Origin of the sequence: Rossellomorea sp. SC111 (genome assembly GCF_024733565.1) — a bacterium.
Classification (GTDB): Bacteria; Bacillota; Bacilli; order Bacillales; family Bacillaceae_B; genus Rossellomorea.
Genome location: NZ_JANIOC010000012.1, coordinates 56,762 through 114,432 on the forward strand (window position 1 = coordinate 56,762; position 57,671 = coordinate 114,432).

The 57,671-nt window shown below is 46.2% G+C and carries 58 protein-coding genes (2 of these 58 running past the window's edge); 32 read left to right on the forward strand and 26 right to left on the reverse strand.

Annotated elements, in window-relative coordinates; translation table 11 throughout:
• Positions 1 to 1,150, forward strand: the 3' portion of a protein-coding gene (locus tag NQ095_RS16175; RefSeq protein ID WP_258264496.1) for a hypothetical protein. Its footprint begins 401 nt before the window's first position; only the last 1,150 of its 1,551 coding nucleotides appear in the window; the start codon falls outside the window, past its left edge; the stop codon is at positions 1,148 to 1,150.
• A gap of 37 nt (positions 1,151 to 1,187) precedes the next feature.
• Positions 1,188 to 2,459 carry an ATP-binding protein gene (locus NQ095_RS16180; protein WP_258264497.1) on the forward strand — a complete coding sequence of 424 codons (1,272 nt, stop codon included), beginning with the start codon at positions 1,188 to 1,190 and terminating at the stop codon, positions 2,457 to 2,459.
• Between the two features lie 55 nt (positions 2,460 to 2,514).
• Here NQ095_RS16180 and NQ095_RS16185 read toward each other — a convergent pair whose 3' ends face one another.
• Positions 2,515 to 3,876: a YjiH family protein gene (locus tag NQ095_RS16185; protein ID WP_258264498.1), complete on the reverse strand. Its 1,362-nt coding sequence runs from the start codon at positions 3,874 to 3,876 to the stop codon at positions 2,515 to 2,517.
• A gap of 367 nt (positions 3,877 to 4,243) precedes the next feature.
• On the opposite strand from NQ095_RS16185, the gene sda reads away from it, so the two are divergent.
• On the forward strand, positions 4,244 to 4,375 hold the full coding sequence (gene sda / locus NQ095_RS16190; RefSeq protein WP_079532306.1) for a sporulation histidine kinase inhibitor Sda: 132 nt from the start codon (positions 4,244 to 4,246) through the stop codon (positions 4,373 to 4,375).
• A gap of 127 nt (positions 4,376 to 4,502) precedes the next feature.
• Here the strand turns inward: sda and NQ095_RS16195 are convergent, their stop codons facing one another.
• Together NQ095_RS16195 and NQ095_RS16200 are read right to left on the reverse strand one after the other, a co-directional pair.
• Positions 4,503 to 5,816: a short-chain fatty acid transporter gene (locus NQ095_RS16195; RefSeq protein WP_258264499.1), complete on the reverse strand. Its 1,314-nt coding sequence runs from the start codon at positions 5,814 to 5,816 to the stop codon at positions 4,503 to 4,505.
• Between the two features lie 128 nt (positions 5,817 to 5,944).
• A complete protein-coding gene (locus NQ095_RS16200) occupies positions 5,945 to 7,462 on the reverse strand; it encodes a BCCT family transporter (RefSeq protein ID WP_258264500.1) in 1,518 nt (505 codons plus the stop codon).
• Between the two features lie 162 nt (positions 7,463 to 7,624).
• On the opposite strand from NQ095_RS16200, the gene NQ095_RS16205 reads away from it, so the two are divergent.
• A complete protein-coding gene (locus tag NQ095_RS16205; protein ID WP_258264501.1) occupies positions 7,625 to 8,494 on the forward strand; it encodes a Cof-type HAD-IIB family hydrolase in 870 nt (289 codons plus the stop codon).
• Positions 8,495 to 8,554: 60 nt separating this feature from the next.
• Positions 8,555 to 9,646, forward strand: a complete 1,092-nt coding sequence (locus tag NQ095_RS16210) for a PQQ-dependent sugar dehydrogenase (protein ID WP_258264502.1) — start codon at positions 8,555 to 8,557, stop codon at positions 9,644 to 9,646.
• Between the two features lie 67 nt (positions 9,647 to 9,713).
• Here NQ095_RS16210 and NQ095_RS16215 read toward each other — a convergent pair whose 3' ends face one another.
• From NQ095_RS16215 to NQ095_RS16240, 6 genes are all read right to left on the reverse strand, one after another.
• Positions 9,714 to 9,806, reverse strand: coding sequence for a putative holin-like toxin (locus NQ095_RS16215; RefSeq protein ID WP_219169586.1), 93 nt, complete (start codon positions 9,804 to 9,806; stop codon positions 9,714 to 9,716).
• Between the two features lie 236 nt (positions 9,807 to 10,042).
• Complete coding sequence (locus tag NQ095_RS16220; RefSeq protein ID WP_258264503.1) at positions 10,043 to 10,195, reverse strand: YvrJ family protein; 153 nt, start codon at positions 10,193 to 10,195, stop codon at positions 10,043 to 10,045.
• Positions 10,196 to 10,226: 31 nt separating this feature from the next.
• The gene (locus NQ095_RS16225; RefSeq protein ID WP_258264504.1) at positions 10,227 to 10,769 is read right to left on the reverse strand and encodes an N-acetylmuramoyl-L-alanine amidase family protein; all 543 of its coding nucleotides are present in this window, start codon (positions 10,767 to 10,769) and stop codon (positions 10,227 to 10,229) included.
• Positions 10,770 to 10,796: 27 nt separating this feature from the next.
• On the reverse strand, positions 10,797 to 11,429 hold the full coding sequence (locus NQ095_RS16230) for a D-Ala-D-Ala carboxypeptidase family metallohydrolase (RefSeq protein ID WP_258264505.1): 633 nt from the start codon (positions 11,427 to 11,429) through the stop codon (positions 10,797 to 10,799).
• A 214-nt stretch (positions 11,430 to 11,643) separates the two neighbouring features.
• The gene (locus NQ095_RS16235; RefSeq protein WP_258264506.1) at positions 11,644 to 11,865 is read right to left on the reverse strand and encodes a helix-turn-helix domain-containing protein; all 222 of its coding nucleotides are present in this window, start codon (positions 11,863 to 11,865) and stop codon (positions 11,644 to 11,646) included.
• 3 nt (positions 11,866 to 11,868) lie between these two features.
• On the reverse strand, positions 11,869 to 12,444 hold the full coding sequence (locus tag NQ095_RS16240; RefSeq protein WP_258264507.1) for a sigma-70 family RNA polymerase sigma factor: 576 nt from the start codon (positions 12,442 to 12,444) through the stop codon (positions 11,869 to 11,871).
• Between the two features lie 889 nt (positions 12,445 to 13,333).
• Here NQ095_RS16240 and NQ095_RS16245 point away from each other — a divergent pair.
• The gene (locus tag NQ095_RS16245) at positions 13,334 to 13,678 is read left to right on the forward strand and encodes a hypothetical protein (RefSeq protein ID WP_258264508.1); all 345 of its coding nucleotides are present in this window, start codon (positions 13,334 to 13,336) and stop codon (positions 13,676 to 13,678) included.
• Between the two features lie 54 nt (positions 13,679 to 13,732).
• Here the strand turns inward: NQ095_RS16245 and NQ095_RS16250 are convergent, their stop codons facing one another.
• The 8 genes from NQ095_RS16250 to NQ095_RS16285 all read right to left on the reverse strand — a co-directional run bounded on the left by NQ095_RS16250 (position 13,733) and on the right by NQ095_RS16285 (position 19,837).
• Positions 13,733 to 14,527: an SDR family NAD(P)-dependent oxidoreductase gene (locus NQ095_RS16250; protein ID WP_258264509.1), complete on the reverse strand. Its 795-nt coding sequence runs from the start codon at positions 14,525 to 14,527 to the stop codon at positions 13,733 to 13,735.
• A gap of 164 nt (positions 14,528 to 14,691) precedes the next feature.
• Positions 14,692 to 15,339, reverse strand: a complete 648-nt coding sequence (locus NQ095_RS16255; RefSeq protein WP_258264510.1) for a TetR/AcrR family transcriptional regulator — start codon at positions 15,337 to 15,339, stop codon at positions 14,692 to 14,694.
• Positions 15,340 to 15,372: 33 nt separating this feature from the next.
• The gene (locus tag NQ095_RS16260) at positions 15,373 to 16,389 is read right to left on the reverse strand and encodes an ABC transporter permease (RefSeq protein ID WP_258264511.1); all 1,017 of its coding nucleotides are present in this window, start codon (positions 16,387 to 16,389) and stop codon (positions 15,373 to 15,375) included.
• On the reverse strand, positions 16,379 to 17,107 hold the full coding sequence (locus NQ095_RS16265) for an ABC transporter ATP-binding protein (protein ID WP_258264512.1): 729 nt from the start codon (positions 17,105 to 17,107) through the stop codon (positions 16,379 to 16,381). The genes NQ095_RS16260 and NQ095_RS16265 overlap by 11 nt, the downstream gene beginning before the upstream one ends.
• Before the next feature lie 172 nt (positions 17,108 to 17,279).
• Entirely contained in the window at positions 17,280 to 17,963 is a 684-nt protein-coding gene (bshB2, locus tag NQ095_RS16270) for a bacillithiol biosynthesis deacetylase BshB2 (protein ID WP_258264513.1), read from the reverse strand.
• 34 nt (positions 17,964 to 17,997) lie between these two features.
• Positions 17,998 to 18,345: a YojF family protein gene (locus NQ095_RS16275; protein ID WP_258264514.1), complete on the reverse strand. Its 348-nt coding sequence runs from the start codon at positions 18,343 to 18,345 to the stop codon at positions 17,998 to 18,000.
• 184 nt (positions 18,346 to 18,529) lie between these two features.
• Complete coding sequence (pdxK, locus tag NQ095_RS16280; RefSeq protein ID WP_258264515.1) at positions 18,530 to 19,333, reverse strand: pyridoxine/pyridoxal/pyridoxamine kinase; 804 nt, start codon at positions 19,331 to 19,333, stop codon at positions 18,530 to 18,532.
• A 153-nt stretch (positions 19,334 to 19,486) separates the two neighbouring features.
• Entirely contained in the window at positions 19,487 to 19,837 is a 351-nt protein-coding gene (locus NQ095_RS16285; protein WP_258264516.1) for a YflT domain-containing protein, read from the reverse strand.
• A gap of 142 nt (positions 19,838 to 19,979) precedes the next feature.
• Here NQ095_RS16285 and NQ095_RS16290 point away from each other — a divergent pair, with 142 nt between their 5' ends.
• From NQ095_RS16290 to NQ095_RS16310, 4 genes are all read left to right on the forward strand, one after another.
• The gene (locus tag NQ095_RS16290; protein ID WP_258264517.1) at positions 19,980 to 20,729 is read left to right on the forward strand and encodes a DUF4230 domain-containing protein; all 750 of its coding nucleotides are present in this window, start codon (positions 19,980 to 19,982) and stop codon (positions 20,727 to 20,729) included.
• A gap of 15 nt (positions 20,730 to 20,744) precedes the next feature.
• Positions 20,745 to 21,419 (forward strand): uracil-DNA glycosylase, encoded by a 675-nt coding sequence (locus NQ095_RS16295; RefSeq protein ID WP_258264518.1) that lies wholly within the window; start codon positions 20,745 to 20,747, stop codon positions 21,417 to 21,419.
• 286 nt (positions 21,420 to 21,705) lie between these two features.
• Complete coding sequence (locus NQ095_RS16305; RefSeq protein WP_258264520.1) at positions 21,706 to 21,999, forward strand: YwdI family protein; 294 nt, start codon at positions 21,706 to 21,708, stop codon at positions 21,997 to 21,999.
• A gap of 14 nt (positions 22,000 to 22,013) precedes the next feature.
• Positions 22,014 to 22,385 (forward strand): DUF423 domain-containing protein, encoded by a 372-nt coding sequence (locus NQ095_RS16310; protein ID WP_034765025.1) that lies wholly within the window; start codon positions 22,014 to 22,016, stop codon positions 22,383 to 22,385.
• A 48-nt stretch (positions 22,386 to 22,433) separates the two neighbouring features.
• Here NQ095_RS16310 and gerQ read toward each other — a convergent pair whose 3' ends face one another.
• From gerQ to hemQ, 3 genes are all read right to left on the reverse strand, one after another.
• The gene (gene gerQ, locus NQ095_RS16315; RefSeq protein ID WP_098438681.1) at positions 22,434 to 22,901 is read right to left on the reverse strand and encodes a spore coat protein GerQ; all 468 of its coding nucleotides are present in this window, start codon (positions 22,899 to 22,901) and stop codon (positions 22,434 to 22,436) included.
• A 24-nt stretch (positions 22,902 to 22,925) separates the two neighbouring features.
• Entirely contained in the window at positions 22,926 to 23,348 is a 423-nt protein-coding gene (locus tag NQ095_RS16320; protein ID WP_258264521.1) for a cell wall hydrolase, read from the reverse strand.
• Between the two features lie 701 nt (positions 23,349 to 24,049).
• The gene (gene hemQ, locus NQ095_RS16325) at positions 24,050 to 24,796 is read right to left on the reverse strand and encodes a hydrogen peroxide-dependent heme synthase (protein WP_258264522.1); all 747 of its coding nucleotides are present in this window, start codon (positions 24,794 to 24,796) and stop codon (positions 24,050 to 24,052) included.
• A 298-nt stretch (positions 24,797 to 25,094) separates the two neighbouring features.
• Between hemQ and pta the strand changes: the two genes are divergently transcribed.
• Positions 25,095 to 26,066, forward strand: coding sequence for a phosphate acetyltransferase (pta, locus tag NQ095_RS16330; RefSeq protein ID WP_258264523.1), 972 nt, complete (start codon positions 25,095 to 25,097; stop codon positions 26,064 to 26,066).
• A 176-nt stretch (positions 26,067 to 26,242) separates the two neighbouring features.
• Complete coding sequence (lipL, locus tag NQ095_RS16335; RefSeq protein WP_258264524.1) at positions 26,243 to 27,085, forward strand: octanoyl-[GcvH]:protein N-octanoyltransferase; 843 nt, start codon at positions 26,243 to 26,245, stop codon at positions 27,083 to 27,085.
• A gap of 322 nt (positions 27,086 to 27,407) precedes the next feature.
• Here lipL and NQ095_RS16340 read toward each other — a convergent pair whose 3' ends face one another.
• Positions 27,408 to 28,223 carry an RsfA family transcriptional regulator gene (locus NQ095_RS16340; RefSeq protein ID WP_309137657.1) on the reverse strand — a complete coding sequence of 272 codons (816 nt, stop codon included), beginning with the start codon at positions 28,221 to 28,223 and terminating at the stop codon, positions 27,408 to 27,410.
• A 247-nt stretch (positions 28,224 to 28,470) separates the two neighbouring features.
• On the opposite strand from NQ095_RS16340, the gene NQ095_RS16345 reads away from it, so the two are divergent.
• The 3 genes from NQ095_RS16345 (at position 28,471) to NQ095_RS16355 (ending at position 30,840) form a co-directional block, all read left to right on the forward strand.
• Complete coding sequence (locus tag NQ095_RS16345) at positions 28,471 to 28,695, forward strand: YuzB family protein (protein ID WP_060674304.1); 225 nt, start codon at positions 28,471 to 28,473, stop codon at positions 28,693 to 28,695.
• Positions 28,696 to 28,967: 272 nt separating this feature from the next.
• Positions 28,968 to 30,269, forward strand: a complete 1,302-nt coding sequence (locus tag NQ095_RS16350) for an HD domain-containing protein (protein ID WP_258264525.1) — start codon at positions 28,968 to 28,970, stop codon at positions 30,267 to 30,269.
• 61 nt (positions 30,270 to 30,330) lie between these two features.
• Positions 30,331 to 30,840 carry a YwgA family protein gene (locus tag NQ095_RS16355; RefSeq protein WP_258264526.1) on the forward strand — a complete coding sequence of 170 codons (510 nt, stop codon included), beginning with the start codon at positions 30,331 to 30,333 and terminating at the stop codon, positions 30,838 to 30,840.
• A gap of 58 nt (positions 30,841 to 30,898) precedes the next feature.
• Here NQ095_RS16355 and NQ095_RS16360 read toward each other — a convergent pair whose 3' ends face one another.
• On the reverse strand, positions 30,899 to 31,087 hold the full coding sequence (locus tag NQ095_RS16360) for a DUF4083 domain-containing protein (protein WP_258264527.1): 189 nt from the start codon (positions 31,085 to 31,087) through the stop codon (positions 30,899 to 30,901).
• Between the two features lie 149 nt (positions 31,088 to 31,236).
• Entirely contained in the window at positions 31,237 to 31,422 is a 186-nt protein-coding gene (locus NQ095_RS16365; protein WP_034765056.1) for a 2-hydroxymuconate tautomerase, read from the reverse strand.
• Between the two features lie 256 nt (positions 31,423 to 31,678).
• Between NQ095_RS16365 and NQ095_RS16370 the strand changes: the two genes are divergently transcribed.
• Together NQ095_RS16370 and NQ095_RS16375 are read left to right on the forward strand one after the other, a co-directional pair.
• Complete coding sequence (locus NQ095_RS16370) at positions 31,679 to 32,284, forward strand: site-2 protease family protein (protein WP_258264582.1); 606 nt, start codon at positions 31,679 to 31,681, stop codon at positions 32,282 to 32,284.
• Between the two features lie 15 nt (positions 32,285 to 32,299).
• A complete protein-coding gene (locus NQ095_RS16375; RefSeq protein ID WP_258264528.1) occupies positions 32,300 to 32,803 on the forward strand; it encodes a YwhD family protein in 504 nt (167 codons plus the stop codon).
• Positions 32,804 to 33,685: 882 nt separating this feature from the next.
• Here NQ095_RS16375 and NQ095_RS16380 read toward each other — a convergent pair.
• Positions 33,686 to 35,746, reverse strand: coding sequence for a transglycosylase domain-containing protein (locus NQ095_RS16380; RefSeq protein WP_258264529.1), 2,061 nt, complete (start codon positions 35,744 to 35,746; stop codon positions 33,686 to 33,688).
• A 421-nt stretch (positions 35,747 to 36,167) separates the two neighbouring features.
• Between NQ095_RS16380 and speE the strand changes: the two genes are divergently transcribed.
• The 5 genes from speE (at position 36,168) to NQ095_RS16405 (ending at position 40,574) form a co-directional block, all read left to right on the forward strand.
• Positions 36,168 to 36,998: a spermidine synthase gene (speE, locus tag NQ095_RS16385; protein WP_060674316.1), complete on the forward strand. Its 831-nt coding sequence runs from the start codon at positions 36,168 to 36,170 to the stop codon at positions 36,996 to 36,998.
• 103 nt (positions 36,999 to 37,101) lie between these two features.
• Positions 37,102 to 37,974 carry an agmatinase gene (gene speB / locus NQ095_RS16390; protein WP_258264530.1) on the forward strand — a complete coding sequence of 291 codons (873 nt, stop codon included), beginning with the start codon at positions 37,102 to 37,104 and terminating at the stop codon, positions 37,972 to 37,974.
• 207 nt (positions 37,975 to 38,181) lie between these two features.
• Entirely contained in the window at positions 38,182 to 38,619 is a 438-nt protein-coding gene (locus tag NQ095_RS16395; protein ID WP_258264531.1) for a YwiB family protein, read from the forward strand.
• Positions 38,620 to 38,623: 4 nt separating this feature from the next.
• Entirely contained in the window at positions 38,624 to 40,294 is a 1,671-nt protein-coding gene (gene argS / locus NQ095_RS16400; RefSeq protein WP_258264532.1) for an arginine--tRNA ligase, read from the forward strand.
• Positions 40,295 to 40,394: 100 nt separating this feature from the next.
• Positions 40,395 to 40,574: a XapX domain-containing protein gene (locus tag NQ095_RS16405; RefSeq protein ID WP_258264533.1), complete on the forward strand. Its 180-nt coding sequence runs from the start codon at positions 40,395 to 40,397 to the stop codon at positions 40,572 to 40,574.
• 52 nt (positions 40,575 to 40,626) lie between these two features.
• On the opposite strand, the gene uvsE is transcribed toward NQ095_RS16405, so the two are convergent.
• Both uvsE and cls read right to left on the reverse strand, forming a co-directional pair.
• Complete coding sequence (gene uvsE / locus NQ095_RS16410) at positions 40,627 to 41,580, reverse strand: UV DNA damage repair endonuclease UvsE (RefSeq protein WP_258264535.1); 954 nt, start codon at positions 41,578 to 41,580, stop codon at positions 40,627 to 40,629.
• Positions 41,581 to 41,591: 11 nt separating this feature from the next.
• Positions 41,592 to 42,797 carry a cardiolipin synthase gene (gene cls, locus NQ095_RS16415; protein ID WP_258264536.1) on the reverse strand — a complete coding sequence of 402 codons (1,206 nt, stop codon included), beginning with the start codon at positions 42,795 to 42,797 and terminating at the stop codon, positions 41,592 to 41,594.
• Between the two features lie 304 nt (positions 42,798 to 43,101).
• Here cls and NQ095_RS16420 point away from each other — a divergent pair, with 304 nt between their 5' ends.
• From NQ095_RS16420 to NQ095_RS16465, 10 genes are all read left to right on the forward strand, one after another.
• Positions 43,102 to 45,219 (forward strand): 4Fe-4S dicluster domain-containing protein, encoded by a 2,118-nt coding sequence (locus tag NQ095_RS16420; RefSeq protein ID WP_258264537.1) that lies wholly within the window; start codon positions 43,102 to 43,104, stop codon positions 45,217 to 45,219.
• 314 nt (positions 45,220 to 45,533) lie between these two features.
• Positions 45,534 to 46,721: an acetyl-CoA C-acetyltransferase gene (locus tag NQ095_RS16425; RefSeq protein ID WP_258264538.1), complete on the forward strand. Its 1,188-nt coding sequence runs from the start codon at positions 45,534 to 45,536 to the stop codon at positions 46,719 to 46,721.
• Between the two features lie 169 nt (positions 46,722 to 46,890).
• Positions 46,891 to 47,742 (forward strand): 3-hydroxybutyryl-CoA dehydrogenase, encoded by an 852-nt coding sequence (locus NQ095_RS16430; RefSeq protein ID WP_258264539.1) that lies wholly within the window; start codon positions 46,891 to 46,893, stop codon positions 47,740 to 47,742.
• Between the two features lie 29 nt (positions 47,743 to 47,771).
• A complete protein-coding gene (locus NQ095_RS16435) occupies positions 47,772 to 48,908 on the forward strand; it encodes an acyl-CoA dehydrogenase (RefSeq protein WP_258264540.1) in 1,137 nt (378 codons plus the stop codon).
• Between the two features lie 167 nt (positions 48,909 to 49,075).
• Complete coding sequence (locus NQ095_RS16440) at positions 49,076 to 50,215, forward strand: acyl-CoA dehydrogenase (protein WP_034765086.1); 1,140 nt, start codon at positions 49,076 to 49,078, stop codon at positions 50,213 to 50,215.
• 253 nt (positions 50,216 to 50,468) lie between these two features.
• A complete protein-coding gene (locus NQ095_RS16445; RefSeq protein WP_258264541.1) occupies positions 50,469 to 51,122 on the forward strand; it encodes a TetR/AcrR family transcriptional regulator in 654 nt (217 codons plus the stop codon).
• Complete coding sequence (gene icmF / locus NQ095_RS16450) at positions 51,119 to 54,385, forward strand: fused isobutyryl-CoA mutase/GTPase IcmF (protein WP_258264542.1); 3,267 nt, start codon at positions 51,119 to 51,121, stop codon at positions 54,383 to 54,385. Before NQ095_RS16445 ends, icmF begins: the two co-directional genes overlap by 4 nt.
• 333 nt (positions 54,386 to 54,718) lie before the next feature.
• The gene (locus NQ095_RS16455; protein WP_258264543.1) at positions 54,719 to 54,901 is read left to right on the forward strand and encodes a hypothetical protein; all 183 of its coding nucleotides are present in this window, start codon (positions 54,719 to 54,721) and stop codon (positions 54,899 to 54,901) included.
• A 160-nt stretch (positions 54,902 to 55,061) separates the two neighbouring features.
• Entirely contained in the window at positions 55,062 to 55,625 is a 564-nt protein-coding gene (rpoE, locus tag NQ095_RS16460) for a DNA-directed RNA polymerase subunit delta (RefSeq protein WP_258264544.1), read from the forward strand.
• A 456-nt stretch (positions 55,626 to 56,081) separates the two neighbouring features.
• Positions 56,082 to 57,671 carry the 5' portion of a CTP synthase gene (locus tag NQ095_RS16465; protein WP_258264545.1) on the forward strand. Its footprint extends 15 nt past the window's final position, so 1,590 of the gene's 1,605 nt are visible here — the first part of the coding sequence; the start codon lies at positions 56,082 to 56,084; its stop codon lies beyond the right edge, outside the window.

Sequence of the window (57,671 nt, forward strand, 5' to 3'; positions counted from 1 at the left end):
TCAAGTCTATTATTGGAATAATGAAAAGTTGTTCGAATATGGAATTAAAGAGGGTTCTTCAAAGGAAGTCCATACTTTCCCTTCTGAAATCTCTGCTGTCCATGTTGAGAAGGATGGCAATTCCGTCATACAAGTGATGAAAGATGATACGCATGATTTCGTTTACTTTATGAATGAAAAAGGTGAAGTAACAGAAAAGCCTTTCCTGGTCGTTAATACAGCACAGAACAAAATGATAGACGGATTGACGTTTAAAGTGGATGATGGGCAACTCATCCTGCTTTATAATGAGAAATCCCGATCTCAAGGTACTCTTTCTTACAATGTATACAAGGTACAAGCCCCATTACAAGAATTAGGAGCATCCATCCTGACAGGGACAAAGATGGAATTCGTGAATGAAAGCAACGGGGAAAAACTCGTTAGCCCCGGTGGAGCACGGTTTGTGAACGTGGGCGGAGAAGAATCTGTCTTGTTCACGTCAGAAGGACAGGAGGTCGGGGATAGCAGCTCCGTCCGCCTATACTCAGCTCCATTTAGAAATGAAGACACATTGGAGGGCACAACCCTCAACACGACCAAGCATGTAACATATTCTCCCGTGCAATTAACCGACGAATCACTGGTTTGGTTTAATTATGATGGTGGTACATATGAACTATATGGGGCCTCGCAGAACGAGCAAGTCGTTTCTGCGAGTACAAAATGGTCGGGAAGGTCAGTGAGGGAAGCGCTCAACAACGGGGTCCTTATGATGTTCAGCAGCATCGTTACCACACTTACATCTTTTTATTGGTTTTTACCTTCTTTATTCCTGTTGATTTTGCTTTATATATTCAGACCGAATGTATTTGAAAAAGACGGGGTCAGCTGGGCGGAATATGCTTCAATCATCATTTTCCTGCTTATGCCGATCTCCTACACAAGCAAAGCGATGAACCCTTACTTTTACCAGGTGGCGCCGGAGTACTTTGTGTTCCCTGGCAGCAGCTATGCATTGTTGGTGCTATTAAGCGTCATCACCTGGGTGATCTGGAAAAAAGGAAGAGATCCCGAGTGGGGGTCCTTCGCAGGTGCTTTCTACTTTATGGGAATCTATGTGCTTTTCTATATAACATCAATTGGACCGTATATATTTAACTTATTTTAATTTGATCTTCACAAAAGTATGAGTCGGGCGGGTGACTATGATGATAGAGAAAACGAATCGTACGAAGGCAAGGACATTTCACAATATAATCATGCTCCTGATGGCTCTATTCGTGTTTCAGATCCTCGCTATACTCATGCTTGATAAACCCTGGAACATTATCGCTTCTCTTCTTTTGGTGAGTGCAGCGGCAGTGGTTCTCCTTTTCCTGTTAAAGGAAGGAAATCGGTTTATGCTAAAGCACCAGAAACTATTAGAAGAAGAGAATCAGCTCTCCACCCTCCTGCATGCCCTCCCTGATTTTGTTTGCTTCAAAGATGGGGAAGGACGCTGGTTGAAGGTGAATCAATTTGGTCGAAAGCTGTATAATCTTGAGGACATTGATTATGTCGGCAAGACGGATAGGGATTTGGGAGAACTGGTTCCCTTCTTTAAAGACGCATTTGACTATTGCATCGATTCAGACGAGGAGTCATGGAAAGCAGAACAAATAACACGGTGTGAAGAAGGATTCTATCTTCCGAACGGAGAATTCAAAACTTTTGACGTCATTAAAGTCCCTTTATTTCACTCGGATCATGAGAGGAAGGGACTGGTCATCATCGGGAGGGATATTTCCCAGCAGAAGATCGCAGAAGAAATGCTGCTAAGGAAAGAAAAGCTTTCCGTGGTTGGCGAGCTTGCGGCAGGCATTGCTCATGAGATCAGAAACCCTCTAACAAGCATCAAGGGATTTATTCAGTTGTTGGAAGAAAATGAGCATGTATCCGACCACTACCTGAAAGTCATGTCTTCAGAGATGGACAGGATCAATCAAATCGTAGGGGAATTGCTCATATTATCCAAGCCTCAAATGAGGGAATACCAGCCATTTGATATGAGTGATGTCCTGAGATATGTAGTCAAGGTCATGGGGCATGAAGCCCTTCTTAAAGGCATCACGTTGAATATCCAGCTTCCATCCTCCCCGATCCATGTGTTCGGGGATAAGAATCAATGCATACAAGTCTTTATCAATATAATTAAAAATGCCATCGAGTCCATGGGTGAAGGGGAAATCGATGTCGACTGGAAAATAAGGAACGAGTCTGTTCATATCATCATCCAGGATAGGGGAACCGGTATCTCTCCCGAACGATTGAAACGACTTGGGGAACCGTTCTTCACCCTGAAAGAAAAGGGTATGGGACTAGGTCTGACCATCAGTCAAAAAATCATCGAAGACCATAAAGGCTCACTTCAGATTGATTCTGAAGTGAATAAGGGGACAAAAGTGGAAGTGACGTTTCCCGTGGTTCGAAATAGTTAACACTTGTTCCAATCAAAAAACCCAGGTTCGAATCCGAACCTGGGTTTCATATTTTTTAAAAGATCATATGAGCAATCGCTACAATCACAAGTAACGTCAAGAATGTACGTTGCAGGAAGATGATGACGAGATCCTTGAAGTCGACCGGGATCTTGGAACCAAGGAGCAGTCCGCCAACTTCAGACATGTAAATCAATTGTGTGACCGATAAGCAGGCGATGACAAAGCGCGTCAGCTCACTTTCGATGCCTGAACCAAAGATGGCAGGCAGGAACATATCAGCAAATCCAACAAGGATGGAGCGTGAGGCTTCCGTTGCTTCCGGGATTTGGAGAAGCTCAAGGATCGGAATAAGCGGCATGCCAATGTATTCAAAGAACTTCGTGTTCTCGGCAACAATCAGGGCCGTTGTCCCGATCGCCATGACAATCGGTGCTACCCCCATCCACATATCCAGCACATTTTTCATTCCATCTGTGAAAAACTTCGATGCACTGTTATTGTTTTTCGCCTGTACAAGAGCCTGCTCGTAGCCATAGCCGACACGGCTGTATCCTTCAGGAATCTCTTCCATCGTATCCTTTCCTTCCTGACCGTTGAAATATGTGTCAGGTTTACGGGATAGTGGCGGGATCCTAGGCAGGATAATCGCTGCAAGGAGTCCAGAGGCTGCTACCGTAAGATAGAACGGGATGAAATATTCACCAAGGTTCACCTGTGAAATAACAACGAGGCAGAAAGTGATGGATACGACAGAGAAGGTTGTCCCTATGACCGCTGCTTCCTTCTTTGTATAATATCCATCTTCGTACTGCTTACTTGTCAATAATACGCCGATCGTACCGTCCCCAAGCCATGATGCTAAGCAGTCGATGGAAGAACGACCCGGAAGTCCGAATACAGGACGCATGATTTTCGTTAAGAGTGCCCCGAATAATTCGAGTAATCCGAAATTCAATAATAGCGGCAGGAAAAGTCCTGCAAAAAGAAACACAGAAAATAGAATGGTAAGGAGTCCATCCGGGTTTAAGAGAAGCCCTCCCGTTGCATCTGACCAGACCCATTCAGGTCCCAATTTAAAGAGAGTCATAACGGCAAAGATGGCGCCGACCACTCTGACAACGGCCCATACAGGCCTGACATCGAATAGACTTGAAAAAAACGGTGATTTAACAATGAAATCCGGGTGTGCGAGCTTTGTGATGAATGTCCCGATGACCGTCAGGATGATCAAGCCTGTCATAATGGACGGTACATAGCTGCCGATCCAATCCTGTAGAAGACCAGATAAGACTGCGATTGGAATCGTAATTCCGTCTTTCCCCGGAACTGGTATCATAAATAGAAAAACTCCCAATAAGGAAGGGATGATAAATCGTAAATGACTTGTTAATGTAAAGCGATGTTGCTTATTCATAAATTCACCTCAGAAGTAGTAGTAACGGAAAAATGAAACATTATTCATTTTAATGCATACATATAAAATTGTCCATAATAAGTTCAGGGAAGAAAGCTTATGTATTCCTCAGATGGTTTTCCCTAAGGAAGTGACGTTGAAACCTAAAGTTTCAATAAAAACGTTCAAATGCGAATCGCTAAAATGAAAACGCTATCTTTCAGTTCCCCCTCTAGTTTACTAAAATTTTAAAAAATTTCAATAATAATCGGGGTACATTGGTACGTTTGAACTAAAAAATAGGTTAGATATTTTAAAATAAGAGGTTTATCCTGAGTTAAAGAGGGTATAAAGAATCCATACCTTGGATAGTCAGGAGTTGTAATCGATGACATCTCTAACAAAACTTACTGAAGAGCAATTGACTAATGTGTATCAACTGGCACAGGAAGAAGGATTGGAAGAAGAATTTATTGAGATGCTAGAAGGGGAGATGGAAAGAAGGGAAAGCGTACGCTAGAAGACATGCGAAGATAATAGATAATGAACGTCCATACATAACGGCCGGTCTCTCAGGGGAGGCTGGCCTTTTTATTGATCCAAGAAAAAAAGCACCATCAATGAGAATGGCGCTTTCGCTTTTTCTGTTATAAAAATAATAAACCCAGGGAAATGACCACTCCACTGATGACAAGGATGATCACACAATACCCCATAATATCCTTTGCCTTTAGACCCGCAATGGCAAGGGCCGGTAATGCCCAGAACGGCTGGACCAAGTTGGTCCATGCATCTCCCCAAGCAACGGCCATGGCGGTCTTGGCGACCGATGCATCGAGTGTTTGAGCGGCATCGAGCATGATTGGAGCCTGGACAGCCCACTGCCCGCCACCGGAAGGAACGAAGAAGTTGACAATCCCTGCGCTCAGGAAGGCGAAGAAGTAAAACGTCACATCATTTGAAATCGATACGAAAGCCTCACTCATGACGACAGCAAGTCCGGATGCCGTCATCATCCCCATGATTCCCGCGTAGAATGGGAACTGGATGACAATCCCGCTTGCTCCCTTAATTGCCTCCTGTACAGCCGCAAGGAAGCGCTTCGGCGTACCATGAAAAAGGATGCCGAGAAATAGGAACAGAAAGTTTACGATATCTAAATTTAGTGCAAAACCATTTTTAACAAAGTATGAGGATAAGAACACAATTCCGAGCACCGCCACAATAATCGATAAGATCATGCTGTTCTCAAGTTTATCGGCAGGAGTCATCACTTCTTTTTCAAGGGTGGCAGCTGTCTCATTGAAGAGCTCAGGGTCAACTGTTATGGTCTCGTCTTTCGCTGGCATTAACATCTTGTTTGTGATCGGAAGGACGATAAATAACGCTGCCACGATGATGAGAGTGGACGTTGCAAAGATGGTTTCATTCGTCGAAATGACCCCGATCAAATCCTGGAAGGGATGACCGTCAGTCGCAATCGATAACGGGATCGAACCTGAGAATCCTGCATGCCAGACAACAAATCCCGAGTAGGCACTGGCAATGAGCAACCGGTAATCGACGCCCTTCACCCGTTTGGCCAGTTCTTTTGCAAACAATGCCCCGATGACAAGTCCGAATCCCCAGTTGATCCAGCTTGCAATCATGGACACGACGGTCACGATCACAATGGCAGAACCAGGAGATTTTGCAAACGAAGCGAGAAACCCGAGGAACCGTTTAAATAATGGACTGCTCGCAAGAACGTACCCTGTCACAAGGACCAGCACCATCTGCATGGAAAAGGCAAGCAGGCTCCAGAATCCGTCCCCCCAGAATTGAACCATCTCAAGGCTTGAGCTTTCGGTGAAAATGAGGCCGAGTCCGAACACGACCAACGTTAAAATGACAACGAATAAAAATGGATCAGGCAAATAACGCTGCATGATTTTGTTTGATAATGAAATAAGTCCTTTCATCTTCATCCCCCTTATAAAAATTTACACCCTTACTACTCTTCTATAGAGTTGAATGAAAACCCTTTCAAATCGTATAAAATGAAAAAAGCGCCCGACTCTTATACAAGAGTCCGGACGCCAATCAAAGGTTATTTTTTTACCGGCCTTGCCCCTTCTTTCTTTTCTTTCCTGAGAAGTCTAAATAACGTCACACACATCAAGACCAGGATTACCGTGAATGGGAGTGCAGATACGAGAGAAGCGGTCTGTAATCCCTCGAGACCACTGGATACGAGCAATACAGCTGCAATGGCGGCAATCAATACTCCCCAAACGATCTTCACAATCATTGGAGGATTCAAGCTCCCCTCTGCCGTCATACTGCTTAAAATGTACGTCGCTGAGTCAGCCGACGTAATGAGAAAGGTAAAGATCAATAGAATCGATAGGACGGAGAGGACCATGGTGAAGGGAAGTTCTCCATAGGTTGAAAATAGGGCACTCGTCACATCTTTATTGACTCCTTCCGCAATCGAGGTTCCGCTGAATAAGTCCAAGTGAAGGGCAGTTCCCCCAAAGACGGCGATCCACATAAGGGCAATCAGCGGTGGAACGACCAGCACGCCAACAATGAATTCCCTGATCGTCCTCCCCCGTGATACCCGTGCGATAAAGGCACCGACAAATGGGGACCAGGCGATCGCCCATGCCCAGTAAAATATCGTCCAGTCCTGTACCCATGTCCCTCCCTGATAAGGTGTCAGACGAAGGCTGTATCGGATGAAGTTGGAGATATAATCACCGATTCCAAGAGTGAACGTATTTAAGATGAACACCGTCGGACCGACGATAAAGACAAAGAGCATCAGGATCAGGGCCAGTGACAGATTGAGATTGCTGAGCCATTTAATCCCTTTATCGAGACCGGTAGTGGAGGATGCTAAATAAAGGACGAGCAGGATGAACACGATCACGAGTTGAACCATCGTTCCATTTCCAAGACCGAAAACGGAACTGAGCCCTCCATTGATCTGCAGGATCCCGAGGCCGAGTGAAGTGGCGACACCCATGACCGTTGCAATGACTGCAAGGATATCAATGGTATTCTTTATACCTCGTGAGCCCTTCCGTTGGCCGATCATTGGAGAGAGAGAAGTAGAAACGAGCCCATTCTCGCCCTTTCTGAATTGAAAATAAGCAATGATCAATCCGACAATCGTAAAGACCGACCATTGGCTGACACCCCAGTGAAAAAAGGCATACCCCATGGCGAGGCGTGCAGCTTCCTCCGTTTGAGGTTCGACACCTGGAATCGGGGTTTCAAAGAAATGGCTCATCGGTTCTGCGATTCCCCAGAACACAAGTCCGATCCCGAACCCGGCGGAAAATAACATCCCGATCCAAGTGAAGAATGGATACTGTGGCCGTTCATCATCCTTTCCAAGCCGAATCTTTCCGTATCTGCTTCCCATTAGGAAAAACAGGAATAAGACGAAGAAAAACACGGCCGCGAGATAAAACCATCCAAACGAATAGGTGGTGAAACCAAATGCAGCATTGGCGCCTTGTGCAAAAAGTTTCGGAAAAGAAGCGCCAAAAACAACCAAGATGGACACAATAATAGCTGAAATCCAAAATACTTTGTTCAAATATGTACGGTTACCCATGAATAATCCTCCTGACATTAATAGACGAACGATCTCTTCTATTCTCATACCCTAATTCTCCCAGGGTATTCATCATCCGGAGGGTGTTCAGTACAAAACCATAAATGGTTCATGATACAATGACTAAATTAAGAATATTCAACAACAGGAAGGTGTCTACAAATGATTACATTCATTGCAACAGATATGGACGGAACGTTATTAAATGAAAATCAGGAAATCAGTGAAGCGAATAAACAGGCTATCCTGGACGCCCAGCAGCAGGGAATTGAAGTGGTGGTTGCCACAGGAAGGTCATATGAGGAAGCCCGATATGTCATACAAGAAGCAGGCATCTCATGCGATATCGTCTGTGCCAATGGAGCGGAAGTGCGGAACAAACAAGGTGACATCATCTATCAGGCGGGGATTGAATCAAAACACGCAAAAGAGATTGCCGCTGTCTTGAATGAAACCGGCATTTACTTTGAAATCTACACAGACGAGGGAACGTATACGGAAGACTATGAAATGGGAGTCGAATTGATCGTCAATATCTTCACAACGGCAAATCCCGGCGTAACGGAAGAACAAGTGAGACAAGCAGCCAGGGAACGATTTGAAAAAGGTCATATCAAATTGGTGGAAGATTACGGGGTCCTGTTCGAGGATGACAACCAGCTTGTATACAAATTCCTTGTTTTCTCCTTTGATGAGAAGCAGCTACAGGAAGCTAATGAGAAGTTAAGTGAACTTGCAGGCATCGCCATCAGTTCATCGGGGAAAGAGAATATTGAAGTGAACAGCCTTGAGGCCCAAAAAGGTGTCGCTCTTGAGAAACTCCTGAAGGACAAAGGACTTTCCCCTGAAAATGCCATGGCCATGGGGGACAATCTAAACGACCTGTCCATGATGAAAGTAGTCGGTAGACCCGTAGCCATGGGAAATGCCCTGGAGCAGATTAAAGACTTCTGTCCATTCATCACGGCAACGAATAAAGAGGATGGTGTGGCTAAAGCGATCCAGGAAGTGATCCAACAACCGGCAAAGTAATGAGAACTCCTTCTGTTGTCCATACTGGTTAAAAAAGAATGAATTAGGGGAGCTGGTAGGATGAAAATCAAAATGAGTTGGCTCGTGTTGGTCATGAGTCAGAGCTTACTACTTAGTGCGTGCTCGTTCGGACAGCCAGATGTGCAGCAGGAAAAAAGTGAATCCGTCACCAGGCCGAGTGTCGAGAGTAAGGTGGTGGAGCAGGATCTCTCCATTCCCTGGTCCATCCAGAAGCTTGGGGATGTGTTCTACCTTACACAACGAACAGGGGACATCGTTGAAATAAAGGATGGAAAGAAATCCATAGTCAAGACCAGTCTTTCAAAGCCACTATCGGATCGACCTGAAGCCGGACTGTTAGGGTTTGTGCTTCATCCGGATTTCAAATCAAATCAGCAGGCTTTTGCCTATTATACGTACGAGGATTCCGGTGATAATTTCAACCGGGTCGTAACCCTGAAGCGGACTGCAAATGAATGGACCGAGGAAAAAGTACTGTTGGACCGGATTCCAAGCGGTCAGTATCATCAAGGAGGCAGGCTTGAAATCGGTCCCGATCATAAGCTCTACATTACCACAGGGGATGCGACCAGGCAGGATAATGCTCAAGATCTCTCCTTCCTTGGAGGGAAAATCCTCCGAATGGATTTGGATGGAGGAATCCCCTCCGATAACCCATTTAAGGGTTCCCCTGTTTACAGCTACGGCCACCGGAATCCCCAAGGTCTTGCCTGGAATCAGGATCGTGAGCTTTATGAAACGGAACATGGCCCGAATGGCTATGATGAAGTCAATCTGATCAAATCCGGAAACAATTACGGATGGCCAAAGATCACAGGAGATGAAAAAGAAGAGTCCCTGATAACCCCTTTGGCCCACTCCGGAGAACCTTCATGGGCCCCTTCTGGAGCGGACTTCTGGAAAGGTGATCTTGTATTTGCTTCCCTCGCTGGTCAAAGCGTTAAACGGTTTGAAACGGAATCAGGGGAAGTAACCGATCTTCTCACTGGATTTGGACGAGTCAGGGATGTGCTGGTGGAAGGTGACACCCTTTATTTTGTCTCCAACAACACAGATGGACGCGGAATCCCCCGTGAGAATGACGATAAGTTGTATGAAGTGGATTTGAAGTCAGTGATGAAGGAAGAATAGAATGATGGAAACCTCCCTTTTCTGTGGGGAGGTTTTTTTGCAAAAAAAAACACGCTCTAAAGCGTGTTCATGAATGTTTATTTTCATCATTGGCTTTCAGAATCGCAATCACGAACATCCCAAAACTGAGCATCAGAGATAATACTTCGAATGTATTCATTGTATACATCGCCTCCTTATTCTAAGGCTTCCCGGATTCAAGATTGTCCTATACGCTTCAAAAAATAAAAAAGCATGAAACCTCTTTGCAGACCGGTTTCATGCTTTTTTACGTTAATACATCCAACACATTTGACAGAGAATAATTTTTTTTAATAAAAAACACCTCCTACCATGGTATATGTAGGAGGTGGTGATAGTGCTTGTTCGAAATCACTGGATTAACTAATTTACCGGCTATTTGCCATTTTCCTTGAACGATTTTGATAGAGCATGAATGGCGAGCTCGAGCTGCTCCAACTTCTTCTCAAGCTTCACTAATAGAAAGAGTGTGACGGCAATGGGAAATCCGAAATTACCTAATAATTGAACAAATACGGAATAATCCATTTTGTGCTCCTCCTTTGTATTAGGCTTCCTGCTAGAGATTCAAAGCCTTTCCGACTCCTGATGCAATCGCGTTTGAAAGGCCGGTGATGAAAGTGGGGTCTTTTAAGAGATTCGCATCATTCACACTGTCGATAAAGAGATTTTCAAGTAAGATCGCAGGCATGGCCGTTTCTCTCAACACGGCAAAGTTTGCTTCCTTTTGACCGCGGTCCCGTAAACCGTATCCAGAAAGGAAATTCATGATTTCTTTGTGCATGATGTCCTGGCGCCTTCCCGTTTCAGAAGAGCTGGTGCCAGGATAAATATAACTTTCGAAACCGGTGCCTCCGCCTGCATTGTGATGTAAGGATACGAAGTATAACGCTCCCGGTGCATTGGCGAAATCGGCGCGCTCGGATAGTCCGACATAACGATCCGTTTCCCTGGTTAAGCGTACGTCCACGCTATAGTTTGCTTCCAGTAGTTGCTTCACCTTCAACCCAATTGTTAACGTAAGGTTCTTTTCCTGCAGTCCATTCCCCATAGCACCGGGGTCGGTTCCCCCGTGGCCTGGATCAAGTACGATGATTGGCATATATTTTGCCCCCTTTTTTTAAAATTCTTAAGCCCAGTAATACGAACCGGCACCATACGGGTATTCGATGCGGCTGTCATTATGAACGAATGTCGAATACTTGATGATCCCGCTAAATCCGCATGTTTTGGCGACTTCCGCCACTTGAGTCGGTGTCTTTCCTGATGGATCGACATCCGCTGCGATCCCATACGTATGCATACTGTTAGAGGCACCGCCGACATTTCGATTATGGGTGATGCTTCTGAATCCGGAGTTGATGACAACAGGTGGGTTCCCAAGTTTTTTTCGGAGAGCTTCAAGCTTGTACATCAGTCGTCGTACATTTTCTTTTACTTGAGTCGAGCCGACATTCCCGCCGGAGAATCCGCTGCCGTCCTTGGAATAGAATTCACTGAATGCAAAGTTGACCGTCGATCCATCGCTGTCTTCAAGGGCGTTCAACTGACTATGTGTTTGGGGTCCAGCGATTCCGTCAGCCGAAAGGCCGTAAGCGCTTTGGAATCGCTTGACGGCAGCTTCCGTTCCAGGTCCGAATGCCCCGTCCACCGATACATTGGTCTTCGAAGGGGAACTTGCTGCCCAGCCTGCTACCCGGATTTGAAGCTCCTTCACGTCACTGCCTGAGTCACCTTGTCGTAATGTGCGTGTCCAATTCATTCAACATCTCTCCCTTTAGATTTTAGGCAAAGGGGATGAAGAGGAAGAAAGACCATCCCAATCTCTCTCGCTCTGTGTTGTTTGCCTTACACTGTATAAAGAAGAGTTGGAGGAGGAAAAGACAACCTTGGTTCAAAAAACGTCCAAAAGATAATAGGTATAGGTTCATAAAAAAAGGACAAGCACCCACGGATTGTGAGCGCTTGTCCTTCCTTTACTGATTATTTAGGTCGAATAGACCCGGTACGTTTTCCAATGAATAGTCCCGGACATACCGGATCAATTTCATCTTTAACTCCTGTTCGAGATCATCTCTATTTTCAATCCGGGTGAGATACAATGATTTCTTGATCTTCGGTTCGAATGTTCGGATGACCTTCGTTTCATATTCCGTGTTGCCCTTCGCTTCTTTGACTAGATCGTATAAAATTCCCATGGTTTATGATTCTCCTTTTTCTAAAATGGATTTTAATAGGCGTAATGCTTTTCTATGGGTCTTGGAGACGGCCTGTTGTGATACGCCCAGTATTCTGGCAATTTCCGTATCCGATAATTCCTGCACATAAGCTAAATCCAGGATATGCTTTTGTTTGTCGGTCAACGTTTTATAAGCCTGCAGGAGTTCTTCGTTCTCCAAACATTCCGTTAAGGTCGAATAATTGGTAAATGGCGCAATATCCGATGCCGGATCCGGAACAAGTTCGACATACGATCGACCTTCTTCATCCGCCTGGTTATCCAGGGTCAGAGGGTGCCGTTCACTATATTTCCTTGTATGTTTGTCAAAGTTCACACTGTGAAAATAAAGGGAGGAACTGACGTATGAGGTAAACCGGATATCAAAATAATGGGCTTTAAAAGCTTCGTTTAAACGTTCTTCCTTACATGCACTGGGGTAACGTAAAAAATCTTCTACTAACTTCTGATTTTCCGACTGACTGATAAAGGAATCAACGGCTTTATTATGTTTGAGATGAGGATAATGACGATAAAATTCACTCACTAATGAATCCATTTTTTCACCACCAATAGAACATATGTTCGATTTTTAAGTAAAAAAAAGAGGAGAAAACATCTCTCTGCTTTTACTTTATAAAGAAGCGGAAGCGGGCTATTTCCACAACCTTCCTCTCTATAATCGTTCCATAGTACTATCTATTAAAACATACATTACAGAATGAAGTAAGTGATGAATGCACTAATTATCCCTAATTATCCACTTATTAGAGGGGGGGGAGTGTATAAAAGCATTTTAAGGAGCGTTTGTTGCTTGTGAAAAGGCGAGTGGTTGGTTGATTTCCGCTGCAGGTGCTCGCTTTCCGCGGGGCGTGAGTTGAGCCTCCTCGGGCTTTGCCCTGCGGGGTCTCAACTGTCTAGCTCCGACGGCTAGCCGTTCGAGGTCATAAGCTAAACGGTCCATGAAGGCAAAAAACGCCAATCAGGATGGGAACTAACCCTTGAATAGTGAAGCTACTCAGTTCCCCCTTTCCTTCTTGTATACCACCAATGTTACAATCTCAACTCTTTTTCAACATTGAAGAACTAAATTCTAGGAGGATAGTCATTGAGGTTTTTTGCTATTCGTCATAAGGTTTTCAGAATATAGAATTACAGAGTGGATTGAAGCGGAAGGCACCTTACTCCTGCGGGAAATTGAGGAAAGGTCGAGACCCCGCAAGGCTTAAGCCTGAGGAGGCTCGACTTCCTCCCCGCGGAAAGAAGGTGCGTGCAGCGAAAAGGAACGGTCTATATTTTCACGCTACGGCTCATCCAAAGAATAAACAGGAAGTGAGTGAAACAACTGTTATATTAATTTTATGATTAAGCTTTAATTAAAGGGTTTGAAGGGTAGTTTATGTAATATAGTATACAAGGTTCATTCTCTATGAAAGGGAAGTGATGGGATGGGTGGTAAATGGATGTTCGCCTTTCTTTCGGCAGGTTTATTACTTAGTGGATGTGCCACAGACGATGGGAAGAAAGATCAGGATTCTACTGAGGTCAATTCGGATGCACCTGCTGCGGAAACGGATCAGCCTGCGAATAAAATGGATGTTCTGGCCAACGATGAAAAGATCATAGAGATGTTAAAAAAGACCGGAGTCATATCGGAAGACGCTTCACATGAAGAGATTGAAAAGGCTCTTCAAAAATACCTGCAGGATAAAAACAGTGATCAGCTTACCAATGAAAAAGAAAAGAAAAAATATATTGATGAAATCAAAAAGAAGATTCAGGAGGGCAGCTAGAAATGGGAAGCGGGCAGGGGGAACAACCCTTGCCCGTTCTTATGTCTTCTTGGATCATCGCATGACGCTGCCCCCGGAAATTTTGACCGATTCCCCGACAATGTTTTCGGCAGCATCACTTAATAGATAGACGATGGTGTTCGCGACTTCAACAGGGGAGGTTAATCTTCCTGAAGGAATGCTGTCCTTCGCGATCTCCAATTGTTCCTCATAGCTTCTTCCTTTCCGTTCCCCTTTTGATTTGATGGCGTTTCGTCCCATCTCTGTATCGACATACCCAGGGCAGATGGAGTTCACTCTAACATTATGCTGTATTGCTTCATGTGCAAAGGCCTGCGTGAACCCGGTCACAGCAAATTTGGACGCACTATACGCACTGTTTCCATGGGTGCCTCTCAGTCCGGAAAGGGAAGAGATGTTGACGATCGCCCCACTTTTCCCGTTCTTCATTTGGTTAAAGACTGCCTGGGAGAGCTGGACCAGTGAAAAATAGTTTAACTCCATGATGTTTCGCAAATCTTCTTCTGTCAGTTTCTCCACCAGATCACCGCCGCCAATCCCGGCTGAATTCACAAGACCTGTGATGGGGCCATGCTCATCTCTTGCCGCCGATAAAAGCTGTTCGCGGTCTTCGGTACTCGTAAGATCCGCTTTATAGAGGAAGACCCTGGAAGGATCTTGGCATTCTGCTTTCAACTGATTCAGTTTTTGTTCATTCCGACCCGTAATCGTCACCTTGGCACCCGCTTGAACGGCTGTTTTCGCCGTTTCATATCCGATCCCCCCGGTGGCACCTGTGATAAGGATATGCTGATCTTTCAACGTGTTTTCATGAAAAAGGAAACTCATTTTTTAACCTCCTTGTGATGTATAGTACGTTTTACCCGCTGGGGAGAGGTGGGAAACGGAAGGTGGTCGATTTGAAAATAAATTGGGTGGAATGGACAAGAAACGGTCCAGACCCTTTCGTGTAAACGAAAAAGGACCCCGATTTGGAGTCCTTTCTGAACGTTTTAGCCCTTCCCGATCCCATTTACAATCATCTGAACGGTCATATCGATCTCTTTTTCATCATTCCAATCGGCTTCAGGGAGGAAAAGGTACCGAACAATAAGTAAGCCGAAGATGCTGGTGGCTGAAAATCGCACGACAGCGGTTGATGGCAGGTCGATAATCTGCCCCTTCTCTTTATAATGATCAACAAGGCGGACGAATTTCTCGAATACCTTTTCAGCGATATGCTCTCTGAACTGTTCTTTCAGCTCAGGATGAAAAGGGATTTCCTGTATCAATATTTTAAAAGCGGTCATATTCTCTTTCAGGAACTCCTGGCGATTCAAAATCATCGCTTTCAGGAAATCCTCGTATCGGTCATATTTGGCATCAAGCACTTTATTCAGGTCCCGGATCACAAAGGGAGCGATCAGTTTGGCCATCGTAGGGGATACAATCGAAAGAAGCAGGTCCTTCTTCGTTTTGTAGTGCCGGAAGATGGTTCCTTCTGCGACGCCTGCCTTTTTGGCGATTTGACTGGTGGAAGTGGAGGCGTAGCCTTTTTCAGCAAACATCTCGAGGGCTGCCTCCACAATCTTCTGTTGTTTTTCTGTCAGTGATTCTTCTTCATCGAACAACTGTTTAAATATATTTTTTTCTTCAGACATTTTTAAACCCCTAACTTGTCGTTCATTCCTACCCTATATTTTACGGTATTTTCTGAGGGCTGCAACATTGAGAACAATAAAGAGTAGAGAAAAACCGATCAGTACGGATAGATTAAAGAATAAATCCCCGAATGCATAGCCGCGAATCATCACGTCTCTTAAGGCATCGGCCGCATAATAAAGGGGGGTGATGGGTCCGATCCAGCTCAGCCACTCGGAGATGGTATCTAAATTGAATAATCCCGAGAAGAAGATCTGAGGAACCACGACGATCGGAATGAACTGCATCATCTGTAATTCATTTTTAGCAAAAGCAGACAGCAATATTCCGAGAGTAAGAGCGGTGAACGATAACGAGACGATGATGATCAATACGTTGAAAAAGCTGCCTTGCATCATCATGTCCAGGATGTAAATCGAATACCACGATATCAGGGATGCCTGAAGGAGCGTCACGATTCCGAAGCCGATGACGTAACTGACGACCATTTCCCAGATTTTAATGGGAGAAGCGAGCAACCGTTCAAGGGTCCCCGTCGTTCTTTCTCTTAAAAAGGAGACTCCACTTATTAAAAAGACGAAGAAGAAGACGAAAAATCCAAGGAGGACGGGTCCAAAGGAGTCAAACATCTCCATATCCTTACTTCCGTGCACATACTTCACTTCATCGGTCATGTTTTGTGAAGGAGATGGGAATAAGGTCTGAATCTTCTTCATGACGGCTCCATTTACTGTGGGATCACTGCCTTCGATGACAATGGATGGTGAAGTGGGGTCTTCGAATGAAATATAGCCATCCAGTTCTCCACTTTTAATGTCCTTCAATGCTTTATCGGGATGCGTATAGACTTGAAAATCCTCTGTATCAACCTTCGCTTCCAGCTGTTGCGGCAGATCCACAATGGCAACCTTTGCGTCATAATCCTCAGAGTCAAAAACAAGGGAAAGCATGCTGAGGATCAGGAGCGGTGCCAGAAACATCAAGGCCAAAGTACGTTTATCCCGGAGGAGCTGCTGAAGGATACGGATGACAAATCCTCTAATTCTCAACGGAAACACCTCCATTTTTCAAAAAGACATCTTCAATTGAAGTGACCCCGTACGCTTCTTTGATCCCGGCAGGCGTGTCGCTTGAAATGATTTCTCCATGCTGCAGGAGACCCAGCATGTCACATCTTTCTGCTTCATCCATGACGTGAGTCGTAATGATCAATGTCCTGCCTTCTTCTTTCAGCCGGTGGAAGCTATCCCATATTTCTTTTCGCAGGACTGGATCGATCCCGACGGTCGGTTCATCAAGAAATAAGACTTCAGGGTCGTGAAGAAGGGCGATGGCGAGGGAAAGTCTTCGTTTCATCCCGCCTGAATATTGATGAACCGGCTTGTTCAAATGTTCCAGGAGATCAACGGTGTTCATCACTTTTTCGATTTGCGCATTTCGTTCTGCTTTCTTTAATCCATACAGGGATGCCATGAAGGATAGGTTTTCTTTAGCCGTCAGCTCATCGTATAGGGCATCGGATTGAGCCATATATCCGATGGTCGGGTACAGGTCGTCTGCCTTCAGCTTGTTTCCTTTGAAGTTCACGCTGCCGGAAGAGGGCGTTTCAAGACCGATCATGAGCTTGATGAGCGTCGTTTTCCCTGAACCTGACGGGCCCAGTAATCCATAGATTTGGCCTTTAGGAATAGTAAGATCGATCGTTTGTAATACGGTCTGTGAGCCAAATGATTTTGACAAGTCACGTAATTGGATAATGGAGTCCATGTGAATCACACCTTTCAAAAAGTGGTGAGTGATTACTCACTTATAATATAAAGGATGAGAGTTGTTTTGTAAAGTGAGTAATCACTCATTATTATATTCTTCACATTGATATGTAGAAGAGCCACTATGAAAAAAAAGAGCCTGAGCAACGACCCAGACTCTTCTTACCTCATTATTTTACGTTGTCATTTTCCCATTGATAGCTCCAGAATCGTTCAACGGTCACCCATTTCAATGATTCAGGGTCATTCTGTTGAATCCCTTTTTCAAGATCCTTCAGCATCCAGGCCGTTTGGGAGATATGGGCCTTCATGGCACCGATTTTTTGATCTTTGACCGGTGTGATATCAACAAAGATATCGGGTTTACCCAATTTTTCTTCACAATTCTTAGAGAACGCCAGGCAGTGAAGTTTCGGTCTTGACGCTTTCGGAAGGCGTCTGACGGCGCGGACCACGGCTCTTGCGGTTGCTTCATGATCCGGGTGGACGGAGTAGTCAGGGTAGAACGTGATGATGAGGGACGGATTTAATTCTTCGATCAGCTCCGTCACCATATTTGAAAGCTTTTCATCATTTTCAAATTCAAGGGTCTTATCCCGGTAGCCCATCATTCGAAGATCCTGTATTCCCATCACATCAGCGGCCTTCTGCAGCTCTTTTTTCCGGATCAGAGGAAGGGATTCACGGGTCGCGAAGGGCGGGTTCCCTAAGTTCCTTCCCATTTCCCCTAATGTGAGGCATGCATAGGTGACGGGTGTTCCATTGTTCACGTGGGTGGAAATGGTCCCTGATACACCAAATGCTTCATCATCCGGGTGAGGGAAGATGACCAGTACCTGTCTTTCTTTTTCCATTTTGACCTCTCCTTTATTTATAGGTTCCAGTAGTTTAATTGAAAGGGGTTGGACTGATTTCAAGGGCAACGGCTAGTTTCCCGTCCCCACCATGTCCCGCAAGCAGCAGGCGGCCCTGTTCATCGAATTCATAATGAGTCAGTCCCTCGGCATAAATCCAGCCGATTTCGATTTTCAGGCCGACGCGGTAAGGTCCGTCCCCGATGATTTTTCCGTGCTCATAGTTCACTTTGGCATTACGTATATAGGCTCCCGCGGAGAAGAAGCCTTCATTGAAGTGGGAAGCGTAGGCTCCATTGGTGGTTTCTAAATGTATATAAACGTCCTGACGGGCAAGCTTGGTGATGATTCCCTGCACATCGGCAATCTTGATTGGTTCCATTCTTTTTCCTCCTTAAATACAGAAAAGACTCTTAACCATTATGTACTATCTTACTAAAATACATGAATGAATGCGAAAAGTATGATTGAGGAAAATGGGAGGCGCGCGTGGTGAGGTCCGTCCCTCAAAAAAAGTGCCAGACACGATAGGGTTCATTCGTGACTGGCACCTGGCCGGGAGAGAATTATTTATTGAAGCGGTTGTAGGCTCCGTGCATGACGGGTCCAACGTATTCGTTCAGTTTGAAGCCGTGTTTGATGGCTGCAGTGACGAAGGATTTGGCATTCTGGACCGCTTCTTTCACGTCTTGTCCGTTGGCAAGGTTTGCCGTGATGGCAGCTGCGAACGTGCATCCTGCTCCGTGGTTATACGTCGTTTCCACTTTTTCTTCTTCAAGAAGGGTGAATTCATTTCCGTCAAAGAATAGATCAAGTGCTTTATCGTGCTTCAGTTGCTTTCCGCCCTTGATGACGACATTTTTCGCGCCAAGGTCGTGAATCTTCCTGGCTGCTTCTTTCATTTCATCAATCGTTTTGATTGGACCGGTCCCCGCAAGCTGACCTGCTTCGAACAGGTTAGGTGTTACAACGGTCGCACGCTGCAGTAAGTGCTCTCTCATGGCGTCGGTTGTTTCAGGGTGAAGGACTTCATCTTCCCCTTTACATACCATGACAGGGTCGATGACGACTTTATTTAGACCGAATGCATCGATTTTTTTCGCTGCAAGTTCGATGATTTCAACCGTGCCGAGCATTCCTGTTTTCATGGCATCGATACCGACAGACATAACCGTTTCCAATTGTGCTTCCAGAGTATCGATGGATAGTGGGTGAACGTTGTGGTGCCAATGGTTGTCAGGGTCCATGGTCACCACAGTGGTTAGGGCCGTCATCCCATATACGCCGTGCTCCTGGAATGTTTTAAGATCTGCTTGGATCCCGGCGCCTCCGCTTGTATCGGAACCGGCGATCGTGAGTGTTTTTTTCATGGGTTGCATTCCTCCTGTGAATTCGTTTCATTGTAAAAGTCTGACTAAAGAATATAATATCGGGCGGGTAAAAACAAATTGTTTTCACTCTAGATGACGACAAAAAAGACGCCGGATGAAAACCATCGACGTCTTTTCGGCTGTCTGACAAACTTAGAAAGGCTTTGCGTTATTATCGGTTGCTTCTTTGGAAGCGACGATCACAAGCTTGCCTTTATCGAGTTCTTCCTCATAAGCATCGGCTTCTGCCTGGTTCATCCCCACGGACTTCATTTTCGAACGCAGTTCATCTCCGCGGCTGTTGAACATATTCCCCATGGATTCAAGAATTCCCTGCTCCTTAATACCGGTTGATTCTGTATTGGTCGCCTCGGTAATGTGTTTAGAACGATGTTTGTCATGAGCGAATACGTAAATGTCATCTTTGGTATAACCTTCGCTTGTGAACATGTCGATTTCTTTTTTCGCCTCTACTACATTCTGTACTGTTTGTACCTTATACATATTCATTACCTCCGTGTTTTTATGTCTTGTCCCTTCTTTTCCCGGTAGTGCCAAATTCAAACTTTCCAAAATATAGAAGTAGAATAATTGTTTCCAAGATTCTACATTATTTCCTATAATAGAAGAGAGGAAGGTGAAGGGTTTGACAAGTCAATACAAGAAAATACGTGAAATGGAAGAGATTTTGGCGGAATTGAAGGAAACTGAAAGAGAAACAGGAGCCTCTTTGGCCATTGAAAATAGAAGAAGCAGGCGTCGGGGATTGACCCATACACTCCTGGCTTTTTGGAAGAGGAGGGTGGTGCTCTTTCTGGTCGTGTTCTTGCTGGTGGTGGGAGCAGCAACGATAGGGGTCTACTCCTGGTTATCGGGCTCTACTTTTACAGAAGAAAAGGGTTCATTCGTGGAACGGATTCAAGAGATGAGTTCGCTGGCTACGGCTCAAGGGTTTGTGAAGGCCGTGATCGAGCAGGAGGATAACCAGTTATTCGGGAAAGAAATCAATGCGGACCTCCCCGGCACGAAACGGAAGCTTCTGATGGTCGTTCCCGGTACGGTCCTTGCCGGGGTGGATTTACAAGGAATCGATGACAAGGATATAGTAGTGAATGAAGAGAAGAAAGAAATCAGGCTCACGCTGCCCCGGGCGGAGATCCTTCAGGAGCCGTCCATCGATACGGACAATATCAAGACGTTCTCTGTGGAAGGGATCTTCCGGAATGATGTGGACTGGAATGAAGGGTTTGCCCTTGCGGAAGTGGCAAAGGATCAAATCAGTCAGGAAGCGGTCGAACAGGGGATTCTTCAAGCAGCAGAAAAAAATGCTGAAAAGTCATTGAAGGGTTTCTTTGAACAATTAGGGTACGAGGTCACGATTGAATTTCAAAACTAGAAAGGGTGTCTCTAAGTGTCGGCGATTTTTCAAAATGATTGGGCACACGTTCTGGAAGATGAACTTCAGAAGGAATATTACCGGGATTTACGGGAATGGCTGAAAGGGGAGTATCAAACGACCCTCACTCATCCACCCATGCACGATATTTTCAACGCTTTTCACTATACAGCCTATGAGGATGTAAAGGTTGTCTTGCTGGGGCAGGATCCGTATCATGGAGCAAATCAGGCAGAGGGGTTGAGCTTTTCTGTGAAAAAAGGGGTGAAAATCCCTCCTTCCCTGCGAAATATGTATAAAGAGCTTCAGGATGACCTGGGATGTCCGATTCCCGCACATGGCTCACTGGTGAAATGGGCAGATCAGGGTGTCCTTCTATTAAATACAGTGCTGACCGTCGGGGACGGCAAGGCCCACTCCCATAGAGGGAAGGGATGGGAACGGTTCACCGATCGAGTCATCTCCTTATTGAATGAACGGGAGATGCCGGTAGTGTTTTTGCTATGGGGAAAGCCTGCCCAGGCGAAGCAGTCGTTGATTGATTCATCCAGGCACTACATTGTCACGGCTCCACATCCAAGCCCATTATCGGCCCACCGCGGCTTCTTTGGAAGCAGACCTTATTCAAAAACGAACGGGTTTCTTCGTGAACAGGGAATGGAAGAAATCGACTGGTGTATAGAATCGTGATGTTTCACGTGAAACACTGAGGGGGGGAAGCTTAGTGAAAAAGGAAGAAAGGATCAACTGTTTTCAATGCCAATATTTTTATACAACGTGGGAGCAGGCTCACCCGAGGGGATGTAAGGGCTACGGGTTTAAAACCAAAGCGATGCCTTCCCTTGTGGTTTTTCAATCCTCTGGGAGTCCGTGCATGAAATTCAAGCCGAAACAAAGATGATATTTGCGAAATCCTTCAATAAGAATTAGGATAAAGACGTACATACTGTAAACCTTGTGGAAGGAGTCAATCATTGTGAATATCCCACATCAATCATTAATCAAGAAGATCGAACATGAACTCGGTAAAGCAAAGTCTGCTGAAAAGTCCCAGCAGATCCGTGAGCATGTTTATTCAATAAAAGCACTATGTGAAGTATTGCTGGAGGAGAACAACGGGGCATCCTCTCAAGCCACGTTTTCCGAACCGCAGCAAACCATGCCGTATTTTCAGGAATCACAGCCGGTTCAGAAGCCCGTTTCCATTCAGAAGGAAGAGCCTCTCGAAACGGATGACGGAGCCAATGGCAATTCTTTATTTGACTTTTAACTAGGAGGTTCATCATGAAAACATTTATCATTATCGGTGCCATCAACGCCTTTTTATCCGTGGCACTTGGAGCTTTCGGTGCCCACGCATTGGAAGGGAAGATTTCACAGAAATACATCGATACGTGGAATACAGGCGTTCTTTATCAGATGTTCCATGCAATCGGGATCATCATCGTCGGGGTGCTGATGGGAAATGTCACGCCAACATCCCTGCTTTCCTGGTCAGGCTGGTTGATGCTGATCGGAACCATTCTTTTCTCTGGAAGCCTTTATGTACTGAGCATCTCAGGAGTGAAAATCCTCGGGGCGATCACCCCGCTTGGAGGAGTCAGCTTCCTCGTCGCCTGGGTACTCTTGATCGTATTCGCAGCGAAAACATTATAAACATAAAAGATACCCTGTCAGGAAGCGGATTCCCTGACAGGGTTTTTTTTAGCGCTGGGAATAACTTTGCATGGAGCCTCCCGCACCATATGGATATTCATACTCGATTTCTTCATCAAATGTAATGTAATCAAGATAAATCATCGGAATGAGGTACCGTGTACCGGTTTGTGGATCGCTCAGGATAAGGTGATCCCGGCCGGCGGCTTCAATGATCCCCTTGAACACCTTCGCATTCCACTCCTTATTGTTTTCAAACGTCGTATAAACCGTCGCGACTTTTCCTTTATTCAACCTGAGAATATTCTCGATATACGACTCTTCAATCGGAAGCATTCCCGGAACATTTTGAGAAGGTGCCGGGGCATTCGTAGGGGAAGGGATTTGATACCCTCCACCGCCTTGCTGCTGGGGATAGTATTGTCCCTGACCTTGCCCACCACCGTAATACTGACCATAAGGATTATAAGCAGATTGATTATACCCTTGATACGGGTTTGATTGTTGGTTCGCCAAACCGAATACCTCCTTTAAGTAAGATTAATATACTTTCGGACAATCACCTTGAGTGGGTTGATAGAAACAGTGGGACTTGAAACGCCCCGAGTTTGACTGGTTATACCATTGACCCGGACAGCTTCCGGCCGGCTTAAAGAACCAAAGGGAGTAAGACGCAGGGTGATACCTGCCACCTTTAATGGTCTTCCGCGCCAAATCGATCTCCTTCTGCCGGGCCCGCTGATAAAAGTAGCTTTTCTGGGTTGCCTCGAATCCGCCTGGACTCTGAAACACCATATCCTGAAGATTAGCCAATTTCTTAAAGTCAAGGCAATCGGACCGGACCCGATTGACACCGACATTCCCCACCATAAGCATTCCTTGCTGTCCTTCCCCCTCGGCCTCAGCCCTCATCAGTCGAGCCAGAAGCTTCACTTCCTTCTCGTTATAAGGAATAACAGCCATCTTCCCACCTCACTTTAGAAGATGCTATGTCTCACTATTTCATGTCTATGTTGTGGGGGAATAATATATTCTTGTGTTTTTTGAAGGAAGGAGGGGGGCTGGTTTGATAAGATGAGTGGTTGTTTTGAAGTGGACCGTTCCTTTCCGCTTCAGGCACTTGCTTTCCGGCGGGGAGGAAGTCAAGCCTCCTCGGGCTTTGCCCTGCGGGGTCTCGACCTTTCCTCTTTTTCCCGCAGGAGTCAAGTGCCTTCCGCTCCAATACACTCTGTGCTTTTCCATTTTCAGTGCCTTCTTTCGCAGGAGACTACATCATTGCCCTCAGCAGCTTTACGAAAGTAGGTGTCAGAGCTTACTAATGAGAAAAGAACGATTGAAAGAAAGAAGCTGTTCTTCTATAGGAGCAAAAATCGAATACAGCACATTTCGAGAATACCGTTTTCCGATTCACAATTGAACTTATATTAAATTACTATAAGGAACTCATGCTTAGAAAGTTGATTGAAGCGGAAGGTGCTCGACTCCTGCGGGAAAAGCTGGACAGGTGAGACCCCGGAAGCGAAGCTGAGGAGGCTCACCGCCAGCCCCGCGGAAAGCGAGCACCTGGAGCGGAAATCAACCAACACCTCCCTCATGAAATCTTTATAGGAAGTGCCTATAATAAAAAACGACAAGTCCACAAAGACTTGTCGTTTGTTGTGTATTTAGTTCACGTGAAGGAATTTTGAGATAGCTTCTTCTTTTAACAGGTTTCCTACGTAGAAGGCACCGAACTCACCGAAGCGGGCGCTTACTTCGTCAAAACGCATTTCGTATACGAGCTTTTTGAATTGAAGCACATCATCGGCGAACAGAGTGACACCCCATTCGTAATCATCGAAACCAACAGAACCCGTAATGATCTGCTTCACTTTACCTGCGTATTGGCGGCCGATCATTCCATGACTTCTCATCATGTCACGACGCTCTTCCATCGGCAGCATGTACCAGTTATCATTCCCCTGGCGACGCTTGTCCATCGGGTAGAAACAGACATGCTTCGCTTTCGGAAGGATTGGGTAAATGCGTTCCTGTACGTATGGATTATCGTAAGGATCGCCCTCTGAAGGCATGTAGTTACCAAGTTCAACGACAGAAACATATGAGAATGTCGGAATTGTGAATTCAGAGATTTTCAGCTTGTTGAATTCATTTTCCAGCTCATTTAATTCTTCCATTGTCGGACGAAGGATCATCAGCATGAAGTCCGCTTTCTGTCCAACGATCGTGTAAAGAGCATGACTTCCTTCTTTTGCATCCTGAGTACTGTTCAATCGATCTAAGAAACGGTGGAATTCCGAGATCGCCGAGGCTCTCTCTTCACTCGGAAGCATCTTCCATGAAGTCCAGTCCATCGCGCGAAAATCATGCAGGGAATACCAACCATCTAATGTTTGTGCCGGTTCTGCCAACGTAATCACTCCTTAAAGTACTTTTTCCAACTTTACTATATCATAGTTTCACCCTCTAGTAAGAATACAAAACCCAATGTCGCTAAAATGGCACAAATGGTGGATAGCAGGGGGATTTATGGAACACACTATCCTCGTAGATTGTGATAAATGCTTAGGATCATTAAGGATCGGGTAAAAATTATTTGAAAACAAAGACTTTTACGCTGAAACCGGTATCATTACTCCTTTTCCTTGAATTCCTCAATGAGAAGAGTATTCTAAGATTGGATATGTATAAATCAAGGAGGTTCCTCTATTGAGTAACTTATTTACAACATTAACGGATAAAGTAAAAGGTAAAGAGTTAAAGATCGTTTTCCCTGAGGGGACAGACGAACGCATTCTGACAGCAGCATCCCGTTTGTCTGCTGACGGAATCTTGACACCGATCGTAGTCGGAAACGTGGATGAAGTGAACGCCAAAGCGGATCAGCTGGGTGTGAAGCTTGACGGCTGTGACGTTGTCGACCCTGCATCATTTGCTGGCATGGACGAGCTTGTGAAAGCATTCGTGGAACGTCGTAAAGGAAAAGCGACTGAAGAAGATGCGAAAAAGATCCTCTTGGACGGCAACTACTTCGGTACGATGCTCGTTTATACGGGCCAGGCTCACGGACTTGTAAGCGGCGCAGCCCACTCTACAGCCGATACGGTTCGTCCGGCCCTGCAGATCATTAAAACAAAAGAAGGCGTCCGTAAGACTTCCGGTGTCTTCATCATGGTGCGTGAAGATGAGAAGTATGTATTCGCTGACTGTGCAATCAATATCACACCTGACAGCCAGGATCTAGCTGAAATCGCCATCGAAAGTGCGAAAACAGCCGATATGTTCGACATCGATCCACGCGTTGCGATGCTGAGCTTCTCAACAAAAGGATCGGCTAAATCACCTGAAACGGAAAAAGTGGTAGAAGCCGTATCTCTTGCAAAAGAAAAAGTACCGGAACTGACTGTCGACGGTGAATTCCAATTCGACGCTGCCTTCGTTCCATCCGTAGCGGAGAAGAAAGCACCTGGAGCCGCCATCCAAGGTAATGCCAACGTATTCGTGTTCCCGAGCCTTGAGGCTGGAAACATCGGATACAAAATCGCACAACGTTTAGGAAACTTCGAAGCGGTTGGCCCGATCCTTCAAGGCCTGAACGCCCCTGTGAACGATCTTTCCCGCGGTTGTAACGAGGAAGATGTGTACAAGCTTGCATTGATTACGGCAGCTCAGGCGCTGTAAGGAAATAGATGTATTAGGAACCGGATCCTTTAGGGGGTTCGGTTTTTTTGTTCTTTATTGGTGCATGGCAACAGGTGACGTATCCGGTATCTGTTCACCCGTCCAACCCCTTTTTCAGAAACCCCACCATTATGTGATATAATGAGCTCGCATGTTGTAAGTGAAGGAGAAGCGTTATGGATAAGGAAAAAGCATATGCACTGCTCCGTCAAGACCGATGGAGAGTGATCGATCAATCAAGTTTGGGACCGATGTTCGGGGCCCTGCAGTCGTTTGCCATGGACGATACATTGTGCACGGTGATCGGAGCAGGTCAGTCTGATCCGACAGCACGCTCATGGGTCCATCATCAAACGGTTGTATTAGGTATTCAAGATACAAAGCTGCCGTTTCTTTCTGATGCCTTGGAGGTGTTGGAAGAAGAAGGCTATCGATATATTGTACGAAACTCCGGTGGCCTTGCGGTCGTATTGGATGAGGGGGTACTGAATCTCTCATTGGTTTTCCCTGATTCTGAAAAAGGCATCGACATTAACCGTGGCTACGACGCTATGTGGCTGTTGGTAAAGGATATGTTCAAGGAATTTGACGTGGAAATCGAAGCGAAGGAGATCACACAGTCCTACTGTCCCGGCAGTTACGATCTCAGCATCAATGATCGGAAGTTTGCAGGGATCTCCCAGCGGAGGATCCGGAACGGGGTTGCCGTACAGGTTTACCTTTGCGTCAATGGAAGCGGTTCTCTGCGGGCGAGGCTGATTCAGCGTTTTTATGAGACCGGACTGAAGGATGGTACGTCGAAGTTTACATTCCCGGAGATTGCCCCTGAGGTGATGGCTTCATTATCGGAGCTCTTAGGAGTCGAATTGTCGATTCAAGATGTAATGCTCCGCTTCCTGCAGTCGTTGAAAGGATTCAGCGGCGAATTTTACAGCAGTGCCCTTCAGGGAGAAGAGTATGGGATGTACGAGATGTATTATCAGCGGGTCATGGATCGGAATGAGAAGGTGTTGGGATAACGGGGAGAGCCGGACTTCGGTTTATATCGGAGTTCGGCTTTTTTGGATTTAATTGGAAAAGACGTAATTAATAAAATAATGACGCAATCACCCCCGATTTCGACGCAATCAATGGAGAAATGACGCAATCGAGCGGATACCCGCCCGTCTTGAACTGAACGTCCACTCTTGATTGTTGCATTTTTAGCTAAAATAGGTTTTAGGTAACTAGTTTTGGACCAAACTGGACATACTTTACGTTTTGTAGAAAGAGATTCTTTTGTATCTCACAAACTCCATGAAAAAACCAGCACGCCCACAGGCGCACTGGTTGGGAATATCATTATTCAGCTACTTTTTCGAGATTTCCGTTCCGGTCCATCTTGAAGCGTGGTGCTTTCGATTCGTCTTCATCGAATACGACGAGCTTTCTGGCCCGATTCATGATTTGCATGAGTGTTTCGTAGTCTTCCTGCATCGTGACAGAGTTGTTTTCAAGGGCTTTGACTTTCTTTTCGAGCTCGGCATTTTCTTTTCGGAGGTCGGAAATCTCCTGCTTCAATCTCTGATTCTCAATTTTCACGTAATCGGAATTCATGTTGGTTTGGGCCAGGTTCTGAAGGTAGGCGATCACCTTTTCAAGTGTGACTTCCCCTTTTAGTCCCGTTGGCTTTACAACATGGTTGGCAGCAGGTGCTTGTGGTGCGACGTAAGCTTGTTCTTCACTTGCTTCCACTTTAAAGTCCTGCACTGCTTCTTCGGTTTCTTTCCCCAGTTGCTCCGTTTCCGGTACGTAGTTCTCGTACTCTGCAAACTCCATTTCTTCTTCCGCTTCAGACATTGATAGAGACATAGCGTCTAAATCGTCGAAGGAAGGTGTCGGTGGCTGGTATAATAGCTTTTTCTTCCCCCCCTGGTCTTTCCCGAGGATGCGGTGGCGCTGTTTGCGTTGTTTTTTTGCTAGTGAAAGAGCTTTCTCGTACTGGTGGCGCACAACAGCGTTCCAGCGAAATCCACATGCCGCGGATGTGCGGTTCAGTTTATCCCCGACTTCCTCGAAGGCGTTTAATTGTGTGCTGCCTTCACGGACATGTCGCAAGACCGTTTCGGCCAATAATAGATCATTTTCTTCCGTCCAGGCATCCTGTCTTGTTTTCATCATCATTTCATCTCAACTCCCAAAGTTTTCTTAAAGTATTCGTTGATTAAAGGATGGACCATTTATAAGGTTTTTATACGAATATGTTAAAATTATTTTCTGTCTGCTAGTTTCCTTGTATCAGTGACGAACGCTTGGAGGATGGAAACGATGTTCACTTGCAAAACATGACTGAAAACTGTATTCTATAAATCGATGTTTACGACGTATAAAATCCATTTCAATAGATAGAAAGGGTTGTTGACAGATGGCAAACGAATTCCGTGTTTGCGATGATTGTCAGGCCGTTAACCTAAAGACCTTGATACCAAAGTTAAAGGATATTGATCCGGATGCACCGATCGACATTGCGTGCCAATCCTATTGTGGTCCAGGACGCAAAAAGACATTCGCTTTTGTGAATAATCGTCCTGTAGCGGCGTTGACTGAAGAGGAACTGATGGAAAAAGTGATCAAGAAAATAAAGAAATAAAGGGAAACTTCCGCCTGAGGGAGTTTTTTCTTTTCTACTGATAAAAATAAATAAAGGTTTGCGCCTCTTTGGAAAAGGAAACTAGATAAGGGGTAGAGAAATACATTAGGAGAGAATTTTTTGTCAAGAGTCCAAATTTTTTGAAGGATTTGGAACGCTTGCGGTTGAACAACCAAAGGACAAATACCTATTTTTTTCGACAAAATTCGAGATGAATGCGATGAAGTAAGTCGCTATAATAGAAATATGCTAGTTTAGGAAGAGGGTAGAAGATGGAGTATGCCAAGCAGAAATTACATGAAGAAAAAGTATTTAAAGACCCTGTTCATCGCTATGTTCATGTAAAGGATCGCGTGATTTGGGATTTGATCGGGACCAAAGAGTTCCAGCGACTCCGCAGAATCAGACAGCTCGGAACCACCTACTTGACCTTTCACGGAGCGGAACACAGCCGGTTCAACCATTCCCTTGGCGTCTATGAGATCATCCGCCGCATCGTCGATGATGTCTTCATCGGAAGACCGGAGTGGAACCAGGATGAGCGATTACTGTCATTATGTGCTGCGTTATTGCATGATCTTGGGCACGGACCGTTTTCCCATTCCTTTGAAAAGGTGTTTCACCTCGATCACGAGCATTTTACCCAAGCCATCATCTTAGGGGATACAGAGGTGAACGAGGTTCTCGGTAAAGTGGCACCGGATTTTCCTAAACATGTGGCAGAAGTGATCGCGAAGACGTACAGTAACAAGCTGGTCGTCAGCCTCATTTCAAGCCAGATCGATGCAGATCGCATGGACTATCTGCAGCGTGACGCCTATTTTACAGGGGTGAGCTATGGGCATTTCGACATGGAGCGGATCCTCCGTGTCATGAGGCCGCGTGAAGATCAGGTCGTGATCAAGCAGAGCGGGATGCACGCCGTGGAGGACTATATCATGAGCCGCTATCAGATGTACTGGCAGGTGTATTTCCATCCGGTCACCCGCAGTGCAGAAGTGATCTTGACGAAGATCCTGCACAGGGCGAAGGAGCTTCATGAAGACTACTATTCCTTTAAGCAAAGCCCGATCCATTTTTATTCCCTGTTTGAGGGGGAAGTGGCCCTTGAAGATTATTTGAAGCTGGATGAAGCAGTCATCATGTACTATTTTCAGATTTGGCAGGAAGAAGAGGATCCGATTTTACGGGACCTTTGCGAGCGATTCATGAACCGGAATTTATTCAAGTACGTTGAATTCGATCCGGCGAAGGAATACAAGAAGCACAGTGAACTGGAAGCCCTCTTTAAAAAGGCGGGAATCGATCCCGATTATTATTTAGTGGTGGACTCATCTTCAGATCTTCCATACGATTTCTACAGACCTGGCGAGGAAGAGGAACGGCTCCCGATCCATCTGCTGATGAAGAATGAGGAGCTCCGGGAATTATCAAGGCAGTCGGATATCGTGGATTCCATCTCAGGGAAGCGCCGGACCGATCACAAATTATACTATCCAGTGGATTTACTATATGACGAATCGACGAAGAAGAATATTAAGAGACAAATAAGGAAGATTCTAGAACTGACATAAATGACACTACAGCCAATGAGGATCTGACATATGCAATACTAGGAGTAGGAGATGACGTACATTGTTGAAAGATCATGCAAAACTGATGAGTGCCTTCTTAGCCTCGGGTGAAGTGGTGGGAAGAAAGAAGCTTCAGAAGATGATATTCATCGCCAAGAAGCTTGAATTCCCGTTTCAGGAAAAATTTCAATTTCATTTTTATGGTCCGTATTCGGAAGAATTGACGCTTCGTGTGGAGGAGCTTTGTAATATGGGGTTCATCTCTGAGGTGAAGGAGAAAAAGGGCGGCTATTATCAATACCGTTATACCGTCACGAAAGAAGGAGAGGACTTCCTGGAGATCTACGAAAAGGATATGCCTTACCTGAAGGATTGCCTCACGGATATGAACGTACAATCAGCACGCTTCCTTGAACTTGTTTCAACCATCTTATATTTTGACAACCTTCCAAAAGAAGAAGTCGTGGAGAAAGTGTTCACACTCAAGAGCAAGCAGAAATATACAGAAGAAGAAATCGCCGAAGCCTTCGCCTACATCGAGGGATTAAAAACGAAAAAAATCGTTCAGTAGAGAACGTTCTTATATGAGATAAGGGGATCGCCCGTTTTGAGGCGATCCCCTTTTCACACTATTTAGGCGTCTGATCCATTTTTTCGATAATCCGATCAAGCTTTTCTTCAATTTGTTTATCTTGTTTTCGCTGGTGGATCCGTTTATCCCGCAATCCTTTCGCCATCATAAAAGCGAATACGACAATGGCTAACAGGAGAGCCACCATGAACAATTGGAAGATGACGTCGCCGATATTGAAGTCCATTTCACTCCATCCTTTCCATATGTGTATGGTATATCGTATTCGCCAGATGTGAATGGTACCCATTTTTTCTGAATAGATCCATTTGGCAGGATAAAGAGACCCCTTTGAAAAAGGAAAGCCTGCCTGGAGAACAGGCAGACTTAGACAGTTTACTGATCGCTTAGTCTCTTGCCGCCGACGGCATAGTGACCTTTCGTCATTTCTTCAATGAAGACTACGATTTTTTCTTCAGGTGCTCCCGTTGTTTCGCTGACGGCTTCGGTCACTTTTTCGACGAGGGCACGTTTTTGTTCTTCTGAACGGCCTTCGAGCATTTTTACGGTGATATAAGGCATTATGATTCGCTCCTTGGTTTGGGATTTGGTACAATCTGTGGTAGGCTCGTACTCTTTAAATGTAATGGGTAGGAGATGAGAGAGCAAGTTTGATATGATGATGTCATGCATGCAGGATTTTTTCTGTATACTATGGAATAAGGAAGTAAAACATTTTTTTAAAGGAGTACATACTTTGGATACAATTAGCTCACTTTTTGAGTCGATCTCCGTCTTTCGGCTGGAAGAACTTCCGTTTGTCGTGATCGCCCTCGTCATGGCCTTCACGGTCCATGAGTTCGCCCATGCCTTTGTGGCATACAAATTCGGGGACACGACAGCGAAGGATCAAGGAAGACTCACATTAAATCCGATTCAACATCTGGATCCGTTTGGGACCCTTTTAATATTAATTGCTGGCTTTGGCTGGGCACGACCGGTTCCGGTCATGAGATCCCGTTTCAAAAATCCGCGCTTGGCGGGAGTGCTCGTTTCGGTTGCCGGCCCCCTGAGTAATTTTTTACTGGCGTTCATTGCATTCGGGATTTTTTATTTCTTTGTTGGAGTGACGGGCGGAGTCGGAGTACCGCCGTTTGTCATTGATCTCCTGCAGATGATCGTTTACTTGAATGTCTTGCTGTTTGTCTTCAACTTACTGCCGTTCCCTCCACTGGACGGGTACCGGATCATCGAGGACTTGTCACCGAATCATGTCAGGGCAAAATTGTCCCAGTATGAGCAATATGGCGTTCTGCTATTTTTAATCATTGTCATCACACCTCTGGACGAATATACGATCTGGCCATTATTACAAGGTGGCATGACGGCGACCAATCAGGCATTCAGCACGATATTCACGACCATTTTTTCAATCTTTAGCTAGAAGGAGTGACGTTTCATGGAAAAGAAAAAAAACATTGGATTCAATATCATCAAAAGTGATCCCACTGACGGCCACGGCGGTTACGGAGTAGGATCTTTGAGCCTTGATAATGTTTCACCTGTGATGCTTGATGTCGAAGAAGGGAAAGCGACGATCGAAATCGGAGCCATGCATGCAAGAAGCCCGATCGAAAAAGGGATCAAATTCACGAATAACCGTGAGGACTCTGCAGGCGGCAAGCCGTATTGGCTCATCTGGATAACCATCGACCGGATGGAAGACGGACCGTACTATGCAGGAGTGACAGCTTGTGAGCTCGTCGTGAACCGCGAGAAGCGCAGGGGCTACAAGTCCATGCCGGAACATGTGAACAATATGGATAAATCCATCAAGCGGAAGATCGTCCTAGACCAACTGGACGACAAATCCAAAGGCATTCTCACAGACTTTTTAAAGAATCATGATCAAGGTATGTGGGAACGCTCAAAGGATGAATTGAAGGAAGCGCTAAAAATATAATAGATTATTTTGTGAACAAACTGTGACATTTTTTTGAATATGTCGTTCACATCTTGCTCTATTGTTAGAAAAAAAGTACACTTAAATCACAGTTTGCACATAAACTAGGACATGAAAAACCCCGGGTTCGCACAAACCCGGGGTTTTTTGTTTTGTTGTTATATAGCTGGGAATAGGGGCGGAATTTGAGTTGTCCCTTTTAGTGAACAAAAATTATGCTTGTCGGGCCTGCCCAAGCCGCCTCCGCTTTTCGTCCTGTCCAGCTCCAGGGCTTGGGGCTCGAGGTCATAAGCCAAGTCACCCAAAAAGGCAAAGACCGCCTTTCCGGGTGACTCGTCTTATGCTTGTCGCCCCAGTGCGAGCCCCTTCCGCTTTTCGAGATGTCCAGCTCCGGCGGCTAGAAGCTCGAGGTCATAAGTTAAACCTACCAAAAATGCAAAGAACGCCTTTCCGGGTGACTCGTCTTATGCTTGTCGCCCCAGTGCGAGCCCCTTCCGCTTTTCGAGATGTCCAGCTCCGGCGGCTAGAGGCTCGAGGTCATAAGTTAAACCTACCAAAAAGGCAAAGAACGCCTTTCCGGTAGGTTTACCTTATGCTTATCGCCTCTGAACGAGCCGCCTCCGCTTTTCGAGATGTCCAGCTCCGGCGGCTAGAGGCTCGAGGTCATAAGTTAAACCTACAAAAAGGCAAAGAACGCCTTTCCGGTAGGTTTAACTTATGCTTGTCGCCTCTGAACGAGCCGCCTCCGCTTTTCGAGATGTCCAGCTCCGGCGGCTAGAGGCTCGAGGTCATAAGTTGAACCTACCAAAAAGGCAAAGAACGCCTTTCCGGTAGGTTTAACTTATGCTTGTCGCCTCTGAACGAGCCGCCTCCGCTTTTCGGTTAAAAAATCCAATCCTTCACTTTATCATACCAAGATTTCTTCTCTTTTTCCGGTGCCTTTTCCTTCGGTGATTCTTTCTCACCTAGGTGTTCATGGCAGTATTCTGTTGGTTCGGTACCTTTTACAAAGTAGGTGAAGCGCTGCACCGGGCAGTCTTCTGTGGCGAGCAGTCCGTTATGGGGATTCACGGCCACGCCGACGACGCCCTTGGTCGGTTTGAAGTTTTTGACGGGTTCATCCTTCAGTGCCTCTTCCATAAAGTGGACCCAAATTTTCTTGGCATAGTATTTATCATCGACCAGGGAGACTTCTTTTCCTTTATCGTATCCGGTCCACACTCCTGCTGTCAGTTGAGGGGAGTAGCCGATCATCCAGTTGTCTGTGTTGGTTGTCCCGGATTTACCTGCATAGGGACGGGTTGCGTCTTTCCTGATCTGGATCCCTGTGACCGTCGAGTAGTCATTGAGCTTTGGGTCGAATATCCCGGTGAGCATATGGGTCATGACGTACGTGAGGTCAGGGTCTAGCACCTGCTCTTTTTTAGATTTCTGTTCGTAGATGACGTTCCCAGACCAGTCTTCCACTTTTGTAATGAAGACAGGCTTCACTTTGTACCCGCCGTTGGCGAAGATGCTGTAGGCGTTGACCATATCGATGACTCGTGCCCCTGATGTACCGAGTGCCGATGAAGGGTATTTTTTCACCTTTGTCGTCAGACCGAAGTTCTCTTTTGCGGTTTTCGTCAAGGTGTCCTGACCGATGAAGAGGTGGGTCTTCACGGCGTAGACGTTATCAGATAGAGCGATGGCCTGGGCCAGGGTGATGTCACCATTTGCATATTTATTATTGTAATTATGAGGGGAGTACTTTTTTCCGTCATCGAACGTGAAGGATGTCATTTCGCTCTTCATCGTCGTGGATGGGGTAAACCCTTGTTTTAAAGCAGAGTAGTACAGTAGCGGCTTGATCGTTGACCCCGGCTGGCGGATTGCCTGCACGGCCCGGTTAAACGGGCTTTCCTCGTAATTTCGTCCTCCGACTAAGGCTGTTACATACCCATTTTTCGGGTTCATCGATACAAACCCCAATTGGATATCCGATTTATCGGGGATCTGTTCCTTCACGACTTTCTCGGCGGCTTTTTGGTGATCAGGGTTGAGGGTCGTGTAAACCTTGAGTCCACCCATCTCGATGGTACGTTCTTCGATTCCCAAGTCGGAACGGAGGATGCTTTTGACTACATCCTGAAAATATGGGGCGGTTTCCGCCTTTTGATGGGCGTGCTCCCCAGTGATTCGGATCGGTGCCGCTTTGGAAACAGCCGCTTGCTCTTTTGATAGAATGCCGTCCTCGGTCATGGACTGAAGAATGAGTTCCTGTCGCTTCTTGCTATTTTCTATATGGGTGACAGGCGAATAGTAGGACGGTGCTTTCGGTATCCCTGCAAGCATGGCCGCTTCGGAAACGGTCAATTGATTGGCATCCTTGCCGAAATAATATTGGCTCGCTGCCTGGACACCGTATGCGCCGTGTCCGTAGTAGATGGTATTTAAATAGCCTTCTAGAATGTCCTTCTTGGAGTAGTTCATCTCGATCCTTATCGTATAGAGGGCTTCGGAGATCTTTCTCTTCCATGTTTTATCATGAGAAAGAAATAGATTGCGAGCGTATTGTTGTGAAATGGTGCTGGCCCCCTGGACCTTCGACATCGCTTTGACGTCGGCCAGGACGGCCCCGGCCATCCGCTTCAGGTCAAACCCGTAATGCTGGTAGAAGCTTTTGTCTTCAATGGAGATCGTCGCTTCAATGAGGGCAGGGGAAATTTCCTCCAGACCCACCCAGTAGCGCTTTTCGCCTGTATTCGTTTCTCCTATGACCGACCCATCCTCACCATAGATCAAAGTAGATTGAGGGACGGCAAGGGGAGGCGGTCCCTGAACCTTGGCGTAAATCAAAATCCCCATGAGACCCACCAAAAAGAGGACCATGCCCGCTAGAGCCCCGACCACTGCAAATCTCGCATATTTCTTTGTCTTCCCCATTCGAGCCATCAGTTCCATACCTCTCCCTACTTTCCCAACATAGGTCCGAATCATTTGAGGGACGGACCTTGGATTTTTTTATATTTGTCATCTCGTTTATACTGATTACTGTGTAGTATCAGTATGAAAAGTTTTACGAGATTTTAAACGTCAAAGGTTTAGAAAAAATTTCACTTGAAATTTTGCTAGATTCCACTATACTTTTTCTCATGTTTGTATTTATCATGATAGGGAAGGATAAAAATGACGTCCGCTGTGGATGTTTTTATAAATAGGAGTAAAGCCCGTTATGTCAGGGTTTCGCTTAACAGAGTGATCTATTTTGTCCTGAGATGAACGTGTGAAAACTTAAACTAGTGGTATATGATTTTGACAGCGAAGATCGACCTATGCTGGAAAAACCGATAAAAATATGAAAACAAGAAGGGAAGTTGAAACAATGAGTGGACTTTGGTACACAGAGAAACAAACAGAAAATTTCGGGATCACGATGAAAATCAAGAAGACTTTACATACAGAGCAAACGGATTTTCAATATCTTGAAATGGCTGAAACAGAAGAATGGGGCAATATGCTGTTCCTTGACGGCATGGTCATGACGAGTCAGAAAGACGAGTTCGTCTATCATGAAATGGTGGCGCATGTTCCGTTATTCACGCACCCGAATCCTGAGAACGTGTTGGTTGTCGGCGGTGGAGACGGCGGGGTCATCCGTGAAGTGTTGAAGCACCCAAGCGTGAAAAAGGCCGTTCTTGTTGAAATCGACGGAAAAGTGATCGAGTACTCCAAGAAGTATCTTCCGGAGATTGCAGGAGAACTTGAAAACGAGCGCGTGGACGTACAAGTCGACGACGGCTTCATGCACATCGCAAAGAGTGAGAACGAATATGACGTGATCATGGTCGATTCCACTGAGCCTGTCGGGCCTGCGGTAAACTTGTTCACAAAAGGTTTCTATGCAGGGATTTCGAAAGCCCTGAAAGAAGACGGGATCTTTGTCGCGCAGTGTGATAATCCTTGGTTCAAAGCAGACCTTATCCGCCAGGTACAGAGCGATGTAAAGGAAATCTTCCCGATCACACGCCTGTACACAGCGAATATCCCGACATATCCAAGCGGACTATGGGCATTCACCATCGGGTCCAAAAAGCACGACCCGATCGAAGTACCGGAAGAGCGTTTCCACGACATCGAGACCAAATACTACACACCGGAACTGCACAAAGCAGCATTCGCCCTTCCGAAATTCGTCAAAGACCTGACAAAATAAATTTGAGGGACGGACCTCAAATTAAAAGGAAAAATCCTATAATATCAAAGAGGGACGGACCTGAACCAAGGTCCGTCCCTCTCTAAAAGAGAGGTTGAAGAATATGCGTTTTGATGAGGCTTATTCAGGTAATGTGTTTATTAAGAGTCATCCTTCTTATGAGGATAGCCAGGTGGTCCTTTATGGGATGCCGATGGATTGGACGGTCAGCTATCGTCCGGGTTCCCGTTTCGGCCCGACCCGTATCCGCGAGGTGTCGATCGGTCTTGAGGAGTATAGCGCCTACCTCGACCGGGAGCTTGAAGAAGTGAAATACTATGATGCCGGTGATATCCCGCTTCCATTCGGTAATCCGCAGCGGAGCATCGATATGATTGAAGATTACATCGACGGTCTTCTTGGCGACGGGAAGATCCCGTTTGGAATGGGTGGAGAGCATCTGGTCTCATGGCCGGTCATGAAAGCCATCGCGAAAAAATATCCGGATCTTGCCATCATCCATATGGACGCTCACACAGACCTGCGTGAAGAGTATGAAGGGGAGCCGTTATCCCATTCGACTCCGATCCGCAAGATCGCCGAGCATATAGGACCGAAGAATGTCTATTCATTCGGCATCCGTTCAGGTATGAAAGAAGAATTCCAATGGGCGAAGGAAAACGGCATGCATATTTCCAAATTTGAAGTGCTCGAGCCGTTGAAGGAAATCCTTCCACAGCTGGCAGGACGTCCTGTGTATGTGACGATCGATATTGACGTATTGGACCCTGCCCATGCTCCTGGAACTGGAACTGTGGACTGCGGCGGAATCACATCCAAGGAATTATTGGCATCGATACATGCCATCGCCCACTCTGACGTCAATGTCGTTGGAGCGGATCTGGTGGAAGTGGCACCAATCTATGATCCATCCGAGCAGACAGCGAATACGGCAAGTAAGCTGATCCGTGAAATGCTTCTTGGCTGGGTAAAATAAACCATCAAAGCCTCTTCTCATTGGCAGAAGGGGCTATTCTTTTGCCGATAATCCGCTTACATCCCTCCAATAAATGAAAACTCACCATGTTCCATTGCATTTTCCCACAATACTTCTTATACTTAATTAGTTAGAAGGAAGGGACGTCTATTTGAGGGACGGACCTATCACTTGATCGGACCCTAAAAAGAAAAGGATGTGAGTGGTTTGACGGCAAAAGCGGATTACACCCCTGTCAAAGTTCACTTGAAAACCAAAATCACAATAGGAGAGGAAAGTGACTCTTTTGAACTGGTATCATTTGGTCGATACTATGAAAAAGGAGATGCCGTTTTTCTAAAGTACGATGAAGTACAAGAGGAAGGGACCACTCATACGATTGTTAAAGTAACGGATCGACAGGCCCTCATCCTCAGAAGCGGGGCAGTCAAAATGAGAATGGCCTTCAACGAACTCGAGGAACAGAACGGTTCCTACGAGAGCCAGCTCGGCACCCTCTTATTGACAACGAAAACCAAAACACTTTCACATACACAGAACGACTCGAAGCTTGAAGGGGACTTCAACCTTTCTTACGAGTTAAAGATGCAGGACAGTCCAGTGGGGGATTATGTTATGTCCATTCACTATAAGGAGGAAGCATAGCGATATGAATATCGTCGAAAAAGTACAAGAAAACCTGAAAGCCGAAATCAAAGCAGCGGTCCTGAAAGCGGGACTCGCAACTGAGGATCAGATCCCTGATGTCATCCTTGAGATCCCGAAAGAAAAATCACACGGGGATTATTCAACGAATATGGCGATGCAGCTTGCACGTGTAGCGAAGAAGGCACCGCGCATGATTGCGGACGACATCGTCGCCAACTTCGACCAGTCCAAAGCGTCCATTGAAAAAATGGAGATTGCAGGACCCGGATTCATCAACTTCTACATGAACAACGAATACTTAACTGATTTGATCCCGTTGATTCTTGATCAAGATCAGGAATACGGTCAATCAGACGCCGGAAATGGCGAAAGAGTGAACGTCGAGTTCGTATCTGCCAATCCGACAGGTGACCTTCACCTTGGTCATGCACGTGGAGCGGCCGTCGGGGATTCCCTATGTAATGTCCTTGAAAAAGCGGGCTATAAAGTAACCCGTGAATACTACATCAACGACGCAGGGAACCAGATCCACAACCTGGCGATCTCCGTTGAAGCACGTTACTTCCAGGCACTTGGTCAGGACAAAGCGATGCCTGAAGACGGGTACCACGGGGCTGACATCATCGGAATCGGAAAGAAACTGGCTGAAGAATTCGGTTCGAAATACGCAGAAGTAAGCGATGCGGAACGCTACAAATTTTTCCGTGAATACGGCCTGAAGATTGAAATGGCCAAGCTTCAAAAGGATCTTGAAATGTTCCGCGTTCCGTTCAATGTGTGGTACTCTGAAACATCCCTTTATGAAAATGGGAAAATCGATGCGGCACTGAAAACATTGAGAGATAACGGTCACGTATACGAAGAGGACGGCGCAACCTGGTTCCGTTCGACTGAACTTGGCGATGATAAGAACCGTGTCCTCATCAAGAACGACGGCACATACACATATCTGACTCCGGATATTTCCTATCACCAGGATAAGTTCGAGCGAGGGCATGATGTGCTCATCAATATTTGGGGAGCGGACCACCACGGTTATATCCCGCGTATGAAGGCGGCCATCGAAGCACTCGGCTTTGACCGCGATAAACTGGAAGTTGAAGTCATCCAACTCGTTCACCTTTATAAAAATGGTGAAAAGATGAAGATGAGTAAGCGTACAGGGAAAGCTGTTACGTTACGTGAGCTTGTGGAAGAGGTGGGCCTCGATGCTGTCCGCTATTTCTTCGCCATGAGAAGTGCCGACACGCACATGGACTTTGACCTGGACTTGGCGGTTTCCCAGTCTAACGAAAATCCTGTGTACTATGCTCAGTATGCCCACGCGCGTATTTGCAGCATCCTTCGCCAGGCAGAAGAACAGGGACTGGCTTCTGAAGACAAGATCGATTTAAAGCTGATCGGTACGGAGAAAGAAGTCGACCTGCTGAAAAAGCTTGGTGAATTCCCGCAAATGATCGCCGATGCAGCCGAGAAACGCACCCCGCACCGTGTAGCGAATTATATCAACGATCTGGCATCTGCTTTCCACAGCTTCTACAATGCCAACAAGGTTCTCGATGAAGAAAATCGTGAATTGACGACAGCACGTCTTGCACTAGTAAAAGTCGTACGTGTCACGTTACAAAACGCTCTTGCCTTGATCGGTGTTGCAGCTCCGGAAAAAATGTAAATAGACAAAAGGTCCGTCCCTCATGAGGGACGGACCTTTTTCTTATATTTCTCCCTATTTAACGTATAATAATGGAAGATGGATGAAGGAGGGGAATGGTATGAAAACGGTCATACTGGCTATCGTAACCGGCTTTTTAGTCGGGTTTATCTTTGCTTTATTTAAGTTACCGATACCGGCACCGCCTGCCCTTGCAGGAATTGCGGGTATTGTGGGTATTTATCTTGGGTTTAAAGCGTTTATGGCGATTCAGCCCTGGATCGAGTCAGTGTTTAAATGATGCGTACATACACGTAAAAAAGATGAACACCCAAGTGTCCATCTTTTTTACTTTACCACTCAAGGGTCCCGCCACCGATCCTTTTCACCCCGCGAATGGATGACAAATCGTCAATCAGCTTCAGCATCGCAAGATCTTTATGTTTGGCTTCAATCATAAAATCCACGTCCTGACCCAAGGTCTTCAAGGTTTTGAAAAATCCTTCCACAAAACCCGGATCGACCAGGTCAGCATGGGAACGGAAGGCCTTATCGGATTTAGGGGAGGAGATATGTATTTTCGGCACTAAATCTCTCCTGTCCCAGGTGGCAAAAACAGCTTCAAGATAATCCTCAAGAGGCTTATCACTCGGATTGGCTTCGTGATGGTGAATGTCGAGGACCATGGGGATGTTCTCTTTTTGACAAGCGGTGATCGTTTCCTCGACGGTATAGGTCTTGTCGTCATTCTCAAGGGTCATGATGTCTTTTACATCCGGAGGGAGGTCTTTCAGGTTTTCATGAAAACGAATCAGGGTTTCTTCCTTATCCCCGTAGCTCCCTCCGATATGGATATTGATGACGGAATCCTTCTCGATCCCCATATACTCAAGCATCCGGTAATGATACACCATGTCCTTCACGGCATTGTCCGTCACATGCTGCTTGGGACTCGTAAATAAGGTGAACTGGTTTGGATGAAAGCTTGCCCTGATCCCGAACTTTTTGATCAGATCTCCAAGCTCCTTCCATTCTTTTTGAAAAGGGGAATGGAAATCCCATTCCACCTCGGGATGGGTGGCAAGGGGAACGAGGGAGCTCGATAATCTGTACAGCTTGATTTCATGTGCCGCACACAGATAGAGGATTCGTTTCGTATGTTCCAGGTTTAATCTCGTCACTTCCTTCAGGCGATCCATCCGCCCGCTTTTAGGTAACTCAGTGAATCGCTTGAATGTCATGGTTTTGGCAGGGCTAGCGTCCCATAAAGAGAGGGAGTTCGCCACGAATCCCAGTCGGACTTTCATGTGTCTCCCCCCTAAAGTAAGATTGAAATGACTGAAGCGACGCGTTCTTTTAACCGTGTGACCATGGAAACCGATGAAAGGTCGCTTTCGCTTAACATGTCGGATGCCGCCATGTCTTTTTCCATTTCCTTTTTCAACGTCTGGATAAATCCTTTATCGTAAATCAGGTTATTGATTTCTAAATTGATAAAGAAGCTGCGCTTATCAAAATTGGCCGTGCCGATATCACAGAAATGGTCATCGACGACCATGACCTTTGCATGATAAAAACCGTCCATGAATTGATACACTTTCGCACCACTAGCGAGCAGCGGTCTGAAATACGGAAAGGCCGCTTCTTTCACCAGCATATGATCGGCATTATTCGGTATGATGATCTTGACGGTGACACCCCTGCCCAGCGCACCCAAAAGGGCATCCATCAATTTAGGAGTGGGAATGAAGTAAGGTGTACCAATGATGATTTCATCTTGTGCCTCGTCGATGAATTTCCCAAAGAAGTCTTCGATATTGATCCCCTCGGTTGGGAAAATCCGATGTTCGATGCTTCCTTTTTCAGAAGGAGGGAAATACGTTGCTTCATCCTTTAAATCTTTCTCGGTGGCACGGAACCAGTCAATACAGAATTCCGTTTGCAGATCATGTACACCTTCTCCCTCAAGCCGCAGGTGATAATCCCTCCACGGAGAAAGCTCGGGCTTATCATTTTCATCGATATATTCCTTCCCGATGTTGTAACCGCCTAAATAACCGATGACTCCATCGATGACGGTGATCTTCCGGTGATTACGCTGCTGGGAGGAAAAGAACAGGTATGGCAACTTGACTTTCCGGCAGTAATCGACTTCCACACCTGCATCCCGAAGTTCCTTTACCTTCGACTTCGGGACGTTATGACTGCCGATCTGGTCCATCAGGAGACGGACTTCAATCCCTTCTTTCACCTTTCCTTTCAGCAGCTCCAGGAACCTGTTGGCAAAATGGTCATCCTGGACGATATAAAATAATACATGAATAGAAGACCTTGCTTCTCTCATCTCTTTAAACATATGATCAAAAAGCTCTGGGCCTCTTGAAAATAATTGAATATCACTATTTCGCTTTTCATAATCTCTTCTTGTCCGCGTCCGGATGAAATGACTTCTTCCCAATTTGAAATCGAGTATCAGCCATCCGATGATTGCGGCAAGGATTACCAGTAGGATTAACCACAACATAGAATCACTCTCTCATTTGCATTATCTTTAGTATGTCCTCTTTCTTACGTACATTACATCCTTTCTTCTTTTCCCTTTCATGAGTCCTTTTGAAACCTGTGGGGGGTACAAATAGTCCTGTTTATTTTCAAGAAATGAATAATCGTTCATGAAAAGGTTTTCATTTTTATTAAGAAAAACCATTGACTGAATGCTCATTCATAATATAATGGAGATATGGACTATTCAGAATATTAATTTGGTTTGTAAAAGTTTGAACAAAGGGGATGTTCAAATCAGGCCAATGAAGGGGGAGTGTTTGTCTATGAATGGGTTACTCATTCTCAATTGGGTCGCATTTATCCTTGTGACCGTTTATGCACTGAGTCTGTTTGTGTATGTAGTGAAGACGAGAATTGAATATATTAAGCTCGGGAAAAAAGTGGAATTCGATAAACGATTCAAAGAACGGTTCCAGAAGATCCTGGTCAACGTCTTCGGACAGAAGAAGCTTCTGAAGGATAAGAAAAGTGGAGCGATCCACGTCATGTTCTTCTACGGATTCATCCTTGTCCAATTCGGGGCCATCGACTTCATCTGGAAGGGGCTTGCTCCGGGAAGTCACTTACCACTTGGGCCGCTATATCCAGGCTTCACGTTCTTCCAGGAGATCGTCACACTGATGATCCTCGTCGCGGTTGTGTGGGCGTTCCATCGCCGCTATGTGGAAAAGCTGGTCCGTTTAAAAAGAGGATTCAAATCAGGGCTTGTTCTCTTGTTCATCGGAGGATTAATGCTTTCCGTCCTAGTCGGGAATGGAATGGGCATCATCTGGCACGGGGAAGAACTGGCCTGGACGGAGCCTATCGCGTCACTGATTGCAGGGGCACTTGGAGGCATCGGGGAAACGGCGTCCATCGCCATTTTCTATGTTGCCTGGTGGATTCATTTACTATTCTTGTTGGCATTCCTTGTGTATGTACCGCAATCCAAGCATGCGCATTTAATTGCGGGTCCTGCCAATGTGTATTTCAATCGTTTAGACAACCCTGGAAAGCTTAAGCCGATCGACTTTGAAGATGAGTCAGCTGAAAGCTTCGGGGTAGGAAAAATTGAAGAGTTTACGCAGCATCAGATGATCGACTTCTACGCATGTGTGGAATGTGGTCGTTGTACGAATATGTGTCCGGCAACCGGAACAGGGAAAATGCTTTCCCCTATGGACCTGATCGTCAAATTGCGTGATAACCTGACGAATCACGGTGCTGTCGTGACGCAGAAGAAGCCATGGGTGCCGACATTCGCATTCAATGGCACAAAAGGGAATCAATTAGCTATGGCAAGTGCGACTCAAGCGGCCGAAGAAGCGGCAGCAGGAGCTGCGTACAGTCCAAGCCTGATCGGGGACGTCATCACAGAAGAAGAAATCTGGGCATGTACAACGTGCCGTAACTGTGAAGACCAATGTCCGGTCATGAATGAGCACGTGGATAAAATCATTGACCTTCGCCGCTACCTCGTTCTGACGGAAGGGAAGATGGATGCCGACGCACAGCGCGCCATGCAAAACATCGAGCGCCAGGGGAATCCTTGGGGTCTGAACCGTAAAGAACGTGAAAACTGGCGCGAAGCGAGAGAAGACGTGACGATTCCTACGGTAAAGGAAATGAAAAAAGCAGGGGAAGACTTCGAATTCCTATTCTGGGTCGGATCCATGGGTTCATTCGATAACCGAAGCCAAAAGATCGCCTTATCTTTCGCCAAGCTGATGAATGAAGCCGGCGTGAAGTTCGCGATTCTCGGTAATAAAGAAAAGAACTCCGGTGATACACCGAGACGTCTCGGAAACGAATTCTTGTTCCAGGAGCTTGCCGGTCAAAATATCGCTGAGTTCGAAAAACATGAAATCAAGAAAATCGTAACGATTGATCCGCATGCGTACAACATTTTTAAAAATGAGTATCCGGACTTTGGTCTGGAAGCGGAAGTCTATCACCATACAGAACTTCTTCATCAACTGGTACAGGAAGGTCGCTTGAAGCCTCAATACGAAGTGAACGAAACAATCACCTTCCATGATTCCTGTTACCTTGGACGTTACAACGAAGTGTACGATCCACCGCGTGAAATCCTGAAATCCATTTCCGGCGTGAAATTGGTCGAGATTGAACGTAACCGTGAAAAAGGCATGTGCTGTGGAGCAGGTGGAGGACTGATGTGGATGGAAGAAGACGCAGGACACCGCGTCAACGTCTCCCGTACTGAGCAGGCACTGGCAGTCAGTCCGTCGGTCATCAGCTCGGGCTGTCCATACTGTCTGACGATGCTGTCGGATGGTACGAAAGCGAAGGAAGTGGAAGAAACGGTTTCTACGCTGGATGTAGCAGAAATCCTTGAAAAAGCCGTTTGTGGCGATCTAAAGGACCAACCGGCTGCATCTTAAAAAGAATATTATCAACACAATAATGAATTAGACACACATTCAGGAGTGAAACAAAATAGTCTCTATTGCGTTTCACTCCTATTGTTTTTCTACATTAATAATATTGATGGAAAAATAGAAACTTTCAAAAAAATTGGGTGCGTTCAAGATGAATTTGAAGTACAATAAAGGTATATTGGGGACAAAATTTGTCCCTTCTCTTGTGAGAAGCAGTTGAGCGAGCGTTCAGTCGAAAGTCGATCATATTTTTTTAAAGTAAATTGAAAGCGTATACAAAATCACGGATAAAACCCATATAAAGGAGAGCGATGGAGATGGGAAAAACGGTTATTTTAGATGGAGCAAGAACGCCTTTTGGTAAATTCGGGGGAAGCCTCAGCGGTTTTTCAGCTTCAGAGCTTGGCGGTTTCGCAGTAAAGGAAGCCTTGAAACGGGCTGGAGTAAGCGGTGAAGAAGTGGAAGAAGTCATCCTCGGATCCGTTTTACAAGGGGGACAGGGACAAATCCCTTCACGTCAAGCTTCACGCCACGCTGGCTTACCTTGGAATGTCAAAACGGAAACCATCAATAAAGTTTGTGCATCAGGAATGCGCAGCGTCACACTGGGAGACCAGATCATCCGTGCAGGCGACGGTGAAGTGATCGTGGCAGGTGGAATGGAATCCATGTCCAATGCCCCTTACATCCTTCCGAAAGCGCGTTGGGGATTCAAAATGGGAGATTCACAAGTAAAGGACCTGATGGTTCACGACGGATTGACGTGCAGCTTCAACAACGTCCACATGGGAACGTACGGAAATGAAACAGCGAAGGAATTTGAACTATCAAGAGAAGAGCAGGACGAATGGGCACTCAGAAGCCATCAAAGAGCAGTAAAAGCGACCGAAGAAGGAGTGCTCGGTGAAGAAATCGTGGCTGTTGAGGTTCCTCAGCGCAAAGGAGAACCGATTCTCGTCGCAAAAGATGAAGCGCCGCGGAAAGAAACATCCATCGAGGTGCTGGCTAAATTGGGGCCTGTCTTCGGATCAGAAGGAACGATTACAGCAGGGAACGCTCCAGGGGTCAACGACGGAGCGGCAGCCATGGTCCTCATGAGTGAAGAAAGAGCCGCGAAGGAAGGGAAACAGCCGTTAGCGACGATCCTTGGTCATACAGCGATCGCCGTTGAGGCAAAAGACTTCCCGCAAACACCGGGTCTTGTCATCAACGAGCTTCTTAAGAAAACAGGGAAATCCCTTGAGGAGATCGATCTGTTTGAAATCAACGAAGCATTTGCAGCCGTGGCCTTAACAAGCGGGAAAATCGCCGGCCTTGATCCTGAGAAAGTCAATGTGAACGGTGGAGCCGTAGCCCTTGGCCATCCGATCGGAGCAAGCGGGGCCCGTATCATCCTGACACTCGCATACGAACTGAAACGCCGCGGAGGCGGAATCGGGATTGCCTCGATCTGCAGCGGAGGCGGTCAAGGGGATGCAATCATGATTGAGGTTGCGAAGCAGTAGGGCGTTAGATAGCGGTTTTGTACCTGGTACAAATGGGATTGATTGTACCAGGTACAGCTCTTGAGTTCAGCTGCTGAATTTCTGATGAAAATCAGCAGGTGAATCAACCAAACCAACCAAACCAAACCAACTAGATTACTAGTCTCATATAACAAAGGGGAGAAACAAAATGAACATCAAAAACGTAATGGTCATCGGCGCGGGACAAATGGGCTCGGGGATCGCCCAAGTCTGTGCCCAGGCAGGATTCAACGTATATCTGAACGATTTGAAAGAGGAGTTTGTCCAAAAGGGAATGGGTGTCATCACGAAGAATCTGTCGCGTTCCGTTGAAAAAGGCAGAATGTCTGAAGAAGACAAGGCAGCGACGGTAAACCGTTTGACGGCTTCAACCGATATCCAGGACGCCAAGAAGGTGGATCTTGTCATCGAAGCGGCCGTTGAAAATATGGAAATCAAAACGAAGATTTTCGCTCAATTGGATGAAATTACGCCGGAACATACGATTTTGGCTTCGAACACTTCTTCCCTGCCGATCACGGAAATCGCTGCAGCGACGAAGCGTCCCAAGCAGGTAATCGGCATGCACTTCATGAATCCGGTACCCGTGATGAAGTTGGTTGAAATCATCCGTGGCCTTGCCACGACGGATGAAGTGTATCAAGTGATTGAAGATATGACGAAGTCTCTTAACAAAGTACCGGTAGAGGTGGAAGATTTCCCGGGATTCGTTTCAAACCGCATTCTGATGCCGATGATCAATGAAGCGATCTACACCCTTTATGAAGGAGTGGCGAGCAAAGAGGCGATTGATGAAGTGATGAAGCTTGGCATGAATCACCCGATGGGGCCGCTGACTCTGGCTGACTTCATCGGACTCGATACATGCCTGTACATCATGGAAACCTTGCATGAAGGCTTCGGAGACGATAAATACCGTCCGTGCCCGCTACTCCGGAAATATGTGAAAGCAGGCTGGCTGGGACGTAAAACGGGCCGCGGCTTCTATTCGTACGAGTGATCACGACGAACATCAGGGAGGAAACAGTCATGGAGTTACGATTCACGGAAGAGCAGCAGATGATGAGAAAGATGGTCCGGGATTTTGCCGAAACAGAAATCCAGCCGTTCATCGAGAAGATGGAAGCGGGAGAGTTCCCGAGAGACATTCTAAAAAAGATGGCCGAACTTGGCTTGATGGGGATCACGATTCCGGAGAAATATGGCGGATCAGAGATGGACTTCACCTCGTATATCATTGCGATTCATGAGCTTTCGAAAGTAAGCGCCACCATCGGGGTCATCCTGTCGGTCCATACGTCAGTGGGAACCAATCCGATCCTTTATTTTGGAAATGAAGAACAGAAGAATAAGTACCTTCCCAAGCTTGCAACAGGTGAGTATTTAGGCGCTTTCTGCCTGACGGAGCCGAGTGCAGGGTCCGATGCAAAGAGCCTGAAATCACGTGCGGTAAAGCGCGGGGACCACTATGTGGTGAACGGATCAAAAGTCTTCATTACCAATGGGGGCGAAGCGGATACGTATATTGTATTTGCAACGACGGATTCGACGAAGGGGAGCCGCGGGGTATCGGCCTTCATCGTTGAGAAGGATACACCTGGTCTTGTGGTCGGGAAAGATGAACATAAGATGGGGCTTCACGGTTCACGGACCGTTCAGCTGACGTTTGAAGATATGAAAGTCCCGGCTGAGAACCTTCTTGGTGAAGAAGGGGAAGGCTTTAAAATCGCCATGGCAAACCTCGATGTCGGCAGAATCGGAATAGCCGCGCAGGCGCTGGGAATAGCTGAAGCCGCTTTTGACTACTCAACGGCTTACGCAAAAGAGCGTGTGCAATTCGGCAAGCCGATCGCCGCCCAGCAGGGAATCGGCTTTAAGCTTGCCGATATGGCGACGGCCGTTGAAGGCTCGAAGCTTCTCGTGTACCGGGCGGCGAATCTCCGTGCGAACAACATTTCCTGTGGGAAAGAAGCCAGTATGGCAAAGCTGTTTGCATCGAAATCAGCCGTTGAAGTGTCGACGGAAGCGATTCAGGTGTATGGCGGATATGGGTATACGAAGGAATATCCGGTGGAGCGCTTGTTCCGTGATGCGAAGGTGACGGAGATTTATGAGGGTACAAGTGAGATTCAGCGGATGGTGATTGGGAAGCATTTGTTGGTGTAGTTGGGATGAGTTGGTTTTTGCTTTTTGAGGGGTGTTACGGGCATAAGTACTTAGCGTGTCAGGCACCCGATATGGATTTATAAGTTTCGTGGCGTAAAGGGGTTTGTGGCATAGCTTGTTTCTTGAGGGAGACAGACCCGGTATTTTGATGATAGGGGGAAAATGAGATGAATTTTAAATTGTCGGAAGAGCATGAAATGATACGTAAGATGGTGCGTGATTTTGCACGTAATGAGGTGGCTCCTACTGCTGCTGAGCGTGATGAGGAAGAACGCTTTGATATGGATTTATTCAAAAAGATGGCGGAGCTTGGGTTGACGGGGATTCCTTGGCCTGAAGAATACGGCGGGATCGGCAGTGACTATCTGGCGTATTGTATCGCGGTTGAAGAATTATCAAGAGTATGTGCGTCTACAGGTGTTACGTTATCCGCCCATACTTCTTTAGCCGGTTGGCCAGTATATAAATTTGGTACGGAAGAGCAGAAGCAGAAGTATCTTCGTCCGATGGCCCAGGGAGAGAAGATCGGTGCTTACGGCTTGACGGAGCCGGGTTCGGGATCCGATGCAGGCGGTATGAAAACGACGGCCCGCTTAGAAGGCGATCACTACGTATTGAACGGTTCTAAAATTTTCATCACAAACGGTGGAATCGCTGATACGTATATCGTATTTGCCTTGACGGATCCATCACAGCGCCAGCGTGGAACGAGTGCCTTCATCGTAGAAGCAGACTTCGAAGGGTTTTCTGTTGGAAAAAAAGAGAAGAAGCTCGGAATCCGCTCATCTCCAACGACTGAAATCGTATTTGAAGACTGTAAGGTACCGAAAGAGAATATGCTTGGGAACGAAGGAGACGGCTTCAAGATTGCCATGATGACCCTTGATGGCGGCCGTAACGGGATTGCCGCTCAAGCAGTGGGGATTGCCCAGGGAGCACTTGATGCCTCCGTTGATTACGCAAAAGAGCGTGAGCAATTCGGCAAACCGATCGCAGCAAACCAGGGGATTTCCTTCAAGATCGCCGATATGGCAACGTCCATCGAAGCTTCCCGTCTATTAACCTATCAAGCTGCATGGCTTGAGTCTGAAGGTCTTCCGTACGGAAAAGAATCGGCGATGTCGAAGCTGATGGCCGGCGATACGGCGATGAAAGTGACGACGGAAGCGGTTCAGATTTTCGGTGGATATGGTTATACGAAGGACTATCCGGTGGAGCGTTATATGCGTGATGCGAAGATCACTCAGATTTATGAGGGAACGCAGGAGATTCAGAGATTGGTTATTTCGCGGATGGTGACGAAGTAGTGTTGAGGTTGACTGGGAGGTCTTCCGGAAGGGGATTACCTGGTCGGTCCTGACTCGTGTCAGGCACCCGAGGGGGTTGTTAGCTGCTTCGTGGCGTAAAGGGGTTACTGACATCGCTTGCTGCTCCATGGTGCCAGACCTGGTGTGAGTTGAAATAGAGATAGAGTCCTGATTGCTTTGTTGGGGGATGAGGCAGTCAGTATAGGGATTAGGGGTCAAGGGGAGAAACGGATTATAAAGGCGGTCGGTTGTTTTGAATAAGAAGAGGGAAGTTCATGCTTCTGTCAAGGATGAGCGTTTGGTGGAAAAGCGGCGTGATCAGATGATTCGCGGGGCCGTCTCTCTGTTTAAACAAAAGGGGTTTCACCGCACCACGACCAGAGAGATTGCAAAGGCCGCCGGATTCAGTATCGGAACGCTGTATGAATATATACGAACAAAGGAAGATGTCCTGTATTTAGTGTGTGACAGCATTTATGAGCAGGTTCGATTGGAGCTTGAGGAGCTCGATGTCGGAAAAGGGACGCTTGAAAATTTGCGTCTCGGCATCGCCCATTATTTTCAGGTGATGGACCGGATGCAGGATGAGGTCCTCGTCATGTATCAGGAAGCGAAATCCTTATCGAAGGATGCCCTTCCATATGTGCTCCGGAAAGAACTTGAAATGGTGGGGATGGTGGAAGATCTCATCAAAGGCTGTGTCGACAGTGGAAAGCTTGAGCTTAATGATGATCAGATTCATATGCTCGCACAGAATGTATTCGTCCAGGGACAGATGTGGGGATTCCGTCGCTGGGCACTTCAGAAGAAATACACACTCGAGGAATTCATCGATCTTCAAATCGAACTCACTTTTACGGGAATCATCGGATTTGAAAAACAAGGGAGAACAGGGGGAGTAATATGAGCACGGTTGAGATTTATAAACCAAAGCACCATGTTCGTTTTGTCACGGCATCAAGCTTGTTTGACGGACATGATGCGTCGATCAACATAATGCGTCGGATTATCCAGGCAAGTGGGGCAGAAGTCATTCACTTAGGCCATAACCGTTCTGTAGAGGAAGTCGTCAATGCCGCTATTCAGGAAGATGTTCAGGGGATTGCGATTTCATCCTATCAGGGTGGACACGTGGAATATTTTAAATATATGTATGACCTTTTAAAAGAAAGAGGGGCTTCCCATATCCGTATTTATGGCGGAGGCGGCGGAGTGATCATCCCTCGTGAGATCAAAGAACTTCACGAATACGGGATCGCCCGCATCTTCTCTCCTGAAGACGGCCGTACGCAGGGTCTTCAAGGCATGATCAATAAGATGATCGAAGAATGCGATTTCCCTACCATCAAGGGAAGCGTGAATCAGGAAGTCGAGAAGCTTTCAACCGGAAATGTGAACACGGTATCGAAGCTGATCTCACTTGCCGAATATCAAGTCGGGGCCAATGAAGAAGTGGCGGCGACAGCCCAGACCGTATTTTCTGAAATTAAGAGCTTAGCGAAAAAAGCACCTGTCCTGGGGATCACCGGAACGGGTGGAGCAGGGAAGAGTTCTTTGACGGATGAACTGATCCGTCGATTCATCAACGAACTTCCTGAAAAGAAGATTGCGATTCTGTCCATCGATCCAACGAAACAAAAAACAGGCGGAGCCTTATTGGGTGACCGGATCCGGATGAATGCGATCTTTAATCCTCGTGTCTACATGCGTAGCCTTGCTACACGTGGGTCGAAGACGGAACTTTCGTTAGCCATCAAAGATGCAATCAACGTGGTTAAGGCGGCAGGATATGACCTGATCGTCGTGGAAACGAGCGGGATCGGGCAGGGGGATGCGGAAATCGCTGAGATCTGTGATATGTCCATGTACGTCATGACAAGTGAGTTCGGTGCTCCTTCCCAGCTTGAGAAAATCGATATGATCGATTTTGCAGACCTGATCGTCATCAACAAGTTCGAGCGCAAAGGCTCAGAGGATGCGAGACGCCAGGTTCAGAAGCAGTATCAGCGCAGTCATATGCTTTTCGATAAGGATCTTGATGACATGCCTGTGTACGGAACGATTGCCAGCCAGTTCAACGATCCGGGAACCAATGCCTTATTTGCAGCTATCGTTGAAACGGTGAACAAGAAAATGGAGCTGGACTGGAAAACGGGCTTCTCGAAAGATGTCGATGTCGAGAAACAAAACGTGATCATTCCAAACAATCGCCGTTATTATCTGCGTGAGATTGCGGAAACGGTCCGTAATTATCATAAAAAAGCAGAAGAGCAGGTGAATCTCGCCCGCCGGTTGTTCCAGCTTGAAGGGGCAATCGAAGCAATCAACGAGAAGGAGACGAATGAAGGGGTCGTCACATCCCTTCAAACGTTAAAGGAAGAAGTTGAAAATAAACTGACAGCTGAATCCAAACAGATTTTACAAAAATGGGATTCTCTAAAAGAGACTTACAGCAAGGATCAGTTCATCACCAAGATCCGTGATAAAGAAATCGTCACGGAATTAAAGACAAAGAGCTTATCCGGACTCGATATCCCGAAAGTATCCCTTCCGAAATATAAGGACTACGGTCAAATTTTGGATTGGGTCTATAAAGAGAATGTTCCGGGATCATTCCCTTACACAGGAGGCGTATTCCCTTTCAAACGCAAAGGTGAAGATCCGAAACGTCAGTTCGCCGGTGAAGGAACGCCTGAACGGACGAACCGCCGTTTCCACTACCTGTCGAAGGATGATGATGCGAAACGCCTGAGTACCGCTTTTGATTCCGTAACACTTTATGGTGAAGATCCGGATCACCGTCCGGACATTTACGGGAAAGTCGGAGAGAGCGGCGTGAGCATCTGTACCCTTGAAGACATGAAGAAGCTGTATGCCGGTTTTGATTTATGTGCGCCTTCAACATCCGTGTCCATGACGATCAACGGACCCGCACCGATCATCCTTGCCATGTATATGAATACGGCGGTCGATCAGCAGATCCGCATGAAGGAAGAAGAGCTCGGCCGCGTGTTGACAGTGGAAGAGTATGTGGAAGTGAAGGAACAGACCCTTCAAGTCGTTCGCGGAACGGTTCAGGCAGATATTTTAAAAGAAGATCAGGGTCAGAATACGTGTATCTTCTCAACTGAATTCGCCCTTCGCATGATGGGGGACATCCAGCAGTATTTCATCGATCACAAAGTACGAAACTATTACTCTGTATCGATTTCGGGCTACCATATCGCTGAAGCGGGAGCGAACCCGATTTCTCAGCTTGCCTTCACGCTGGCGAACGGATTCACGTACGTGGAATACTATTTAAGCCGCGGAATGGATATCAATGCCTTTGCACCGAACTTATCGTTCTTCTTCTCGAACGGCCTCGATCCCGAGTATACGGTGATCGGACGTGTGGCACGCCGCATTTGGTCGACGGTGATGCGTGATAAATACGGTGCCAATGAACGCAGTCAGAAGCTGAAGTATCATATCCAGACTTCCGGACGTTCCCTGCACGCCCAGGAAATCGATTTCAATGATATCCGTACAACGCTTCAAGCGTTGATGGCCCTGCAGGATAACTGTAACTCCCTGCACACGAACGCCTATGATGAAGCGATCACGACACCGACGGAAGAATCCGTCCGCCGTGCCATGGCGATCCAGATGATCATCACGAAAGAACACGGATTATCCAAAAATGAAAATCCGCTGCAAGGCTCATTCATCGCAGAAGAGCTGACGGATCTCGTGGAAGAAATGGTCCTCACAGAATTCGACCGCTTAAATGACCGCGGAGGCGTACTGGGATCCATGGAAACACAGTATCAACGAGGAAAGATCCAGGAAGAATCCATGTACTACGAAATGAAGAAACATTCCGGTGAGCTTCCGATCGTGGGAGTGAACACGTATCTGAATCCGAATCCACCTTCAGAAGAGCAGATGGACAGCATGGAATTGGCACGTGCCACAAAAGAAGAAAAAGAAACACAGATCCAAAACCTGCGGGACTTCCAATCACAACACAAAGACAAAACAGAAGAAGCCCTCACTCGTCTGAAACAGGCAGCAGTAAACGGAGGAAACATCTTCGAAGAACTTATGGAAACCGTAAAAGTCGCAAGCCTCGGCCAAATCACACGCGCCCTCTACGAAGTAGGCGGCCAATACCGACGCAATATGTAACAAATAAAAGGAAGATGAGACTACTGTAGGGGTGCAGTAGTCTCTTTTTTACAGATGGCTAATAATTGATGATCAGTATGCATAGTATGAATGATGGTGGTATTTAAGCGCGGAAAGCGAGTGCCTGCAGCGGAAATCAACAACGCATGTCTCATAAAAAAAGGTAAAAGAGAAACCAACAAGTTTAAAAACCCGCCAAACCGTCTATCCTTTATACGAAATCAACCAATTTTTAACATGAACTTAATACTTGTAGGGTAAAACATCCTATATAATAAGAATTATCAGACAAGTAAACGGGAAAGTACGATACATACGTTTGGATGTGAGACTGTGAAGACCATTTTACGCTGCATACTATTGATCATCACCCTATACGCCGCCATCCTTTTATATCAATTTCAACTGGGTGCCATCCCTTTTTTCCTGCTCTCTTTTTATTTATTCTATGAAGCGTTCCGGGTCGTCAGGAGCGCTCAGAAAGAAGAGAAGATTGGAAATGGCAGGCCTTCCTGAAACCATATGCGAAAAAAATGCGGGAAAAACGAGATATGTATAGCATAAAGTGATTTATATTGTTTATAATGTTGAATATGGTTAAAATTGATAATGGAGAATTTTTGCCCTTTTTTACTCTACTTAGTAGAGTGTGAAATAGAGAAAGGAAGTGCGTAAAGTGAGTCTAAAGCAATTATCCAAAGAAGAATTGAGTCAAACATCATTCATTGAACTGGCACATGAAATTTTGGTAGAGAAGAAGCAAGCGATGGCATTTGAAGAGATCGTGAAGGAAATCAAAGGTTTGCTTGGAATCTCTGATAAAGAGGTAAAGAGCCGTTTACTTCAATTCTACACGGATTTGAATATCGACGGACGATACATTGCCATGGGAGATAACCGTTGGGGTTTAAGAGAATGGTACCCTGTTGATCAAATCGAGGAAGAGACCGTTCCAACGATGAAATCAAGCAAAAAGAAAAAAGCGAAGAAGAAAGACGAAGACTTAGATCTGGAAGATTTCGATGATCTGGAAGATGAAGATCTTGATTATGATGATCTTGATGACGCAGACGATGATGATGATCTGACTGATGACGACGACGATGTCGATGTTGATGATGCAGACGAGGATCTGGACATCGATGAGGACGAGGAAGAGCTCGAGATTGATGAATTCGACGGTGTCGAAGATGATGACGAAGACGAAGAAGAGGAATCAGAAGAAGAGGAAGAGAAATAATCTCTCCCGGTACGGCTCCCGTCAGGCTTTTAGGCCTTCCGGGGCCCTTTATATTTGTAAGAAATGATTGAAAATTCTCTCCCTTATTCTATGCTTGACTTCTTCCCTTCATGAAGGTAGTATTTTATTTGGGCTCCCTAAAAAGGGACAGATTACGTATATCACGCTCCCCTTACACGATTGTAAGCGGGGCGTTTTTTGTTTTTGTAAGAAGAATGCATTGACATGAACGGGTTTCTGCCAACCTTTCATAAGTGGCGGATCGAATCTTTAAAGACCCCTTACATTTTTATGTATCTTGATAATAAGAGGCTGTCTTAAAGCTTGAGTATGCTGATGGATTTATTTTAAGAGAATGGACTTGTCCTTCTTTGAACAAGATAAATTCATGACATACCTACAATAGACACCCTCTACTTTTTTTGAACCAAACTTACTTTTAAGGGGGATATATACATGACTAAGTATATTTTCGTAACAGGCGGCGTAGTGTCGTCACTAGGGAAAGGGATCACAGCAGCGTCCCTTGGAAGACTACTCAAAAACCGTGGAGTGAGCGTCACGATCCAGAAGTTCGATCCATACATCAACGTGGATCCGGGAACGATGAGTCCATATCAGCACGGTGAAGTATTCGTAACCGATGATGGTGCTGAGACGGATCTTGACTTAGGTCACTATGAGCGTTTCGTTGACATTAACCTGACGAAATACAGCTCTGTGACAACAGGTAAAATCTATTCTACCGTTCTGAAAAAAGAGCGCCGTGGAGATTATCTTGGTGGGACCGTGCAAGTCATCCCGCATATCACGAATGAAATCAAAGAGCGCGTTTACCGTGCCGGCCGCGAAACGAATTCCGATGTCGTGATCACGGAAATCGGTGGAACCGTCGGGGATATCGAATCGCTTCCGTTCCTTGAAGCGATCCGCCAAATCAAGAGTGATGTCGGTCGTGACAACGTGATGTATATTCACTGTACGCTTATCCCTTACATTAAAGCTGCAGGTGAAATGAAGACGAAACCGACCCAGCACAGCGTGAAAGAACTTCGCAGTCTCGGTATCCAGCCAAATGTCATCGTCGTGCGTACAGAAATGCCGATGACTCAGGATATGAAAGACAAGATCGCACTATTCTGTGATATCGATAAACATGCGGTAATCGAAGCAATGGATGCAGATACGCTTTACTCTGTACCACTGGCTCTTCAGGATCAAAAGCTGGATGAAATCACTTGTCAGCACTTGAAGCTGAACTGCCATGAAGCGGACATGACCGAGTGGAATGAACTCGTCGACCGCGTGAAAAACCTTTCCCGCAAAACAAGGATCGCCCTTGTCGGGAAATATGTTGAATTACAGGATGCGTATATTTCTGTAGTGGAAGCTCTGCGCCATGCAGGTTATCATTTCGACAGCGACATTGAAGTGAGATGGTTGAACTCTGAGCTTGTCGACAGCGAAAACGTTGCCGAAAAACTGGCAGACGTAGATGGGATCCTTGTACCAGGCGGCTTCGGTGACCGCGGTGTTGAAGGAAAGATCGCTGCGACGCAATATGCACGTGAAAACAAGATTCCTTTCCTTGGAATCTGCCTTGGTATGCAGCTTGCATCCGTAGAATACGCCCGTAACGTCCTTGGCATGGAAGGAGCACACTCTGCGGAGCTGAATCCAGAAACGCCGTATCCGGTCATCGATCTATTACCGGAACAAAAGGACATCGAAGACCTTGGCGGGACACTTCGTCTCGGACTATACCCATGTAAGCTGACAAAAGGTTCAAAAGCCTATCAAGCCTACGACGGGGAAGTCGTATACGAGCGTCACCGTCACCGTTTCGAATTTAACAATCACTACCGTGAGCAAATGGAAAAAGCCGGCTTCATCTTCTCAGGTACAAGCCCTGATGGCCGTCTTGTGGAAATCATCGAGCTGAGCGACCACCCATGGTTCGTCGCATCTCAATTCCACCCTGAATTCACGTCACGCCCGACACGCCCGCAGCCTCTATTCAGAGACTTCGTGGAAGCGTCACTTGCG

Excerpts from the sequence above, each read along its gene's own strand:
- NQ095_RS16340 (WP_309137657.1), bottom strand. The coding sequence starts at position 28,223 with ATGAAAACAAGACAGGATGCCTGGACGGAAGAAAATGATCTATTATTG.
- uvsE (WP_258264535.1), bottom strand. The coding sequence starts at position 41,580 with ATGAAAGTCCGACTGGGATTCGTGGCGAACTCCCTCTCTTTATGGGAC.
- cls (WP_258264536.1), bottom strand. The coding sequence starts at position 42,797 with ATGTTGTGGTTAATCCTACTGGTAATCCTTGCCGCAATCATCGGATGG.
- NQ095_RS16195 (WP_258264499.1), bottom strand. The coding sequence starts at position 5,816 with ATGAAAGGACTTATTTCATTATCAAACAAAATCATGCAGCGTTATTTG.
- NQ095_RS16250 (WP_258264509.1), bottom strand. The coding sequence starts at position 14,527 with ATGAGTTTCCTTTTTCATGAAAACACGTTGAAAGATCAGCATATCCTT.
- NQ095_RS16240 (WP_258264507.1), bottom strand. The coding sequence starts at position 12,444 with ATGGATTCATTAGTGAGTGAATTTTATCGTCATTATCCTCATCTCAAA.
- NQ095_RS16185 (WP_258264498.1), bottom strand. The coding sequence starts at position 3,876 with ATGAATAAGCAACATCGCTTTACATTAACAAGTCATTTACGATTTATC.
- NQ095_RS16205 (WP_258264501.1), top strand. The coding sequence starts at position 7,625 with ATGATTACATTCATTGCAACAGATATGGACGGAACGTTATTAAATGAA.
- argS (WP_258264532.1), top strand. The coding sequence starts at position 38,624 with ATGAATATCGTCGAAAAAGTACAAGAAAACCTGAAAGCCGAAATCAAA.
- NQ095_RS16200 (WP_258264500.1), bottom strand. The coding sequence starts at position 7,462 with ATGGGTAACCGTACATATTTGAACAAAGTATTTTGGATTTCAGCTATT.
- sda (WP_079532306.1), top strand. The coding sequence starts at position 4,244 with ATGACATCTCTAACAAAACTTACTGAAGAGCAATTGACTAATGTGTAT.
- NQ095_RS16350 (WP_258264525.1), top strand. The coding sequence starts at position 28,968 with ATGGAGTATGCCAAGCAGAAATTACATGAAGAAAAAGTATTTAAAGAC.
- NQ095_RS16345 (WP_060674304.1), top strand. The coding sequence starts at position 28,471 with ATGGCAAACGAATTCCGTGTTTGCGATGATTGTCAGGCCGTTAACCTA.
- NQ095_RS16210 (WP_258264502.1), top strand. The coding sequence starts at position 8,555 with ATGAAAATCAAAATGAGTTGGCTCGTGTTGGTCATGAGTCAGAGCTTA.
- NQ095_RS16245 (WP_258264508.1), top strand. The coding sequence starts at position 13,334 with ATGGGTGGTAAATGGATGTTCGCCTTTCTTTCGGCAGGTTTATTACTT.
- NQ095_RS16430 (WP_258264539.1), top strand. The coding sequence starts at position 46,891 with ATGAACATCAAAAACGTAATGGTCATCGGCGCGGGACAAATGGGCTCG.
- NQ095_RS16360 (WP_258264527.1), bottom strand. The coding sequence starts at position 31,087 with ATGGACTTCAATATCGGCGACGTCATCTTCCAATTGTTCATGGTGGCT.
- NQ095_RS16215 (WP_219169586.1), bottom strand. The coding sequence starts at position 9,806 with ATGAATACATTCGAAGTATTATCTCTGATGCTCAGTTTTGGGATGTTC.
- pdxK (WP_258264515.1), bottom strand. The coding sequence starts at position 19,333 with ATGAAAAAAACACTCACGATCGCCGGTTCCGATACAAGCGGAGGCGCC.
- bshB2 (WP_258264513.1), bottom strand. The coding sequence starts at position 17,963 with ATGGAAAAAGAAAGACAGGTACTGGTCATCTTCCCTCACCCGGATGAT.
- NQ095_RS16220 (WP_258264503.1), bottom strand. The coding sequence starts at position 10,195 with ATGGATTATTCCGTATTTGTTCAATTATTAGGTAATTTCGGATTTCCC.
- NQ095_RS16440 (WP_034765086.1), top strand. The coding sequence starts at position 49,076 with ATGAATTTTAAATTGTCGGAAGAGCATGAAATGATACGTAAGATGGTG.
- NQ095_RS16420 (WP_258264537.1), top strand. The coding sequence starts at position 43,102 with ATGAATGGGTTACTCATTCTCAATTGGGTCGCATTTATCCTTGTGACC.
- NQ095_RS16225 (WP_258264504.1), bottom strand. The coding sequence starts at position 10,769 with ATGCCAATCATCGTACTTGATCCAGGCCACGGGGGAACCGACCCCGGT.
- NQ095_RS16310 (WP_034765025.1), top strand. The coding sequence starts at position 22,014 with ATGAAAACATTTATCATTATCGGTGCCATCAACGCCTTTTTATCCGTG.
- NQ095_RS16320 (WP_258264521.1), bottom strand. The coding sequence starts at position 23,348 with ATGGCTGTTATTCCTTATAACGAGAAGGAAGTGAAGCTTCTGGCTCGA.
- NQ095_RS16375 (WP_258264528.1), top strand. The coding sequence starts at position 32,300 with ATGGAAAAGAAAAAAAACATTGGATTCAATATCATCAAAAGTGATCCC.
- NQ095_RS16405 (WP_258264533.1), top strand. The coding sequence starts at position 40,395 with ATGAAAACGGTCATACTGGCTATCGTAACCGGCTTTTTAGTCGGGTTT.
- NQ095_RS16380 (WP_258264529.1), bottom strand. The coding sequence starts at position 35,746 with ATGGAACTGATGGCTCGAATGGGGAAGACAAAGAAATATGCGAGATTT.
- NQ095_RS16255 (WP_258264510.1), bottom strand. The coding sequence starts at position 15,339 with ATGTCTGAAGAAAAAAATATATTTAAACAGTTGTTCGATGAAGAAGAA.
- lipL (WP_258264524.1), top strand. The coding sequence starts at position 26,243 with ATGGATAAGGAAAAAGCATATGCACTGCTCCGTCAAGACCGATGGAGA.
- NQ095_RS16180 (WP_258264497.1), top strand. The coding sequence starts at position 1,188 with ATGATGATAGAGAAAACGAATCGTACGAAGGCAAGGACATTTCACAAT.
- speB (WP_258264530.1), top strand. The coding sequence starts at position 37,102 with ATGCGTTTTGATGAGGCTTATTCAGGTAATGTGTTTATTAAGAGTCAT.
- NQ095_RS16370 (WP_258264582.1), top strand. The coding sequence starts at position 31,679 with ATGGCCTTCACGGTCCATGAGTTCGCCCATGCCTTTGTGGCATACAAA.
- NQ095_RS16365 (WP_034765056.1), bottom strand. The coding sequence starts at position 31,422 with ATGCCTTATATCACCGTAAAAATGCTCGAAGGCCGTTCAGAAGAACAA.
- icmF (WP_258264542.1), top strand. The coding sequence starts at position 51,119 with ATGAGCACGGTTGAGATTTATAAACCAAAGCACCATGTTCGTTTTGTC.
- NQ095_RS16230 (WP_258264505.1), bottom strand. The coding sequence starts at position 11,429 with ATGAATTGGACACGCACATTACGACAAGGTGACTCAGGCAGTGACGTG.
- NQ095_RS16265 (WP_258264512.1), bottom strand. The coding sequence starts at position 17,107 with ATGGACTCCATTATCCAATTACGTGACTTGTCAAAATCATTTGGCTCA.
- speE (WP_060674316.1), top strand. The coding sequence starts at position 36,168 with ATGAGTGGACTTTGGTACACAGAGAAACAAACAGAAAATTTCGGGATC.
- NQ095_RS16235 (WP_258264506.1), bottom strand. The coding sequence starts at position 11,865 with ATGGGAATTTTATACGATCTAGTCAAAGAAGCGAAGGGCAACACGGAA.
- NQ095_RS16285 (WP_258264516.1), bottom strand. The coding sequence starts at position 19,837 with ATGTATAAGGTACAAACAGTACAGAATGTAGTAGAGGCGAAAAAAGAA.
- NQ095_RS16425 (WP_258264538.1), top strand. The coding sequence starts at position 45,534 with ATGGGAAAAACGGTTATTTTAGATGGAGCAAGAACGCCTTTTGGTAAA.
- NQ095_RS16275 (WP_258264514.1), bottom strand. The coding sequence starts at position 18,345 with ATGGAACCAATCAAGATTGCCGATGTGCAGGGAATCATCACCAAGCTT.
- NQ095_RS16435 (WP_258264540.1), top strand. The coding sequence starts at position 47,772 with ATGGAGTTACGATTCACGGAAGAGCAGCAGATGATGAGAAAGATGGTC.